The sequence below is a fragment of the Carboxylicivirga sediminis genome, from assembly GCF_018156225.1.
GTDB lineage: Bacteria > Bacteroidota > Bacteroidia > Bacteroidales > Marinilabiliaceae > Carboxylicivirga > Carboxylicivirga sediminis.
Genome location: NZ_JAGTAR010000042.1, coordinates 1 through 46,816, shown reverse-complemented (window position 1 = coordinate 46,816; position 46,816 = coordinate 1). Strand labels below are relative to the sequence as shown.

The following is a 46,816-nucleotide window of genomic DNA, read 5'->3' as shown; positions in this document are numbered from 1 at the left end:
GGTACTAAGCTGATTGATGAAATATTCACCACACAAGAAGAAAAGCTCCAGGGGAAAATGGAACTTTTTAAGATGGCAGTTGCCGATAGGAGTTCGGCCAGGGAGATGTATCAGAAAGACAGTTGGCTTCAAAAAGCCTTTGCAATATTCTTCTTACTTGCTTGGTGTGCTTTGACTTTTGTAATGCTGAACTACTTCATTTTCGATACCATTCAGCTTGATGATTGGCAAATAGCTTTTGTTAGCAGTATTAATGGTGGAATATCCACTAAACTAAGCACCATTATTGACTTTCTTTTCGGTGGTGCAATATCAGGAGTAAATGATGTCAAACTTAAAAACAGACGTAAAAAATGAAAACATTCGATGAGTTGTTTGATGGTGTAATCAAACATGAAGGCTATTATGCCAATGTAGAGGGCGACCGAGGTGGAGAAACCTATATGGGTGTTGCCCGGAATTTGCACCCCGATTGGGAAGGTTGGCAATACATTGATGCCTACAAGGAAACCTATGGAAAAATACCTTGGAACTTTAAGATTGATGTTCCTCAATTGACAGAGCTTGTAAAGGGTTTTTATGAGCAGACCTTTTACAAAAGGTTTAAAATTGATGAAATATCCAATGGCTCAATACAGGAAATCATTTTTGATTGGTGCGTTAATAGTGGAGTATGGGGAGCCAGAGGTGTTCAACGTGTGCTAAACCAATTCTTTGAAGCTGATTTAAAGATGGACGGTATTATTGGTAAAATGACCCTTGCAGCAATTGCCAATTGCCAGCCAAAGGAACTATTTTGGGAAATCAAAAAAGCAAGAATTCGCTATTACCACAAGATTGCCAAGAAAGGCAAAAATCATTTATTTTTGGAGGGTTGGTTGAAACGGATTGGCAAAATTGAGTTTGAAGATTAGTACTAATACAAATTAAAAATTAAGTATCCGTATCCCTCCTGAAATATCTAATCTAATACCATACGATACTTAAAACCTTATTCTTGTATGGAATCACCTGTTCATAAACTTTGAAGTTGATATTATCATCACTAATCCCATCAAACCAGTCAACACCCCATAATTCCTCTGTTCTTTTTTCACCCGTACCTGTATTAAAATATTTACCTGCTAAACTGTCTTTTGGCACAACTTCTTTACCATCGGCTAATTTCCAGAATCGAAAATCATTACTTTGCCATTTCCAAGCAATACGATTATCTTCCATATATACAACCATAATCGGGTGTGTTCCAATGTCAGCAAAACGAATAGCACATGCCGTAATACTTACTAAATATTGCTTTGCTAAATTTTCAATAACTTGATAATCGAATTTTCGATACTTTTCACAGTCTTTTCTAAATCTCTTTTCAGGCATCAAAATACAAGAAGCAAAATAATCAGCTTCAAGTTCAATTACTTGATGTTTGTTTTTATTATATCTTGATGGATGCGGTTTAATCAAACCAGCTCTTAAAGCAATCCTATGGCTGTCAATGAAGTAGTGCCCAAGCTCATGGGCTAATGTAAAACGCCCTCTTTCTTTATCAGAAGTGTTTCCGAGTGCAGTATTTATGTGTATGTAATAGCTTTTATCATAAACTAGAGTTCCATCAAAAGCATTTCCATAATCATCATAAAATATAGGTAGCTCTTCTAAATCAGCAATTTTATTTAATGGAGTAACAGTTTCATCATGCTCAAGAGCTAGAAATTCTGCTAAATCTTTTATCTGGTTTCTTTTACGATTGTTTATCTCCATCTTTATGCTTGCTCTTCATTTTATCAAGAATTGATTGAGGTATTTCTTCACTACCTTTTCTTGCAGCCAACCTTATTTCACTAATATCCTGTTGTTCTTCTTCATCTTGAAGTTTTATTACCTTACCTTTCATTTCAAAAGAACCACTAATGATTTCTTCAGGATTTATTCTTACATCTTTTAACTCAAAGTCGTAATCTTCATACATTGATTCAAAAATCTCTAACTCCTTATCTGTTCTTGGGTAAGTGTAGCCTGCAATAGCTAACAGTTCATCAAATCTATCAGCGTTAATGTCCATGTTTTTCTTTTTATTTGCCATTGTACTGATTTAAAAAGTTATCGACTTGTTTGTTGGCTTGTTCCTTATACTTCCTTATAGAACCAGGAACTAACCCTAACTCATCTTGAAGTTTCTTACTTACAGGTCTAGGAATATTATTCCCCTCATGGGTGTATAATTTATACGTTAAATAAATGATTCTGTGCTTCTCACCTAAACCATTAAGAACTTCTTCTAAAACACTTAGTTGCTCTTTTAGTTCTTTTCTTTTTAAACTATCAACTGTTGAATTTTCAACAAAATCATCAAGAGAATAGATAAGAGATAAGTCAGTTTCCTTGTCAGGTTCGTGACATGTACCTTTATCGGTGTAATTTGCAAGTTGGGTAAAAGATATTTTGTTTAGCCACCTTTTAATTCCATTGTCAATGTTTTTTGTTTTTGATTTCTCATGATTGTATGAAGGATATTTCCAAACTCGTGCAAAAGTGCATTTAACTATGTCTAAAGCAACTGTCGAGGATAAATTCCATTTTCTACAGTTAATCTCTGCATTTTTTAATATCGCTTGGTCATAGCGAAGGCAGAAAACGCTAAAAGCAGCCTTTGCTTCTTCTGGGTATTCATCTTTCCAGCCGATATACTCTAGTAAATCAAGGCTACAAGCCGTTTTTATTTCTTCTTTAACTTCCAAAATAGTCTTATTAATTAACTACCAAAAGCGTGAGTCACGCTTTTAGTATACAGGTAAAGAACAGTTAAAAATAGCAATAATAAGTAAATATATGGCAAAAGATTCAAGTGGAAGCAAGTTCAATCGCATTCCCGGTTACACAAAAGTTGTCAACGGAAAGAAAATAGAGGTTAAACCTCATGTTAGGAGTAACAGAAAAGACTCAAAAGGTAAATAAATATTAACATTTAATTTTTTTTAAGATGAACGACAAAACCGTTTTTTTTATTGAGAAGAAGAAGTTTGAAACTTCTGAAACACAGTTAACAGTAAAGCAAATACTTGTTGACTATGGTGGTTACAATCCACAAGAAAATGTTCTTGTGTTAAAGCATGGACATGATTTAGGCGAGTTAAATGACCTCGAACAGGTTATTGAAATGAAAAATGGGATGCACTTTTCCATTTTTAGTAAAAAACCTAATCCAGTCTCATGAGTGAATATGGAAAAGAGAGATTATACAATGATTTAATCTCAGATGATTATTCCGTTGAGTATTTGATAGATCGCAAAGGGATGGATTATGTTGCTATTACTGAATATGAAATTCAGTTTGGAATCTTTAAAGGACAAGGAATTGCGTTAGCTATTCCTGTCCCAAAAGATTACCCAAGAACTGCTGGAGCTAGTATTCACGTAAAATCGAATCCTCACCTTCTTGATTGTAAAGATACGATAGCAGGAAAACGAAATATTATTAATAGTAATCTTGGAAATGAGTGGAGATATTGGAGTTTTCGATTTAATCTTTCTGCTGAAAATCCAACAAAAGATTTAATGTCACAAATAAATGGAATATTTAAAAATATTTAAGCAAAAGAGTTTTAGCTGTGCTTTAAGTGAACCTATTGATGAAACCTTAAAGCTGCACCTATTAAGAGAGGATGGTCAAGAGGATTTAACTTTTGCCTTATGGATTCCTTCCGAAGGCAAAAATAGGTTTACAGCAATCATCAAAGAGGTAATATTTCCAGAGAAGGGAGATAGAAATGTTCATGGGAACGTAAGTTATAATTACGAATACCTGTTACGAGTTTGTAGAACTGCATTGAAGAAAGGCTATGGTGTTGCATTACTGCATAGTCATCCTATATCATTTGGTTGGCAAGGTATGAGTGATGATGATAAATCAACCGAAATGAAGACATTTGTAAATGCTTTTTCTACAACCGAGCTACCTTTCGTTGGAATGACTTTGGGAAATGATGGATATTGGAGTTCTAGGATTTGGTATTATGGTGAAGACGAAGATATAATTTATAAATGGTCAGAATCCGTTAAAGTTGTAGGGAAAAAACTTCAGCCTTTTTTTAATGATAAAATTCTACCTGCAACTAAACCGAACGGACAAACAATCAGAACTGTAAATGTGTGGGGCGAAGAACAAAATGATGATATTACTCGCCTAAGAGTTGGAGTTATAGGACTTGGTAGTGTTGGCTCAGTTGTCTGTGAGATGCTTGCAAGAATGGGAATTTCCAAATTTGTTTTAATCGATTATGATACCGTTAAAAAACATAATCTTGACAGATTGTGCGGTGTATTTAAAGATGATATAGGGGAGCGAAAAATTGATGTCATAAAAAGAAATATTGAAAAATCATCGACCTCAAACAACTTGGAAATAGAAATAGCTGACAAACATATAGCAAACGAAGTTGCCTATCGTTTATCGCTAGATTGTGATGTTCTGTTTAGCTGTGTTGATAAGCCTTGGGGTAGATATATTCTAAACCATATCGCTTATGCACATCTCATTCCGGTAATTGATGGAGGTATTAGTATTGAATTTGATGATAATAAAAAACTAAACTTTGCGGATTGGACGGTTCATACAGTATCACCGGGAAGACCCTGTTTACATTGTTTAAATGCTTATCATTCTTCGGATGTTGAATTGGAAAAGCAAGGGCTTCTTGAAGATACCTCATATATTCAAGGTTTACCTGATAATCATCACTTGAAGAATCGTGAAAATATTTCTCCATTCAGTTTTAATCTGGCATCAATGGAAGTATTACATTTCATGGCTTTAGTAGCTAACCTTGTTGAACCTGAATATTATGGTGAGCAAAAATATAGATTTAAACATGGCTTCCTTAGTCGTAACTATGATGTTGAATGTGAAAAGAACTGTGATTTCACAAACCATGTTGGAGTTGGAGATTCGATATTTGAATTATTTTTTTCTGAAAATGAAGAGCCTAAATCGTAAGTGAATTTAGGCTTTTACCTTTTAAAATGCCGTTAAATGCTTTGCCACTTCTTTTTTCATATCATCCTCAAAGCTATCTAGGTACAGTTCGGTTGTGCGAACATTATTATGACCTAAACTTTCTCCAATAAATTCAGTAGATACACCAGATCGCTTTAATACTGTCGAAAAACTATGCCGAGCTGTATATGTTGTAATTGGCTTTTTAATTTCTAAATCCTCTCCAATAATTTTCATTTTATTGTTGATTTTTTGAATATACATACATTCACGGCTGCGAATCCTTCGAGCAGACATTCCTTCTTCCAAAATTTTGAATACATAGTTGTCAGGTGTGCGATCTGCTCTTCCCCATTTATCAATTATCCTACTGATTTCGGCTGTTATGGGTACACTAATTGGTTTTAGTCGTTTACTTGTTTTTTCGGTTTTTTTACGAATAAAAGTGATAAAGTCATCACCAATGCTCCTGTACTTCAATCGTGCTATATCTGTTATGTTTGCACCATTCATAAAGTAACTTAATAGCCAAAAATCCTTTGCTTCATCCATAGTTGAGAATTCCACAGTCTCATACTTATAAATTTTCTCAATCTCATTTATTTTAAGTGCTTTCTTTACATTTCTACCAACAGGTACTTGGTAACCATCTGGTCCGAATGGGTATAAATCTAAAGGAATAGCTCCATCCTTTTGAGCTATCCTGAATATTGCACGTATTGCAACTGTATAACATCTAATTGTTGCCAATGCAAGTCCATCATCAAGCAATGAACGCTCAAATTTTTCCAACATTGAAACAGTTATATCTTTAAAATCAATTCGCTTGCTATTACCAAAATACTTTTTAAGCATTCTAGCCGATGCTTTATAGTGTCCGTAGCTGCTTAGCTGCTCGTTATCGTTTAATTCTTTTAATCGTCTTTCAAAAAAGAAAAGGATATTTGTTAAGTCACCACCTGTAATACCGAATCTTGTTTTAAACGTTCTGAAAGAGAACTCGCTCATTGAAGTAATTACTCGATGAGCTTTGCTCTCTATTTCAGAAAGTTCAAGTTGAACTTCCTTATTAATACCTCTTGGCTTTGGTGCTAAAACCTTCTTAAATTCATCTGGAGTAAACTCATAAACACGGTCTTTTGTATCAATTCCATAATACATTTGCTTCCTATTGTAGGTAACTCTCAATTTCACAGGGTGCTTACCATTCTTCTTTGTTTGACTTGTATATAAAACTATCGCTGTTGTAACTTTTTTACCCATACTTTTGTGTTTTTTTAATTTTTGCGATAATTTCCCTACCGATAAAAATTAGTGGTTTCGATAGTAAAATTTTCACATACATTTTATCATACATTTGCTTTTCAAATGTAGAAAAAACACAAACTATATCAAACAAAGAATAGTTGCAATAGGTTGTTTTGGAAGTATTTAGAACTAAATAGAATTATCTGGAATTATTAATTTATCGAACTCAGGTTATTAGACAAAGCTAGAACATCCTGTGCGTTTATTTAATGATAAAAATAATGTAATGCCTTTGTTGTGGTAATTATTTGCTTGAGGTCTTTCACGCCAATAAAATCATTAGAATTTTTTGAAACCCTTCCAACGTTTCGGCTAAATCTCTCGTCATGCTAGTAAAGAAAGGAAAACAATTTACTAACAAATAATCTGAAAAATGAAAGTACTTAGAAACCTATTTGTATTAACCCTTGGATTGGTCATATTAAGCAGTTGTAACGATGATGAAGGAAATGCCAACAGTAGCAAGGTGAAGGTGGCATTGAAGGCTTCTCAAACGGTGTTGAAGGCAGGTGGTGAAACAACTGCAGAACCTTTATCATTGGAAACTTTCCAAATATGTCTGGGAGAGATTGAGTTTGATGTCAACGACGATATGGAAGATATGATTCCGGGAGGCGACTCTATTTACAGCGATATTGAACTGGAAGGCCCTTTCCTGATTGATTTGCTATCGGCCGATGTCATTACCGGTATTGATCTGGCTACCGCCCATGTGCCAAATGCTGTATACGAAGAAATAGAGTTCGACTTTGAGCCTTACGACAAAAATGAGCCGGCCGGCATGACGGGCAATACTATCCTTGTAAAGGGCAGCTATGAAGGAACGGCTTTTACTATTGTTAGCGATGAGGAACTAGAGCTGGAGCTGGAATATACCAATGGCTATACGCTGGATGGGGCCGACTCGCGCCTGTTTATCGACCTCAACCTGGGACAGCTGAAAACTTTTGTGGCAGCCATTGATTTTGCCAGTGCTGTGGCCGGGGAAGATGGTTCAATCCTGATTAGCAAAGACAAGAACAAGGCGATTTTAGACCAGTTTGAAGCGGCTGTTGAAAACGCCTTTGATATTGATGAGGATGACGACGAAGAGGAAGATTAATCACTTATATATCTGAATTCAATTAGCTTTAAAAAGCGCTTCTGGATTGCTCGGGGCGCTTTTTTCGTTTCCCCAAGGGCTTGCCTGCAGCAGGTATATGGGCTTTCTGGCTGCCCAAATCGATGCCGACTGCGCTACAGGTGCATTGCCGGTGCCGGGTATCAATGCCGGCTGCTCTACTACTCGATGCTGGCAACCGGCATCGATGCAGACTGTAGTACAATAGCATTGTCGCCACCCACCAAGCATGCTGACGGTAGTCATGGGGCATGCCGGCTGCCCAAACCCAATTGACAGACACAAACATAGGTCTGCCGGCAACCCGGGTGATGCTGTAACTGCAGAAAAAAGGCATTGCGGCAGCCACAAAGCGCTTGTAAGGGGTAACTATATCGATGGTGGCTACCCTGGATGTGGTTGTACTCTGGCAGGAAGCGATTTTGAAAATCCGCACTGAGCCTGGAGTGCTGTACGGCGTGCTTCCGGTTTTCCATCATTACTTTTTATGCTATCATAAAAGGGTTTTACATCGGATGTGTTTTGTTTGTATATAATAGTTGAAGGCTGTTGGGTTTATGTGGTGTAATGGATAGGTAGATAATTATATATAAAGTAAAAAAGTCACATTGGGATTTGATTATGTTATCATAAATATTAGTTTTATACTGTTTTTAATTAATCTTAATCCCATTATTATGGCAGAAATTCTGTTCCCCACCAGCGACAATGCAAGGTCGCAGTTTCTTAAAAAATGCATTAGCGCCGATGCCTCAGTTAAATCAGAAGAAGGCACACCGGTATTAATTCCACAAAACTTACTGGACAAGGGCAATGAACTATTACCCCTTTTTGATGAGAAATTGAGTTCAGTCAATAGCCTGTTGAGCCAGCGCTCCAAAGAAGTGAGCGAGAAACAGGCTGCCCTGACTGTGTTGAGCACCTGGCTGCGCGACTTGTGGGAAGTGTTACGCAGGCGCACCGCTCGCCTCAACCATCCTGCACAGGTGCTGACCTATTACCAGCTGCCGCTTGATGGCATCACACCAAGGCTATCGAAAGAAAAAGATATGCTCGAAATTGCCCGTCGTGTCATTGATGGCGATGCAGCAGCCGTTGCCAAAGGTTTTCCGGCTATGATGAATCCGTCAGTGGCCGAGCTGCAGGAGGTGCTGGATAAGGCCTGGAAAGAAGTGAATGACGTGCCGGCTGCCGACGAGAGTTATGATAAGGCACAGGAAGCCATTGCTGAAATACGTGACGAGGTGGATGAGCTGATACGTGATATTTACGACACACTGAATTTTATGCTGCGCAAGAAAGAGGCGGCAGGACGCCGGCGCATACTACAAAACTACGGATTCAGGTTTCGCTACCTCAAAGGCGAGCCAATTGACGAGCTAGAAGGAGCTGATATATCAGACTCCAACTAATCGGGAGATGAAGTGCCCCGGTTCCGTTGTTGGAACCGGGTTTTTTAAGGATTAGTTGCTTGGTTAGTGCCTAATTAAGTCATAGCTGTTATTTTTTAGACTACAAGCAAGTTATATGTGTATTTAGATGGTGTTTAATTTAAAGCAAGTAGGTGATAGCTGAAAGCTATATTGAGAATATATTTTATAAATTGACCTTTATTAATCATTATGAAACAAAAACTACTTTCTGCGATACTTTACGTTATAATAACTCCAATGCTATTTGCTCAGGTGCCACAATCAGAAAGAGATGCATTAGTTACATTGTTTAATTCAACAGATGGACATAATTGGAGGGATAATTCAAATTGGAATAGCTCAAAATCTGTAAATGAATGGTTAGGAATTACAGTAAAAGATGGGCATGTGACAGAGATTGAGCTTGCGAACAATATGCTAAAAGGACCACTCCCTAAACAGATTGGGGAATTTCCAATGCTGGAGTCGCTAAATCTATGGAAAAATAATCTAAATGGTACTATTCCTGAGGAATTGGGCAATTGCACACGATTGGTAGAGTTATTTTTAGATGAGAATGAATTAACAGGTGCGGTACCTTCTTCCTTGAGAAATTTAACTGCGATGACTAATTTTTGGTTGGATGGCAACCAACTTTCGGGAGATATTACAGGATTTTTTTCAGAATGGACTCAGCTTGTGTATTTTGGAATTGGAGGAGGAAATGATTTTACAGGTTATCTGGACTTGAGTCAGAATCCATCTTTAATTGCATGTTGGATAAATGATTCAAATATCTCGGGCTTAAATATAAAAAACGGGAATAATATTAATATTCCCAACGACCATTTTCAAGCTCATAACTCTCCCAATTTGACTTGCGTGATTGTTGATGATACCCAATATTCTGTTGCTAATTGGTTAAATATTGATGATAAAAGCTTATTTGTTAATTCAGAAGCAGAATGCAATACTACATCTATAGAGAATGAAAAACTTGAAACTCCATCTGTCTATCCAAACCCTACGACCGGTGTTGTTTATATTAATTCCTCTGAGCCAATAGATTTAGTTCGCGTTTATGATATTCTTGGTCAGAAAATAATTGAAAGAGTGCAACAAGGTACCATTGACTTATCAAGTTATGGAAATGGTATATATTTTATTGTAGTTGAAAGATCTGATAGGGCCAAATATACATTTAAGGTGCTAAAGAAATAAAACAACTATTAATTGGATTAATGAGCTCAAATATTGGTGATAATATCCTTTTCCGTAGTGCGGTAGGAGTATATGAAATTATATCTGGATTAGAGTAGAAGGTTCTTATCTCAGATTTATCTATAATGATGAACAGTAACCCAATCCTTATGAAACTGCCTGAATTTTACATACTGGCAGTAGTTCTTTTGGCCGGTTATACACCGCCATTTCACTTTAATATCATAGCTATCGTATTGGCTGCATTGATTATTATGCAAATCGTTTTAAAGAAACACATCATAGGTGTGTTGCTAAGTAGCTTGTTTATACTGGTCAACTTGTTTATGCTGGGTGCTTTAATTTCAGAGCTTTCCGAGTTTAGTCAGTTTAATAGTGATGCCCTGCAAATGCTTTGGGGCGGACTGGCCATTTGGTGCCTAAACATGTTTGCTGCAGGCCTGATCCTATATAAGTACCTGAACATGCAATCAATCAGTGATACGCGAGGTGGGGTGTAGATATTTTCAACTATAACTATTATACAAGTGTTTATGCAGATCTAAACTTTACAATAGATGAAAATTCGTTTTGCTATTCTGTTTATATATGTTGTTGGACTATATGCCTGTCAAACTAACAAGGATAAAATACAGGGCAAGTGGATTGAAGCTGATAATTTTGTCGATCCTTACCGATTAACCTTTTCCGATTTTTCGGTTAAGATGGAGTCGAATGTATTTAGCGGTGAAAAGCTGTACCACATCCGGAAGGACACTTTATATATCAATCAGTTTGATAGTATTTATAAGTCATTAATAGTGTTTGATAATGAGCATCTGAAGTTGAAAGATATTGAAGGTGATACCATCATCGAAATATATGAGCGGGATACCTTTACAGATTTAGTAGATTATTTCAATCACAAAAGGAAGCACTCCATTAATTTGCCACAACTACGTTCTGAGTTTAAAGCTACTGGCCATATTTATCACAACACCTTATTTGCTGATTGGCAGAACAACAAAATACTCATCTTCTTTAATGGGAAAGCTCATACGCTGTCGGATACATCTTACATACTGCTTGATAAGAAAGAATGGGCTACAAGAACGCTACTATATATTGATAAAGAGGTAAGAGTTGGCGTGTTAAACCGCATCAAAAGTGAGTTGCAAAGAGCTCAGTTAAATGCAGTCGGTTTTGCTGCAATTGACGATAGTGGGAACAGAACCACAATTGGTACATTAATGCCACCTCTTGATTCAATAGGAGGTCGTTTGTTACCTCCACCACTGGACCTGATAAATAGAAAGGCAAATAATATCATGGTTTGCGTTAAGCCCGACTCACTGACCATTAACGGCAATAATAGTGACTGGGGTAATTGTAAAGATGCTGTCAAACGTTTGATAAAAAGTAATCACAAGTCCATTATCAGGGTTGAGTTCGAGGAGACCCTCAGTTATGAAACCTACCTCAATTGCATAGCTGAGCTGCAAAACGCCTATATCGAATTGCGCAATGACTATGCTATGGTCACCTATGAGGTAGATAACTATCTGGAACTTGAAAGCGAGCAAATAAAAGAAGTTAGAAGTCAATACCCCATGAGGATTCAAGAGTTGATTAAGGAGGAATGAAGCTTGCAAAGTTTGCCTTACTCAATAGTAGTGAAGGATTTTATCTAGATTTGTTATCTATACAATCACCAACATTAATGTGCTCTTATGAAATATACACTTGTACTGATTGCCTTTGTCACCTTTAGCTTTAGCCTTGTAGCGCAAAAAAACTATGTTTTAAAAGAGAATATCCACTACTATAGCGAATCACTGAATCAATCGGATGATTATATCAATGAGCGCTGTGTACTGGATGTATATTATCCACAGGACAGTGCCGCTTATGCCACTGTTGTATGGTTGCATGGTGGCGGTATTCAGGCCGGTCAAAAAGAAATACCTGAGGCACTCAAACAAAAGGGTATTGCCGTTGTGGGTGTTAACTATCGGCTGCATCCGAAGGTGTCGGCGCCGGCTTATATTGAAGATGCAGCTGCTGCTGTTGCCTGGGTTTTTAAAAACATTGAGCAATATGGTGGCGATCCATCATTGATATTTGTGTCGGGGCACTCGGCAGGTGGCTACCTGGCCAGCATGGTGGGCATGGATAAGCGTTGGCTGACGCCTCACCAGGTAGAGGCAGATAGCATTGCCGGACTGATTCCCTTTAGCGGGCATACCATCACCCATTTTACCATTCGTAAGGAGCGTGGCATTGAAGGCACCCAGGCCGTTGTTGATGAGTATGCTCCCCTCTACCATGTAAGGGCAGATGCTCCACCATTGTTGATGATTACCGGTGATCGTGAGCTGGAGCTTTTGGGGCGTTACGAAGAGAATGCCTACATGATGCGCATGATGAAGGTTGTTGGTCATTCATCAACCAGGTTGCTGGAGCTGCAAGGCTATGACCATGGCATGACTGAGCCGGCCTTTCCGTTGTTACTTATGGAAATGGACCGCATCACAAAGCTGAAGCGTCATAGGACAGAGCAATAATAGTTCCGGCACTTTTAATACATACCATCGTCGGAAGATTATTCGCAACTTTCGATTGTGGAAGAGTTGGCAGCTAGATAGTTAATGCTAAAGCCTGAGCCAGGCATCAGTCACTATTTTGTGCGCCTGGCATTCCAATAATTAATGTATTTATCCATGGTGATAATGCCAACCGGCCCTTCGTAGATTCCGCCAGTCTGGGTGCGGTCTTGTACACGCACAGCAATGGTCAGTTGTGTAGTAGCCTTGTGTAATTTTGGAGGTATTGTATAGCCCCGTAGTGCTTTCCATGCATTGTTGTAGGTGAAGAAGTAGTTGTCGTTGATCTCGCCGGTTTGGCCAATAAGCACTCCGTTGATATAAACTTCATCTACATCGTCAATTTTCCCCAAAAGGATAACAAGGCGTTGATCTTTCAGATTGTCGGGCAGGGTTATGGTTTTACGATACCAGGCCATGCCATCGTAGTCGCTGTAGCCCTGATCTTCCCATGCACGTGGTACCATTAACTCATCCCAGTTACTATCGTTGTAGGCAACTGCTTTGTAATAGCTCTCGTCACCTGTTTTAAACTTCCAGTGGCCCTCCAATGGCAGGTCAGGCACAAGCGGGTTAATCTCTGCCCGTATGCGAATATTGCCCGAGATGATGCCTCCCTCATTGTAGGCATCGTACACCCTAACAGCAATCACATTGGTCTGGTTGTACCGTATATGCTGGCTGGGTAATTTATACTGTCGATGGGCATTGTAAGCTGTTTTAAAGGCAGGTGGGAACTGTCCCGAACGGTTGATGAGCTCGCCATTCAGGTATACTTCGTCAGCATCATCAATATAGCCCAGGTCGAGCCATAGGCTCAGTTCTTTTGCTTCGGGGCCAATGTGCACCTCACGGCGGTACCAGGCAAAGCCATCATAGCCATTAAAACCTTGCTGTTCCCAGGGCGATGGCACGCGTATCTGTTCCCATTCGAAATGGTTATAGTGGTAGCGGGCCCAGTCAGTATTATCGCCAATGGAGAAATACCACTTGCCATTCAGCGATATATAGTCGCGCAGGTTCTGTGCGTCTGCCTTTCCAATCAATAGTAGAAAGGTAAACAGTAACAGGATGCTATATTGAGACTTTCTGATCATATCCGTTAGTTGTTAAGCCATTCCCAAAATGTATCTATCCAGTCTGGCTCTTTGCGCACCATCTTTTTAAATGTATCAAATTGCTGACGGGTCATTATGCCAATTGGTCCGTCGTATATACCACCGTCAATGCCCGTATCAACCACCCTGATGGCAATGGTGTTGTCACCAACCGTGTTAATAATGCTTTGAGGTATCTCATAGGCACGCAGGGTTGTGTGCGACTGGTAGGAACCAAATAATCCTCTGGCCAGCGATGAACGCAGGCTTCCTGGTGATACGCCACCAATGCGGGTGCCATTCAGCCATGTTTTATCTTCGTCATCAATACGACCCAGCAGCAATATCAGCTCCTCATTAGCCAGGTGGGCCGGTAGTTTAAAGGATTTTCGGTACCAGGCTATACCATCGTAACCCGGCCAGCCTGCACTTTCCCAGAATCCTGGCACCTGTATGTCACTCCAGTCAGAGTCGTCGTAGTTGGCTTTTTCAGCATTGTGCTGGTTGTGTATTGCAAATTTCCAGCTGCCTGCCAGATTAAGGGACACCAGTTGTTCGGCCACATTGGTGTTGAGCGTAACGGGTCCTCTGATAATGCCGCCCTGGTCATAATAATCATAGACACGTATGGCAATCACATTGGCGCCTTTTTGCCAGTAGCTGGATGGAATGGTGTAAAACCGTTCCTCGCTGTATGCTGTTTTGGTGTTTGGAGGCATCTTACCTGAGTTGCCCACAAAACGCCCATTGATATATACTTCGTCAATATCATCGATGCTGCCAATGCGCAGTACCAGGTCATGTTTGGGAATGATATCAAGGCGAATCGTTTTGCGATACCAGGCATAGCCATTGTAATCGTTGTAGCCTTGCGACTCCCATGAGGCCGGTACACGTATGCTGCTCCATTGCGAATCATCAAAATCCGGCTGCTTCCATTGTTCATCATCGCCTATCGAGAACTTCCAGTAACCTTCAAGGTATTGTTCTTCCTGAAGGATTTGGGAGTTCGAACCGAGTGTGCTAATTATTAGCAGGCTAAGGGTAAGTGCGAAATATTTTAGTGTTTTGGCTACCATACGTATCATCAACGATTAAAAGTACATATTATCGGGTTATATCCAAAAAAGGTAAAAATCCAGGCGACGGTTTTTAGTGCTCAACATGCTGAAAGTTGATAGGAAATCTGAGCATCTTGCCTTGCAATGATGAATTAACGGCATAAATATCCGCCTCTTGAAGGGTTTCAGCCACGTACTTCATCAACTGTTCATCTTCACCGGATACATTGTGGAAAATCAGTTTGTTGTTTTTGTCCACTTTGAACTTTACGACCACATTCTCGCAGCAGTCTGGTTTTAAATACTCAAAACTTGGTCCTCTCAAAGATCTTTTAAGCTCTTTGTTTAGTTGTTTCGAACATTTCTTAAAAGCTACCGCTTCAGGGGTGCGTGCAAATGTTGTTGTACTTAGTCCAACCATAAGTACCAATGCTGTGAAAAGATGTCTTGCTTTCATAACTCTTTGTTTTTGGGTTAATAATTGAATTACAAAAGCAAATGTAGAGGGGGCTTAACACCGCATCGTCAAAATGAAGTCATCTGTTGTCATTAATTGTCATCAAAATGTCATGGATGCTATAAAGTGGTTGATTTGTTAAGCTGTTTTTTGTTGAATTGAGTTGTTTGTTAGTGGTTTAGGGACGATGGTTTAAGGTGGGGATGATACTTGTGAGTCTTATGTCATAAAGCTCGCATCTTTATTAGCATTTGAATTCTAGATGCGATCCTTAAAAAGATGTCATGCGTTAGTCTTATATCTTGAGCCTTTTGTCTTGATTCTTAATAATCTAACTGTGAACCAGTCGATAGCCCATGCCATGCACGGTAATGATAATTTGGGGTTCATTGGGATTGTCTTCTATTTTATGTCGCAGCTTCAATATGAAGTTGTCAATGGTGCGTGCGGTTGGTTGAAAATCGTAACCCCATACGTTATCGAGCAGACTGTCGCGGCTGATGGTGGCATTTTTGTGTTTCAGCAGATACTGAAGTATTTCAAACTCTTTGCTGGTCATTTTTACCTGTTCACCATCCACCCAGGCAGTATAAGTACTGAAGTCTACTTTTAAGCGACCAACCTGCATTTCATGGTTTGTGGCAGATGGATTCTGCATTTCGGTGCGGCGCAGAACAGCCTTAACCCGGGCCAGCAGTTCACGCAGGCTAAAGGGTTTGGTCAGGTAGTCGTCACCACCCGATTCAAGTCCTATCACTTTATCTATTTCTTCTCCTTTAGCGGTTAAAAAGATGATTGGCGTGTTGTTGTTCTCGAGCCTTACTTTTTTACAAACATCAAAGCCGCTGATATGGGGTAACATAACATCGAGCAAAACCAAATCGAAGCTGTCAGTTAATATCTTTTGCAAGCCTTCTTTCCCGTCTGATGCCGTATCAACATCGTAGCCTTCAAACTCCAGATTATCTTTTATGCCGGATTGCATATCCGGTTCATCTTCAACAACTAAAATGCGTTTCATCATGCTTTTGTAGTTTGGTTATTAATGGGGAAGAGTATACGGAAGCTGCTACCTGCATGCTCCTCACTCTCCAGCTCAATCTGTCCGTTATGCCCCTTTACCAGGTGCATCACAATGCTTAGGCCTAAGCCTGAACCTTTGGCATGGTGAGCCAAGGCACCCTTGGTTACCCGGTAGAACTTATCGAAAATATATTTCTGCTCTTTGGGTGAAATACCTATGCCCTTGTCCTTGACTTCAATAAACTGGTACTTACCTTTTCTTCCGGTTGATATGGTCAGCTCTTTAATATCACCACTGTATTTAATCCCGTTATCCACCAGGTTAATCAGACATTCAGTAATGGCTTGTTTGTCAGCCTTAATTGGCTCTAGTTCAGGCGACAAATTTTGCGTCACTTTACAGCCTTTTTCGTTAAAATGATAGTGGTAATTGGTCAACACTTCGTCCACCACTTCATTTAATGCCACCTGTCCAAAGCTTAGTTTCTGGCGGCCACTTTCTATGCGCGAGAAATTGAGGATGTTATTGACGATGCCTGATAGCCTTTGCGTTTCGCGATAGATGATGTCATAATATTTCAGGCGCTTGCTTTCATCTTTCAGGCGCCCCAGTTGAAGTGTTTCGGCATACATACTGATGAGTGCCAGTGGTGTGCGTATTTCGTGCGATACATTCGAAACAAAGTCAGACTTTACCTTAGCCAGGTGCAGCTCGCGTTTGACATTGCGGTAAAACAACCAGGCACCGGCAATGAGCAGCAAGTCAACCAATATGAGCAGGCCAATGTTCTGCCTGGCTCTGTCGCGTGCCAGTTGTTCAATGCTAATGCCAACCGGCAATATACCCAGTTTGTAGTCGGGCAATAGCCAGATAGCCTGTTCCTTAATAACTTCATCAGGAGCTTCGTTTAGCAGGCTGCTGGCAATCAGCTCATTGGTTTTGCTGTGGCGTACTACAATAATCAGGTCGTCGCCAGCTACCATTTGTAATCGCGGCGATAAGGCTTCGCTTATGAAGCGTTGAGCATTAACCAGCAGTATGTTTAGGTAATAATGGTTTTCCTGTTCACTCACAAACACCAGCATGCTGAGGTGCTGCCTGTATTCAAGATCGATGCCTATTATTTTTCGGTAGCCACTCTTCATATACCGTTTGAGCTGCGCTATTTCATTACTGTTAGTCTGTAGTTGTGAAATAATTTCCTGCCTAAGTGTATCGTTGCTTATCCGGAAATCATCCAGGTTTAATGAAACCGAATCTAAAGGATGGAGAATAAATGACTCCAACTGGGGAAAGTTGTTGAGTGGCTGCTCAAGTGTGCTCTCATAGTCTGCCGGATGAATGTCTTTGTACAGAATATTTATCCAGTTGTTGGCAATGTCATCGGAGTATTGATTGATGGAGTATAATACAGACTCCAGCTGTTTGGTATAGATCGATTCAATAACTTCCTCCTGGTCATTCAGTTTCAATAACTCAATGGCTGTAAATAACGAGGTGGGAATGACCAGCAGCATCCCAACAATTAACCAGGGTTTGATAATGAATCGTTTTTTTATCATTTAGAGTATTAGTCAGGTATTTTAATGTGTTCAGGTTCTTCTTGCTGAAAATGCTTCATCTCATCAATCACCAGCTGCATATCGTCTAAAAACGCCTGACTGCAACCTTTAGTTTTGGCAATTTCCAGGTAGGCTTCCATCGTTTCAATGGCACATATATCGGTACCTGCAATGACGAACGCGGGCCAGTCATTTCGCAGGCATTTATGCAGTATGGCTTTTTGGTCTTTCATGTTTGTTGTGTATTTAGCCTAAAGGTAGGAAAAATAGGACGTATAGTTTTATTGCTCTGCGCGATCGATTTGTAACTCCATCTTCAGGTGTGGAATACCATCTTCCAGGTATTCGTCGGAAATAATTTGATAGCCCAGGCTACCATAAAAAGCTTTAAGGTACTTTTGGGCACTTATTTGGATGCATTTTACCTCCCATTGTTCAAATACCCAATCGGCAGCAGTGGTCATTAATTGCCGAGCCAGGCCTTTGAAGCGGAAGTCTTTATGAACTACCAGACGTCCAATAGAGGCTTCTTTAAAGCGGCTGCCGGGAGGTAGTATGCGGGCATAGCCTACCATGTCATTGTTATTAAAAGCCATCAGGTGATACGCCTGCTCATCGTTACTGTCTAAATCGTTGTATACGCAGTTTTGCTCAACAACAAATATTTCGGCACGTAGTTGTAGAATTTTGTATAGCTCTATTAAGCTTAATTCCTTAAACGGTTTGAATTTATACTGCATTTGAAATGGTCATGATAAATAGTGAAGGTTGAATATAAAACCTTTTTAGGCTTGTTACAAACCAAGCTGGCAATTAGCGTTTCAAACGGGTAATATTCACCAGGTAAATGCCTCCAATCACAATGATGCCACCAAAAATTTGCCAGGAGGTAAGCGCTTCATTCAGAATAAAGAAGGCAGCAATGGCTGTAATCACGGGTTGACCTAAAAGCGTTGGGGAAACAGTAGTGGCTTTTAAATGCCCCTGCGAATAGTTGATTAATGCCCAGCCGCCCACATGCACGCCAATGCCATAAACCAGCCAGATTAGCCAGGTAGTGCTGCTGTAACCGGTAAACGAATAGGGACTAATAATGACTGCAATACCTGTTGTGACAGCTGCTGTCATGCTGCTGATGGATAGGTACAGGAGTGTGCTCATACGTGAGCGTCCTTGCTGAGTAAACAGGTGGTAAATGCCATAAAAGATACCGGCAATTATACTGATAGTGATGCCGGCAATTAATCCATCCTTTACATACCAGCTGCGGGCTGCCATCATAAACATACCGGCTATGGTAACGGCTAATCCTAACCAAAAGCCTTTCGACTGTCTTTCTTTGAAGATGAAAACGGCTCCAAGACCTACCCATACTGGTGCCAGATTGGCCATAAGTGTGGGAATGGTGGCGTTGCTTATTTCGATGGCCCACGACCATAAGCCTGTGTCTACCCCAAAGGCAATTCCTCCCAATACAGGCAGTAGCAGTGCTTTGAGTGAAAGCTGATGTACCTGTCTCCATCTGCTGATTAAGGGCAAAAGCAGCACAACTGATGCCAATCCTACCCGGTAAAAGGCAGTCACAATGCCAGGTGCTTCAGCCGACTTGATAAGAATCGCTGAAAAACCGATGATAATGAGCCCTGCAAATAAGGCAGCATAAGCTTTAAAGGTAGATGGTTGAACGGGCATCCTCTTAAAATTTCTTCAAATGTAAGTGGTGCGGCATTAGCAGCATATGATTTTCATCTTTGTTTTTGACATGAGCTCATCGTTGTTGCTTCTTTTTATAGCTCACAATTATTGAATAACTGTATATAGCAAGGGCCATCCAGATGGCTGCAAAGGCTACTTGTTTCTCCTGAGGAAATCCTTCGTGGTAAATAAACAGGCCCAACAGGAGCATAATGGTAGGGGCTATGTATTGCATAAAACCTACCGATGTGAGAGATATACGTTTGGCGCCCAGTCCAAACCAATATAACGGCAAGGTTGTTACAACGCCGGCCATAATTAGTAATGCATCGGTTTGTAAGCTCTCGGTAAACAGGTGGCCATTACCACTAACCATGCCCCAAATGATATAGCTCAGGGCGAATGGTGTGAGCACCATTGTTTCGATAGCCAATGCAGGCATAGCATCTACTCCGCTCATCTTTTTTAACAGGCCGTATAATCCAAATGATGCAGCCAGGTAAATGGATATCCATGGGAAACGGCCATAGTCAACCGTCAGGTATATAACGGATGACGCAGCAAGCAGCAAGGCAATTAGTTGCAATTTATTTAGACGTTCTTTCAGAAATAAGATGCCCAATGCCACATTAATGAGCGGTGTAATATAATAACCCAGGCTGGCTTCTACAATGTGGTTGACGTTGACGGCATAGATATATACGCCCCAGTTGCTGCCAACTAACAAGCCCGCAATAGTAAGGGTAGTTAGTGCTTTTTTATTAGCGAATATACTACGTAGCTTTAGCTGCTTTTTCCACACCAGAAAGAGTAACACAAAAATCAACGACCAGAAAATACGATGAGCCAGTATTTCAAGTGCCGGTATGTGGTTAAGCAACTTCCAGTAGATAGGCAGTAAACCCCAGGTTAAAAATGCCTGGAAGGTGAAAAGATAGCCTGAGGCCTGATTATGTTGTGTTGACATGCGTAGCTGGTTATGCGACACAAATATAGATAATTTAGTGAGTACTGCTTTTCATGTCAGATAAGTACCATAGATATTTAATCACAAACAACAGGCAGTTCAGGGTGCATAGCCAGATGATACAGCTCCTTAATTTGTGATTCAAGGATGCGATCTTTTGATAGTGGTGGCAAGCTATCAATGGCAAACCAATCAGCTTCTTCAATGTCAAAGTTACCGCGCAATGTTCCGCCAGTTATTTCACACAGGAACATGATTTTATACACATACCAGGGCTGTGGCGGATGCGGGTGACAGCGCTTGTCGTAAATGGCTAACACCCGTATAACTTTAGACTGTAGACCCGTTTCTTCTTCCACTTCTTTAACCACTACTTCAGAAGGACTGTGGCCTATGTCGGCCCAACCACCGGGTATCGACCAACGACCGTCCATCTTTTCCTTAGCCATCAATACTTCATTTTTATCATTCAGAATCAGGGCCCGCACATCCACTTTGGGAGTTGGGTACTCTTTAGGCGGCAGGTAATACGTGTCAAAGGCTTCAACAGGGTGGTCGGCAATGGCAGCCATCAATTCTTTGCTTAAATCAACCAGCTCCTGATTGCGTTCAACTTCATAACCGTTTTGTGCATATACCAGTCCCGTTTCGGCCAATGCTTTTATTTTCTTGAATGTATTCAGGTAGTCCATTTGTATTGAGCGTTAGTTGTTGTAGGGATTAACCTTTATTTGTCACTAATTATCTGGCAACTAAAATTAGTAAAATACAATTAGTAAGCAGATAATGTTTAACACTCTTTATGGTCAAATAATATGTAACACCTAATTATTTAGCTACCTTTGCACATATTTTAAAAGATTGAATTTTGATATTACACTGATTTTTAGTCCTTTCTTCTCTTCCTAAGAAGTCAACTACAATTCAAACCTTCAATTCTCCTCTCTTTTTTAATAGTTTTTATTGGCACTTGTGGGTGCTGTAGTTTAATTTTTTAAGTGTTATAGCATGAATATTTTTATTGCGGGTTTGACAGATAACGTCTGGGATGAAGATTTGAAAGACCTATTTGAAGAGTACGGTGAGGTAACTTCCGCTAAAGTTATCAAGGATCGCGAAACGCGAAAGTCAAGAGGATTTGGATTTGTTGAGATGCCTGATGATGCAGCTGCCAAGAAAGCCATTCATGAGCTTGACAGGGCTGAATATGATGGCAAGATCATTAATATTAAAGAAGCCCGACCAAAAGAAGGTGGCCGCCAAGGGGGTGGAAACCGAGGAGGTAACAAGCGACGTTATTAATGTATTTTATACATACAACAAAGCCTGGGTTTATTACTCAGGCTTTGTTGTATATGTTCGTTTCTGGCTGTTACTATTTTTTGGTATGAAAAAAGCTGACTATCTGTTTGAGGTTTTCGGCTTGTGAGGTGAGTTGTTCGGAGCTGGCCGCCAACTCTTCACTTGACGATGCATTCTGCTGAGTAATCTGGTTAAGCTGCTGCATGGCCGAGTTAACCTGTTCGGCTCCTTTTAGCTGTTCGTCGCTTGATGATGATATCTCATCTACCAGTTCACTGGTTTTTTGCACCTCGGGTGCTATATGTTCCATTTGCTCACCTACCTTGCCACTCAGGTTAAGACTCGAATTGGATAAATCAATTATCTGCTTGGCCGAAGCCCGACTTATCTCAGCCAGTTTGCGTACTTCTGTAGCAACTACGGCAAAACCTTTCCCTTGTTCGCCCGCCCTGGCTGCTTCTACTGCTGCATTAAGCGAAAGAATATTGGTTTGCTGAGCAATTTCGTTGATAACATTAATTTTTTGCGCAATGGCTTCATTGGCCTCAACCGACTCAATGGTTGAGCGGTTGATGTCTTTGATATTCGTATAAACCATTTGCGAAACTTTTCGCGTGTTATTAGCATTAAGCGCATTGTGCTCAATGTTACTAACCATTTCTTCCATGGTCGACGATACTTCTTCAACTGAAGCAGCTTGTTCGGTGGCTGATTTTGACAACTGTAAGGATGTGTCGCTCACATGGTGACTGGCACCGGCTATATCATCAGCACCTTTAATAATATCAGATACTACAGCCTCAATTTTCGAAATCATATTTTGCAAGGCTTTTGCCAACGTACCAATTTCGTCATTTTGACTTATTGAAATACTTGCGGACAGATTTCCTTCTGATAGTTGTTCCGAAAAAATTACACATTCCGACAATGGCTTGGTAATGGAACGACTTACCAGCCGAATAATGAGAATTAGTAAGGTGATGGCTATGATAAAGATAACACCCAAAATCATCACGTTTTCTTTAATGATATCCGTTATCTCAGATTTGTAATAGGTAATTACAATGTATGCATCAATGTCGTTTACAAATCTAAAATACAACACTTTATCCTCGCCTTCCCATAGGTATTCAATTTTACCTCTCTCGCTATTGCTGTTAATGATTTGCTGAAAGAAATCCGCATCTACTGTATTGTGACCTTCTTTAGTAGGGTGAATTAGAAACTCGCCATCACTTGTTACCATTAACGGATAGCCTGATTTCAGGTATTTTTTACTTCGAAAGACATTTTTAATACCATCCATATCTTTCTCTTTTACTCCAACGTAAATGATACCCTCCACTTTACCATTGATAAATAAGGGCTCATAGGCAGTGAGATACCAGTCATCTACAACGAAAGCACGACCATAAAAGCTATCTCCGGTAATTATTTTTTGCGCAACCGGAGAGTCGTTACTTATATAAGTATCAATCCCGCGCTCCCCGTTCTGTTTCTTAACGTTGGTGGATATGCGCAGAAAACCTTGCGGTATTTTTTGGAACACTGTGGCAGTGCCGTTCATTATCTCGCCAACTTCATCAACAAGCTCGTAATTGTGAAAGATACTTTGTTCACCATGCATCAGCGTAGGAATCGAAATAGTTGTCTGTTCCTTATTTAGCTGATTAATAGCATTCACTACCACCTTGTTATCATCATCCAGGCTGAACTCCTTTAGTGAAGCGATTCGCTTCATCATCTTAACCCCGGATTTAACAAAAGCCTGTCGGTCCGCAATTTGTACTTCCACAAGACGCTTCAAATCCTCCGTTTGCATAAATGAGGTTGAGTCCATTTCTGTGGTAATTTGTTGGTACTGTTTGAACGATGAATATGTTCCGACCGATACAACGATAATGACAACAATTGAACCCAATATATAATTCAATCGCATGCCAATCTTCAGATTGTTTAAAAAATCTATCCCCATAACAACACACTTTTGTACACAATTCAACACCTCTGCATCTCACCATTGCAGATTATCATCAAAAAGAAGCTGTTCTCACACTTTAACGGAAGGTATAAGCTGCTATACGCATAACGTTAGCAGAAGTTACGGCGGAATAATGGGATATAAAAGTCCAGCCTACTAATAAAGATTAGGGAAATAAAAAAGCCCGAAACAAAAAATGCTTCGGGCTTTCAAAGTGTGTATTATTGAGTCTATGCTTTTGATTTCAATATAAACTTGTCATAGATAAAAAGAGCAATAACAGCACTTACGGCAATTCCTGCATAAAGCATCCATATTTTAGAAGGATTATAGTTAATCCAAATAAAGTTTGTTAGCTCAGAATCACTCATGCCCATCAGTTCTGCTGCTTTATTCCAATAATCATTCTTGGTAAAAGAGTCTGAGACTTCAGGTATACTCAATCCGCGTTTTGCAACTTCTTGTTTTAGAAGGTATAATTTACCTGCAGCTTTATCATAAATATCACCAGAAACAACACCAGCAAAAAGGTATCCCATTGCTATTGGTAAGAACGATGTTCCCATGTAAAGGGCTTTTTTGTCAGGCGGGGCTATGCTTCCGACGTATTCAGTGAATTTAGGACTACTGGCCATTTCACCAATACTAAACGTAAGGATACCCAATATTACGAAAAAGCTATTCTGGAAAGCAAACATCATTCCCACTCCAATAGCTAATACGAAAATACCACTCATCATGGCGTTTAAAGGCTTATAGCGCATCACTAATCCTGAAATCCATATTTGGAAAATGATAATAAAGAAAGCATCAAGACTTCCAATGGTAACGGCTGTAATAGTTCCTTCAGGGGTACCGATGCTTTCAGCTAACCATGGCCAAACGGCATGTAAAGCATTGTAAAGGTTCGAAGTATCAACCCAATCGTCAACAAATACAGGGAATGAGAAGTATAGCTGGTTAAAGGCAGTCCAGAAAGCGATCATTATTATGAGGAACAGCACATATTTAAAATTTCTAAGTGCTACACCAATATTCTTAAGTGCTTGAATAAAAACCTGACCTAAAGGTTCTTTCTTGTTGGATTCATCTCTTCCTGGTTCCTTAAAAAAGAAGAAAACAAAGATATAATTGATTGATATGGTAATCATGGAGATGTAGAAAACCCAATCCCAACTTTTCTTATAAATGGCACCTGCGATAAATGGTCCTATAAAACCACCGATGTTAATCATCATATAAAAAATGCCAAAACCGATAGACGAAGTTTCAGAAGTAGTTGTTTTGGATATCATCGCTGATATAATGGGCTTAAAAAGGGCACCAGCTACTGCCAAATAGATATATGAAGCTAATACTAGAGAGAAAGAATTGAATGTTGATAACATCCAATAACCACTTATGTACATTGCATAGGAAAGGATTAGTACTTTCTTGTATCCAACTCGATCGGCAATTGCCCCAGTGAAAAGTGGTAATAAGTATAGTAACCATGTACCTGTTGACATTATTATACTCTTTTCATTTGGTGTAAAACCTAATGCACCAGTATCTTTTGAGCCAACAAGGTATAAAGCAAAGGCCATGTAAAACCCATACCATGCCCATCTTTCAAATAACTCCATGGTGTTGGACACCCAAAACACCTTTGGAAAACTTTTAATCGTCTTAACTATTCCCGACATATCGTTTTTATTGGTTTATATTTTTCAGAAACGGCTAAAATAATTGCTTTAGTGTATAAACCAAATGTATTTAGTCATCTTGTGTGTTAAAAGCGGTTTTTTGGGTAGCTAAAAAGGCGGTTGTAAAAATTAGTCTGACCCGTTGCTCCATTTCCCGATAGTTAATCTTGTCGGGCGTATCACTTGGTTTATGGTAGTCAGGATGCAGGCCACTGAAAAAGCCCAGTACAGGGATGTTAATGCGGTGAAATGCATAATGATCCGATAGCCTTAAAAAGTTACCAAAGCCTTGTGTTTTGTTGTAGTCGTATTGTATAGTGATTGGTGTGAGCAGGTTGTTGGCCACATGTAAAAGTGAATCAAACTCAGGGTAATGATTATTGCCAATAGTGTAGATATAGTTGGACTTATGGGTGGAGTCAATGCGTCCAATCATATCCACATTAATATTGGCCTTGATATTAAAGACATGTTCTTGCGGATGATCGGCAAAATAAAACGCCCCCAATAATCCTTTCTCTTCACCTGAGGTGGCTAAAAACACAATGTTTTTGTCTAGTTTACCCTTCAGTGGAGCAAACGCTTTTGCCAGCTCTATGACAGCTGCCGTGCCGCTGGCATTGTCATCGGCACCAACACATATACCATCATATCGTTCACCCACATGATCGTAATGGGCCGAAATTACAAGCGTTTCTTGTGATTTAGTTTTGCCGGGCAGATAGCCGGCTACATTATTGGCATTGGCTTTTTCAATGATAATAGGGCAAGTGATGGTGAGTTCGGGTTGTGGCAATTGTTTAATAGCTTTGGCTGTTTGATAGCCGGATAATGTTTCAAGCGAGTTGTTAAAAAGCGACTCTAAACAATCATGACTGATAGCAAACGCTTTTGTAAGATTATTGCTAAAAGATGGCCGTGAGCGATAGATGGACTGCTTATTGTGTTTTGCTTTCATTTGTGCGCTCAGCTTTGAAAAAGCATCCGAATCCGATTGATGTACCATAACTAATGCTATTGCACCATCTCTTTTGGTCTTGCTGGCCAATGAATACCAGCTATTAAGGTTATCTGCCAGAGCTACTGCAATTTTATTTTTCATGTTGAGGTGGTCGGTAATAGAATCGTTACCATTTCCAATAAAAATACATTGGCTACTGATTGACGGCTCGATTGGTGCAGTGCTCAGATAAACAATATCTTCATAATGAATTAATTGTTTGTCTTTAAGCTTAAACTGGAAACTATCCCAGCGCCAGCTCCATAGCCCGATATTTTGAAGGTATGTGGTGTCGTTGAAAGGTTTAAGTCCGGCAGACTTAAAATAATTAACAATGTAGCGCGCTGCTTTATGTTCGCCCTCCGAGCCAGTATCACGTCCTTGCAGGCTGTCTGATGCCAATACATAAACATGTTGCTTGAGGCTTGTTGAGTCAATGCTATTCAGGTATTTAGATTTAAACTTGGGCGATTGGGCATTAGCAGATAAGGTGAGTATCGCCAGGGAAATGATTAAGGTTATTTTCATGGTTTATAAGGATTACATTGTTTTTGCGTTTTGAATAAGTTTAAATATAGCCCATTTTTTCATGTAAGAGATAAAAAAAGCCGGCGTTATTGCCGGCTAAATGCTGTTTCTAATGTTAATCTGAATCAGCAATAAACGTTAAATTCAGATTATCAGAAGCGCTTACCAATGGTAATACCAAAGGAATAGGCGCTGTATTCTTCTTTAAAGTCGTAGGTAAACATAGGGGTTAGCTCCCAGCCGTTTTCTATTTCAACTTCATACTCAATTCCTGTTTTAAGCACAAAGAAGGTCTCGGTATCGTGATTTTTAAATTCCCACTCAACACCAGGGCCGGCAAGAATACCTATGCGGTGCGTTGGTTTGTATTTGCCAACGGCTGATACCACTACTACATTATTACGCTCCAGTTCATCATGGTTACTGGTGGTAATGTAATATTGGTCAAGCTCAACATCACCAATGAGGCCAAGGGCCCATTTGTTGTTTAAGGAGTAATAGTAGTCAACTCCAATGGTTGGCACCCATTTTCCTGTGCTCTCTTCATGTGTTTCATGCTCATAAAAAGCCGAAGGAATGTGAGTAAAACCGGTGTAAAGCGACAGTTTGTGTTTGCCATGACTGCTTGTTTCATGGCTTGAGTGTGTTTCGTGCCCGGCATGATGGTCATGCTGAGCCATGGCATTAACAGATAATAATGCCAGTGCAACAATAAGTAATTGTTTCATTCTGCAATTTAATTAATTAGTTATGTTCAAGCAGGGCAAAGGGAGCGGGGTATTGCTTAGTATTTATTGCCTAGTATAACACCATTTAGGAAACCATTGATAAGGGCACTGCCAATATCGTTGGAACCATGTGGGTTAAAACTATCACGTATGCGATTGGTACCAGTATAGCTAAAAAAATCGGCCGGGTAATGTGCCTTATAGGGCATGAGCATGACAGTTGAGTTTTGGGTTACCTGAAATTGCTCGTACATACCCCATTGCTTATAAAGATATATCGGGCGGTTGTGCTTATTAATCTCGCCCGAATTAATATCCAGTTGAATAGGTGTGTAGCTTAATTTCAAATCCAGGCTAACCTGTGTATCCTGTTTGATACTATCGGCCTCGTAGGTATATTGGCCATAGCAGAACAGGCTGCTGCATATCAACAAAAAAAACAGTTTAACTTTTTTCATTTCGATGTTTTGCTAGGATTGTGCGGCAAAGTTACACTTTATTCTTTTGAATTAATATCAGGTGCTCTTTTTAAACACCGAATTGTAATCAATGTAGTAGAGTAATTTAAACGAGAGTGTATTAATCTGTGGGCTGTTTCTGACTATGTCTAGATTCTTCTTGTAACCTTTTGTAACTGTTTCTTCAAGGTGAAAAATGGAGTTCTTCCAACCCAATGTCATTTCCGAACCTGGGGCAAATACCCATCGCACTACCATATCAACATTGAAAGCATTAAAATTATGATCGTGATTGTCATTATAAGCGTGATCAGGTAGCAGGCTACCATCATCCTGCAATAAATAAAAGGACAGGTTTTCAACACTTGACCAATAATGCCTGCTTCGAAGTCTCAGGCTTAACTTATTGTTGAACGTATAAGCCATTTCAAGGATGTTTTCGACGGTGCCCAGGTTACGCTGCGAAAAATGAATAGAGTCCTGAGCTTCATTCTTATCGACATAGCCATAATCATTATTCTCAAAATCATATCCCAACTCATAGTCCAGTATTAGCTTTTGCCCGATGCGCCATTGTATGCCACAGCCCATCCAGTTGCCATCCTGGTTACGTTCAGGTCTGGCATAGCCTCCAAAGTAGCCATAGGCACTTAGTTTTTTGGTCCAATCGGTATGCATAAAAAGATTAATGCGGTAGCCTGGTGGTTTATAAAAATAGCGACCTTTAACACGCGTCTCATCATAGTTGTGCTCTTCCGACATCCAAACCCCATGTACTTCGAAGCCATAATTATTCATAAACTGACCTTCGGTATATACGCTCACTTCCTGATTTTTGATGGCAAATGGCTCCATGTTCATATCATGTTTGTACCTGATTTGACTCATCCACTGCCTGAAAATACTGAACGGTTCAACCTGCTGAAATCGAATAAATGCATCCGTATCGAAAAGGTTATTGCGCCTGAGGTAACCCATGTCATTGGGGTTATAATCTTTTGAGTAGGCTTCTTGCGACATGCCGTATTGCCATTTACCACCATTTTTAGCTAGCTCCAATTCGGTAAACCAGCCTGTTTCCTTATCTTCTGCACCTCTGTGGCTGATGCCTCCTTTACCGCTCAAGGCAAAGTTCAGGCTTTTATCACGAAACTGAAATTCAGTGCCGGTGACATTGGCCATAAACGCGTGATCGTACATGAGCATGTTGGTGTTGATTAGGCTAATGTAAGAGTTGTTTTTTAATGACTGATCCACCACCGTTACATTGTAGTTGGTAAATGGTTGTATCAGAATCTCACGTTGTTGGTTGGTGATTGTATCTCCCAGTGTGGCATGCGAGTTGAGCGACATGGCATTAAGTACGCCAATGGCCATACCACTTTTATTGCGTCCTGATATTTTAGTTGCATTTACCAATTGTGTCTCAGAAGGACGATCGGCGATGATTTCGTTTTCTTGCAGGGCATCGTCGGCATCACCTGCAAATTTGGGCCGGCTGCCAATGCGCCGTGAATAGAAGATATCGGCGCGATCAAACAGTTCCATCCCTTCAGTGAAAAACTGACGGCGCTCATCGTAATATATTTCGTAAGGCGACAGGTTTAGTTGTTTATCATCCGACTGTATCTGTCCAAAATCAGGAATAAGCATCATGTCCAGTGTGAAACTTTCATTGATGCCATATTTAAGGTCCAAGCCGCCTTTGTAAATGAAGTCTGTTTCGCCGCTGTTTTCGTTGTGCTCCAGGTAGGTGGCCATATAAGGAGTAAACGATAGGCGGGTGGGTGGTTTGATGTTACTAATACCAGTAAGTTCTCCTTGTTGGTGGATAAATCCAGAGATGTTCCGATCAATAAAACTCCATGAATTATTCGAATTATAGCGACGGATATTGCGAAACATATTCAATCCCCAGGTATGAATATCTTTTTCAGGAAATCGGAGTGCAGAATAAGGAATACGCATTTCAATTGTCCAGCCTTCATCGGTTATGCAGGTCTTGCTTTCCCATACAGCATCCCAGTTCGCATCTTCACGGTCACGATCACTTTTTATGGCTTTGATATCGGTTTGTATGCCGGCGGGTGTAATAAAAAAGCCATAAGAGAGCTGCCCTTCATTATATGGGTCAAAGTAAACACCAAAATAGTCGGAGGCGCCAATGTTATCTCTTTCAGACAAGTAATTGTAAATACTGTCGGGTGCAGAGTCATGCAATATAGCTCCAAGGTATACCGCTGTTTGGTCATAAAAAAAGTACACCTCGGTTTTTTGCATCGCCGGCTGGCCATTATACGGTTCAAGCTGCACAAAGTCGGTGGCTGCAATGGCACTTTGATAAGCTGTTTCATCGAGAACTCCATCAATTTTTAAGGGTTGATTGAGGTAAATTGCTTCAACCTGTTTCTTTTGTGCTGTGAGTTGCAGACAGCTAATGAAAGTCAGCAGCAGGAAGATAAGTTTCATGGTTAGTGATAGTAGAGTTTAGTGTGTGTTAAAAGATGACTAAAATTACTAAAAAGTTGATGATTCAGAGGTTAATAGCATGTTAAAACCCTCAAGAAGTTCTCTTTGTGCATGGTATATTATCAAATTGTAGTTTTTACCTGCAAAATGGCATACAATTGACATCGGGTTTTTATTATCTTTGTGCTTTTGTTATTAACACATGTATAATAGTGTCTTGCTTAAGACAATAAAATAATGCACTTACCATGAATTTTGTAGAAGAATTAAGATGGCGTGGTATGATCCACGATGTAATGCCAGGTACAGAGGAGCAACTTCAGAAAGAAATGACGTCGGCTTATGTGGGTATCGACCCAACAGCAGATTCTTTACACATTGGTCACCTGGTAAGTGTAATGATGCTTAAACACTTTCAGGTATGTGGACATAAACCAATTGTTTTGGTTGGTGGAGCAACAGGTATGATTGGCGATCCTTCAGGTAAATCTGATGAACGCAACCTGCTGGACGAAGAGCAGTTGCGTAAAAATCAGAATGGCATTAAAAAGCAGCTGTCAAATTTTCTGGATTTTGATTCAGATGCAGAAAATGCAGCCGAAATGGTAAATAACTACGACTGGATGAAGGAGTATTCGTTTCTTGAATTCATTCGCGATATTGGTAAGCACATTACGGTTAATTATATGATGGCCAAAGATTCGGTTAAAAAACGATTGGACGGAAGCTATAAAACCGGTCTCTCTTTCACCGAGTTTACATATCAATTGGTGCAGGGAACGGATTTTTTACACCTGTATAATGAAAAAAATTGTAAGCTTCAGATGGGGGGCTCTGATCAGTGGGGTAATATCACAACGGGTACCGAGTTAATCCGCAGAACAGGAAGTGGAGAAGCATTTGCACTGACTTGTCCGTTAATCAAAAAAGCCGATGGTAAGAAATTTGGAAAGACTGAGTCTGGTAATATATGGTTGGATCCTGTTCGTACATCACCTTATGCATTTTACCAATTTTGGTTAAATACATCAGATGAGGATGCGGAGAAATATATTAAAATCTTTACGTTGCTCTCAAAAGACGAGATTGAGACGCTGATTGAAGAACACAAAGAGCAACCACATAGACGGGCACTGCAGCAACGCTTGGCAAAAGAAGTAACTGTTATGGTGCATTCTGAAGAGGCGTATGAGGCGGCAGTAGAAGCATCTCAAATACTATTTGGTAAAGCTACAACAGAAGCGTTGCGCAAGATTGATGAACAAACACTTTTAGCAGTGTTTGAAGGAGTACCTCAGTTTTTTGTTGATAAAGCTGTTCTGGTTGAAGGCATTAATATTGTTGATTTATTAGCCGAAAAAACAGCCGTCTTTCCATCCAAAGGCGAATTGAGACGTACCATCAAAGGTGGAGGAGTAAGCATGAATAAGGAAAAAGTGACAGATGCAGAGATGACTGTTAAAACAGATGCCTTGCTAAATGACAAATATTTATTGGTGCAAAAAGGTAAGAAAAACTACTTTTTAGTGATAGCACAATAATAAGCGAATAAACAGCATAGTTAAAGCAGGCCGGTTGGTCTGCTTTTTTTATTTGAATTCGAGGCCAATGAGTGAGATGTCGTCAAAGGCTGCACCATCGCTTTCAATACGATCGATGATTGCCCTCAGACCCTGAAAATTCTGTTCAAGTGGATGGTTGTTGTTCATAATTGCTTCGACTTCCTCTGCGCCTGACTCCACCTGGTAGCCATCGTCCAACTCTACCAGGCCATCAGTGAAAGCCAATAGTTTAGAGCCCTTGGGAATGTGTACCTTACCTACTTCAATGGATGGGATGAAGTCGAGCATACCCAATCCAATGCACCCACTTTCCAGATGTACCAGATGCTGTTTCCGGGTGTCGTATAGTAAGGGTGGAAGGTGACCTGCATTTACATAGCTCAAGCGACGGGTTAAAAGGTTGTAGCGGCCAATAAACAAGGTGATAAATTTCTCATTATTCGCACTTTCGTTGACACGAGCATTCAGCTGATGGACCAGTTTCTTTAGGTTGCAGCGGTACGAAAAAAGTGAGCGAATAACCGCCTGGAAGTTGGACATCAGCATGGCGGCTGACATACCTTTACCTGATACGTCGGCAATACAAAAACCAATGGTATTCCTCGACAGGCGAAAAACATCGTAATAATCACCGCCAACGCCCATGTGAGGCTGATAATAGGTGTGAATATCCAGCTTAGAGGTTTTGGGCAATTGGTGCTTGCTTGGTACCAGCTGATTCTGTATTCTGGAAGCCAGCTCCATCTCTCTTTTAATCGCTTCCTGCTCAAGTAGCTCCTGCTGCATGCGCTTGTTTTCAACAAACACAATGATCAGGTTCGAAATAATCTGAATCAGCTTTAGGTGCTTAATCGTTGGGCTAATACCCTGTTGTTCCTCCTCAATATCTCCAATGAGTACATAGCCAATGGCCCTGTATCTGTGAAACAGTGGGATAACCGCATCAAAGCCTTTCAGATTGGGAGGGTGCGATAGCGTAATGCTCTCAATGGTATCATACTGCAATAAATCCTTTTCTACATCAATTGCGGCTGCTTCTTCCTCTGTAACACCAGAAGTTAAAAGGTTCTTCCACTCTTCGTTTGAAAAGGTGTAAACAAGTACTTTGCCCACTTCAAGTTCTTCACGGAGAAGTATTTCAAATTCGGAAAGCAAATCATCGATGGAGTGATCCTCATTGATGGTTTGCGCAATATCAAGGATGATGTTTAATCGGTCCTTGTAAAGTCTTAGTCTTTTCTTTCTTAATTGCGTAACCATATCCGGATAACTCTTTCCAACTAAGGTATTAAAAAAAACCTATAAAAGTCAGGAATTATTGTTACATCGTTGTTTTGGGCTATAAAATACCCTGTTATAAGCTTTTTATAAATAGTTAATTTAAAGTCTATAACAGGGGTTAATGTTGTGCAAAATTATTTTACACGCTCAACATATGAGTTGTCGGAGGTGTTAATTTTGATTTTGTCGCCAGTGTTAATAAATAAAGGTACCATGATGGTTGCTCCTGTAGTTACTGTGGCTGGTTTTAATGAGTTGGTTGATGAAGTATCGCCACGAACACCAGGTTCGGTATAAGTTACCTCAAATACCACGTTAGTAGGCAGGTTTACCATCAATGCTGTTTCTGTATCAGCATGGTATACTACTTCTACTTCCATACCTTCGTTAAGTAAAGATGTATTATCAATCAGCGACTCATCGATAGGAATCTGCTCAAATGTTTCGGCGTTCATGAAATGATAGCCCATGTCATCTTTATATAAGAACTGATGAGGACGACGCTCAACACGTGCTTCATTTACTTTAACGCCTGCGTTAAATGTATTCTCAATAACCTTTCCGGTTGATACATTCTTAAGTTTTGTTCTTACAAACGCAGCTCCTTTACCCGGTTTAACGTGTTGAAACTGTATAATGAAGAATAACTGTCCATTGTACTCAATGCACATTCCATTTCTAAAATCAGCTGTAGTTGCCATACTATTGAAATTGTGATTATTATTATCTTAAAAAACGGTGCAAAAATAAAGTAATTCGCGGAAAAAACGAATTGTGAGAATGAAAAGCTACCAGCTGAGATTGATGTTCTTAATGCCTTACGCTACTAAACGGGTGCTTGAGGCCTTTAAATGATTCGAGGTTGCAGGTGAAAGAGCCCACTGCCAGATCGAACCTGACACGAACCGGAATGCGGTTGCTGTCGCGGCTAATCCATACCTGCATGTCATCTTCTGTTTTAAAAGCACGCCCCACTTCCGTTACCGGTGAAAATTTGTAACACTCAATTTTGCCAAAGTTGGTTTTAATGACCTCCGTGCCGCGGTAGCGTATGCGCAGAGGGAAGTTTTCGTCTGAGAAGTAGGTCATGAACTCAATGACTTCACCCACCTCCAGTTCTTCATTGAACTTATGGTTACGGGCAAAGTAAAAGGCTGAGAGAATATCAAGTATGCCCTCCTGAACCTTGTGTACGCCTGATTTTTTAGAAATAACCTGGGATGAGTCACGGTTATATTCTACTTCATTGTAATAGCGGTAACGGCCTTCGCGAATACTGCGAATGGCTTTTATTGGTTCGTTGGTTTTTATATCAATGAAGCTTTCGTAGCGGTCTCTGATTTTGTAAAGTACATCGGCTACGCCAACTGTTACACCCTTGCCAACTATATGGTGCGTAGCGATATTGTTAATAACCGAATCATTAACCGAGAGGGTGGCCTTACCTCCCGTTACAAACCCATAATTAAGTGAAAAAACTAACTGCTCGCCTCCCTGATAAGCCGCATGAGTAGTTAAAGGGTAGGGAGGGATAAATACGGTATCTTTCTTTTCTTCTTGTGATGCCAGTATATTAACACTAAAAAGTACACAAAACAGAAATATGGTGGCTCGTTTCATAAGCATTCATTTTGAGAATAAGTTAAGGTTACTTACTCTATATGACAAACAAACGCCTGGAATTACTTATATGTTCTGACTATAATATCTTTTTCTTTGGTGTAGTGGCCACAAAATCTTTAAGGTAGAAGGGCTCAAAATAGGCCACATCTTCAAACTTTTCCTGTGCAAAATACTGTTCGGCCAAAGGGGCCAGATTTTTTGCCAAAGGATGACAGTCGTCCAGGAAAACTGCATTTTCATGTTGGATAACTTCTTTGCACTTCTCTGCGCCATTGCCAAAGAAAACAACCTGGTACTGATTAAGCCATTCTTCAAAAGTGGTTTCATCTACAATTTTGGCCGAGATAGCTTCCAGGATGTTAAGTTGTCGATCAAAAACAGCCGTGTACACTTCCATGCGTCGTGCATCCATAAGTGGACAAAAGACTGGTGATAATGAGCCGCTAGCCTGGTGTTGTGCTATAATAGGCTGACTCATAATGTGCATGGAATCAATGGCGATTAATGGTTTGTTTAAGGCATAGCATATACCTTTAGCTGTAGAAACACCAATACGCAGACCAGTGTACGAACCAGGACCACTACTGACAGCTACGGCATCAATGTCTTTAATATCGGGCGTTTCACCTAACTCAAATAATTCTTCAATAAGAAGTGTTAAGTTGGTGGCATGTGAATTAACCTGGTAAAGCTCTTTTGATTCAACAACTTTCCCGTTTTCACTATATGCCACTGAACATACGCCTGTTGACGTCTCTATACTTAAAATTTTTGCCATGCTATATGTTTGTTTTGAGTTATATAACAGTAACTTAAATGCTGTAAATTTTTCACTCCAGCTACTAGTCAATATAATCGCCACATGAATAAATCATTGTTGCGCAAAATTAAGAAATAGTTTGATAGATGGAAATGGTTATAAATCAAAGCGGGCCTTTAAACAATCGTTTAAAGGCCCGGTGTATGTTGTTATCGAATTCAATTATTCTTTCTTGTCTTCAAATAATTTATCAACGACCTGGACAGGTGTTTCATTGTTTAGTTTTCTTGAGATGGCTGAGTATGGACCACTGATGACCTCATCTTCTTCTACCAGCCCTTCTAATATTTCAATGTGTTTGGTGTTCTGAATACCCGGCACTACCTTTTTCTGAATAGCTTTACCGTTTTCTACCACAAATACCACTTCCAGTCGCTTGTCTTTGTCCGCTTCTACTTTTGTAGAATCACTCTGGATAGTATCAGGACGGGTGGTTACCGATTGGATAGGAATGGTTAGTGTGTTGTACCTGGTGTTGGTTTGTATATCAACCGTAGCTGACATGCCCGGGCGGAAAGGATACCTGTTTTTAATGTCTTTAGTTGCTAAATGCTCATAGGATTCAGGCAGTATCAGTACCCTAACCTCAAAATTGGTAATTTGATCGGCACTGGCACCTTGTGTTTTGGCTGAGTTGGCTATTTGCGTTACAATACCTTTAAACTTTTGCTTCAGGTAGGCATCCACCTCAATGAGGCAGGTATCGTACTGACTAACTCGAATGATGTCATTCTCATTCACATTTACCAGTACCTCCATCTGATGCAGGTTGGCCAGAGTCATCATTTCCGTGCCTTCAAACTGAGCCGTTCCTACAACACGCTCGCCTTTTTCTACATTGAGGCGTGATATGGTGCCGTCCATAGGTGCATAAATGGTTGTTTTATTAAGGTTATCGCTGGCTTCGTTCAATGATGCTTTAGAGTTACGCAATGCAGCTTCAGCAGAAGATTTGTTGGCTTTTGCAATTTCATATTCAGATTCAACCTGTTCAAAATCAGATTCAGAGATGGTTTTGTCTGCCCATAATTGTTTATTGCGTTCGTAATTGAGTTCCTTTTGTTGCAGCTGAGCTTCGGCTTGTAAAAGGTTGGCTTCGGCAGATTTTAGCGATGCCTGCATTTTCTCAAAGTTACGCTGGTATATATCGGGCTGAATACGCGCCAGCATTTGCCCTCTTTTTACTTCCTGGCCTTCTTCAATCAGTAACTCCAGAATCTCACCTGAAACATCAGAGCTGATTTTAACTTCCACCATTGGCTTAATCTTGCCGTTGGCTGTAATGGACTCGGTAATTGTGCGGAGTTGTGCTTTCTCGGTGAGTACTTTTTCCTGGTATTCCTGGCCAATCCAGCCTTGTTTTTTTCCTATAACTAAAACAATAATAATAATGAAGATGGCAGCAATGGCTATAACTACGGGTTTTTTCATAGGTTCAGTAATTTATCGGCTAATTTAATCATTCAAAATAAAAAAGCGGCCATTAACAAAAGGAATTCTTATACTAAAACACCGGATAATGCTGGCAACTATCCGGTGTTTTAAAATAAAGGGTAAAAAGGGTATTATGAATCTATAGTTCGATAGGAATTCCTTTATAGAAATCAAGGATCTTTGTACGCAAAATGTATTCGTATTTTGATTGTAATAAATCCGACTGGGCCCTGGTATAATCTGTTTTCGCCACATTATAGTCCACCGAATTCACTAATCCAACATTAAATTTCTTTTCGGTGTATCTGAATGATTCAGCAAAGGAGTTGACAGCTTCCTGACTAGATAAGAACTTATTGTAGGCTGCCATTGCATCGGCATAGGCCTGCTGAATGTTCTTACGCAGGTTAAGTTTTTCTTGCTTAAGTTGAAACTGGGCATCTGCTACTCCAAGTTTGGCGTTAGCCACATTATTACGGGTTTGTAAGCGGTTGAAGATAGGAATGTTTAAACGGGCACCAATGTATGTGTTGCGATTGGTCTTAAACTGTTCGTTTAGCGAACGATTAGAGTCATAAGGATCGCCCACCAACCAGTTGGCATTGGTTGACATGCCAGCACCTAATCCCAGAGTTGGATAGTAATTGCCTTTGGCAATTTTTAAGTCATATTCCTTACTTTCGGTATTGTAGGTGGCACTTTTTATTTCAGGCATAATGCCAAGTGCTGTCATGTAAATATCCGTTGGTGGTTCAGGTGTAAAAACAGTTAGTTCCGGTAGTACAGGTATTTGAATATCAAACTCAACAGGTCTTTCCAGATCAAGCAGTTGTGCCAGATTCAGTAATGAAAGGGCCAGGTTATTTTCTTGCTGGGTAACATTCAATGCTTCCTTGGCCGCCTGCGATTTAATTTCCAGGTAGCTGCCCATTGCCTGACTGCCTGCATCAACCAGTTTTTTTGTTCTTTCAGCTTGTAGCTTACTGGTTTCATATTGCTCTTTCGCTACGTTAAGAAGCTCTTTGTTAAAAAGTATCTGCAGATAATGACCAGTTATTTGGAGGCCAATGTCATTCTTTGTTTTTTGCATATCTTCAATGGCGGCCAATAAGTCAACCTGATTTCGTTTGATGGTATTGTTATTGGTAAAACCACTAAAAACATTCATGCTACTACTGGCGCTAATGCCAAACGAACGTAGATCCTGATCAACATTCGTAGCTTCCTGTTGCACCCAGGTATAACCAAAGCTAACAGACCCATCACTATTGGCATTTAAATCAGGTAAGCGGTTGAGTTTACTTTGCTTTAACTGATTCTCCTGGTATTCGGTATTGATGGCCTGACGCTGTATAGTGATATTATTTTCATGCGCGTAGTTGATGCATTCCAGCAACGACCATTGCTTTTTATTCTCGCCCCAAACCTGCTTCAGGCTATCTTGTGCTTTTATATTGGGCAAAGCAAACAGTATGCAGGCAAGTGCAATAATAGATTTCCGTATCATAGATAATTCTTTTATAGGGTGTGAGCCTAATTGTTTCTCTTCAGGTAAAAATTAGAACTAAATTGTTAATAAAAATATCAATTATTATTCAATTAGCTTTTAGGAATCTTAATTTTATCCTCTTTTGACAGTCCTTCGGTGATTTCGATTTTGATACCATCCGATAGGCCGGTTGTCACCAGGCGCTTTTCAAACAGTTGTTCCCCAGTTTCTATCTCTACAAATGCTGAGTCGTTGCTAAACGTGATTAGTTTTTCTTTGATGGCTAAAACGCTATCTCTGCGGTCAAGCACAATATCAGCAGTGGCACTGTAGCCGGCTCTGATGAACTGGCCTTCCTTTAATTTAACGGCCGCCTTAATCTCAAACTGAATAGCGCCGTTTTCTTCCACACCTTTCGGAGCAATAGATTCCAGAAAAGCATCGTAATTCTCATCTTCGATGGCCCCAATAGACAGCAATAGCGCCATGCCTTGCTTAATCTTGCCAACCTCAGTTTCGTCTACCTTACCTTCAAATACCATTTTGCCCATATCGGCTACAACAGCAATGGTTGTTCCATCGTTGAAGGTGTTACTTTTAATCACCGAATTACCTTCTTTAATAGGTACATCCAGCACCATACCAGTGATGGTAGAACGAATTAAGGTATTGGTTTGGTTCTTCGAGTTGCTCGTTACACCCTCCTTAATCAGTTGTAAATTGTTTTCGGCAGCCAGTTTATCCGCTTCAGCTGTCTCAAATCGTAATTGTTCTTCCAGGAATTCAGATTCAGGAATAACGCCAGTATCGAATAACTCCTTTTTGCGATTGAATTCAACTTTAGCATTCTTGAAGCTGATTTCGGCTCTTTTTAATTGCGCTTCTGCATTGTTCACCTGAATCATTTCGGGAATAATTTGCACCTTAGCAATCAGGTCGCCTTTCTTTACTTCATCACCTGCTTCAACAAATATTTCGGTGATGATGCCCGACTCCTGAGGTTTGATCTCAATCTCTTTCCTGGGTACGACGGAACCAGTAGCAACTGTTTTCTTGATAATGTTGGTAACTTCTGCCGTCTCAGTTTCGTAAACTACAGGATCTTTTTTCGACTGATTGTATAAGTAAAATACCACCCAGGCAAATAATGCGATAAAAACAACGCTACCTAATATTTTTAATACCTTCTTCATGAGTTTAGATTTTTTATAGTTTCTAGTATGTTCAAATTTTTTATTCGTGTCTTAAGGCTTCAATTGGTTTAATCTTAATGGCTTTCATAGCTGGTATGAGTCCGGCTATTAAACCTACCAAGATGAGCATCATGAGTGCTGCAATGGCCAGTGGTAATCCAACTTCGGGGTTTAGGAAGAATGTTTCATCTTCCACATTGCCAGCTGCCCTAGAGGCGTCAACCGCCATATCTACCAAGTACAATACAACTGTGCCAAATGCGAGGCCGATAAAGCCGGCGATGGTGGTCAGGAATACAGACTCGGTTAATAACTGGCCCACAATCATTGCAGGGCGGGCCCCAATAGCGCGTTGAATGCCAATTTCTTTGGTTCGCTCTTTAACGATGACCAGCATAATATTACTGATACCAACTGCTCCGGCAATTAAAGTCCCAATTCCAACTACCCATATAAGGATGTCAATGCCCAGGAAAATGAAGTTCATGGTTTTGATCTGGTTCTCCAGATCAAACTTGCCAATAGCTTCCTTGTCGTCGGGCGAAAGTTTGTGGTTGCTCTGCAGGATTGGTGAAATTTTGTCGATCACTGTTTGTACCTTAACGCCTTTCTTGGCAATTAATCCAAAGTAATGCACCTGGTCGCCATAATTAAAGGTTTGTTGCATGGCAGTAAAGGGCAGGTAGACAGTTTCCTTTTTGTTGCTTCCAATGTTTATCTTTGGATTATTTGATTTAAAAACGCCAACCACCATGAAATACACACCATTAACGCGCAGGTATTCCCCAACCGGATCTTCGCCTTCATCGAACATTACTTCATAAACTTTTTCGCCAATGATGCAGACTTTGCGTTTCAGTTTAATGTCCTCATCGTTAATGTAACGGCCATAAGGCATGCTGCAGGGGTCTATCTCCCGATAGCTGGGGTAGTCACCCATCACATTAAATGCGCCAGAGCGTTTGCCTCTCACAATGTTTTCACCACTACGCAGGTTCCAGCCATTCAATCGGGGTGAAATTACTTCTACCTCTGGTACCTGATCTCTGATGGCTTCAATATCATCATTATTGATTTGCCAGTGACGCCCGCGTTTAAAACCTTCGTAGGCAATAGTAGTGTTCTCGGCCCACATAAAACCGCTGTTTGTAGCAAAGTCTTTAACACCCTCATATACACCGTTCTTGAGGCCATTGCCTGAGCCGGTCATAACAATGAGCATGAAGATGGCCCAAAACACACCAAAGGCTGTCAGAACACTTCTTAGTTTATTTTTTTTGATAGCATTAAATATTTCCTGCCACCTATCTTTATCAAACATAGCTTTAGACTTTGGGTTAGATTTATTCGTCGTGTAATGCTTCAATTGGTCGTATAGCAGATGCTTTACGGGCCGGGATGTAACCGGCTATCAATCCGGCTGTCACTAATATGGCTAAAGCCCATAGTGCCACGCCTAAATCGGCTGAAGGGTTGAAAAAGGCTCTTTGTACATCCTGATTCTGTGTGGCTATCTGTTGCAGGATGGCTGAAACACCAGCCAATAATCCCATGCCGGCCACCAATCCAAAGAATCCTGCCAGGGCAGTTATCAAAACAGATTCAGATAATACCAGCCTGATGATTGAAAAAGGAGAAGCGCCAATAGCTTTGCGAATACCAATTTCTTTTGTTCGTTCTTTTACCAGGATGATCATAATGTTGCTGACTCCAACAATACCTGCTATAATGGTCATAATTCCAATAACCCAAACAAACATGCGGATGCCGGCAAAAACGCCTTGTGCCTGTTTAAAACTTTCCAGGGTATTCCAAATACCAATGGCCTGCTGGTCATCTGGTGCCACCCGATGACGTTCCATCAGCGTATTTCTTACTTCATCTTCTATTCGTTTGTTTTCAGCAACCGATGTGGCATTGGTTGATATGGCCATCTCTGTCAGGCGGTTGTTGCCATTAAACACTCGCTGGGTTGTTGTAAGCGGCATATACAACTGTTTTCGGTCTTTGTCTTCCGGATCAACAAATGTTCCTACCACCATAAAAGGCACTCCACTTATCCGGATGTATTTGCCCATGGGATCTTCATCCTTAAAAAGATGTTTTTGTACCGGTTCCGAAATAATAACTGATTTTCTGAATTGCTTGACATCTATTTCGTTAATGTATCGGCCTTGCTGGATGTCAACTAATTGAATCTTCTTAAACTCCGGCATAACGCCTTCAATGCGGAAGTCGCCATATTCATTTTTGTAAGTTACTCCAAAGTCACCCCAAAGATGAAAGCGGCCTGAGAAGTTATCCATGTCATCTTCAAACTTGCGCTTTAGCATTTCGCCATCGGCTACCGTGAAGTTAATGCGGCGCCCTGCTTTAAGTCCATCATGAGCGACTTGTGTCCGGCGACTCCAAATCCATAAAGCATTTTTAGATGTGCCTCTGAAATTAAATTCCATGCCATTTTCAAGTCCTTTACCCGAGCCCAACAGTATGATGAGCATGAATATACCCCAGGCTACACTAAAGCCTGTCATGATGGCTCGAAGCTTGTTCTGCTTAAGTGTGGAAAATATTTCCTGTAAATAATCAATCATGATAATACAGACTTGTGCGAGGTGAAAATTTGACTGTTGTCGGCTGATGTGCCTTGATGATTAGTGCTATTGGATTCAATAATACCATCTTTCAGACGAATGACACGTTGGGTCATATCTGCAATGTCGTTTTCGTGCGTTACTATAATAACGGTGATTCCCGAAGCATTCACTTCTTTCAGGATGTCCATCACTTCATAGGATGTTTGTGTGTCTAAGGCACCGGTTGGCTCATCGGCAAGGATGACTTTGGGGGAAGATATTAATGATCGAGCAATGGCAATGCGCTGTTTCTGTCCACCGGACAGTTCGCTGGGTAAATGGTTCCACCACTCTTTCAAGCCCAGCCGATCGAGTAACTCAAGAGCTTTGGCATTGCGCTTTTTCCGACTAACGCCTTGGTAGTATAAGGGGAGTGCAACATTCTCCATTGCATTTTTAAACGAAATAAGGTTGAATGATTGAAAGATAAAGCCAATATACTTGTTGCGAAACGCTGCAGCCTTTCGTTCATTCATTTGCTGAATAAGAATATCATTGAGGTAATACTCACCAGCATCATAATTATCGAGTATGCCCAGAATGTTGAGTAGAGTTGATTTACCTGAACCGGAAGATCCCATGATAGAAACCATCTCGCCTTCCTGAATGTCAATGTCAAGCCCCTTAAGTACGTGAAGAGAGTTGCTGCCTGTGATATAAGATTTGTGAAGTTGATTCACTCTAATAATGCTTTGGCTCATAATGTTTTTTCTTAGATATATAGATTCTAACGGGTTCAATACATAATAGCAATGGATGTGCCACACGTTTAAAAGTTCACTTATTCAGTGTGTTATGGCTGTTGTTTTTTGGTTTACACCTATTTTAACCTTAGATTTACTTTAATTTTGTTCGGTTTCGAACACATGATTTTTGTTAGGCTTTACAAATAGGACGATTGAGGGTCCTAATCGGTTACAGTGTTCGAGGTGTGCGTTTTCGAACAAATCGATTGTTTTTAATGGTGATGCACGTTTTTATTCGACCGCAATGCCGTCTTTGCGTATCATATGTAAACATTGAATATGTTTGATGACTGAAGAACAATTAATAAATAGTAGTAAGCAGGGAAATAAGTTGGCCTTTGCACAGCTGATAGATAAGTATACCAGTTATTTGTATCAATTAGTTTTCCGTATCATTAACAATGAGGAGGAATCAAAAGATATTTTGCAGGATACATTTATTGTAGTGTGGCAGAAGTTGAGCCAATACGATGCCGGGAAGTCAAAATTTACAACCTGGCTGTATACTATTGCAACTCGTCAGGCGATTAGTTCCTTGCGAAAGAGGAAACATCACATACCAGTGGACGATGGAGTTGTGTCGAAATATTGTGAGGATGCGTATTATCAATTAGCAAATAAAGAAGTTGGTGAGTTAATTCTAAAGGCTACTAAAAACTTATCACCTTTACAAAAAGTGGTATTCGTGCTCCGTGATGTGGAAGAGTTGGAAGTAGATGAGGTAAGGCAGATTACTGGTTTATCGGCTAAGCAGATTAAAGACAATTTGTATGTAGCGCGTAAGCTTATCAGGGACCGCCTTATGAAACATGTAACAGGATAGATAATGGAAAAGGATGTTTATAAGCGATTTGTTGAGGATGTGAAAAGGACAGACTTGAGGATGTCGGATGAGGACATCTTTAAACAAAGATTATTGCAGAAGATTGACCAACCTCGCAACAACAGCAACAGACTGATACAAGTACTTAGGGTAGCAGCTTCTATAGTCCTATTGCTAAGTTTGGGTACATATATTTGGATGGAAGTAGATACCAGAGAGCAAAGGTGGCTGGTTGAGCAGCAAATAAACGGCAATCAGTTGGTGCAACCTTCATCTGGGTCGTGTAAGCAGGCGGTTAATGAAATAATGACATTATTAGCCAGCTCAGAATCACTGCCATTTAGTAATAAGGGTGTAGCTCTTAGTAAGGTTCACCTGAAGCAGATCAAAAACGAAAATGCCGAGTTGTTTGTAATGCTGGAAAGGGTGCTTGTATACATGGAACAATTTTATCCATCAGACTATGCCGCTTTTCAGTCTGGCGAAACAGTGCAGTTAACAGCCTGGCAATTAAGAAAAGAATATGATGTGTGTAACTGGATAACCAATAACTAGTGCGCTATGAAAACAAAAATATTATTGATTGCGCTGGTGCTTATTGTATCGGCTTGCAAAGATTTAAGGTATCATTATTATACACGAATAAATGATGATGGGACCATTTTTAAACGAATTGTAGCAGAAGGTGATTCTTCAAAAATATATTCCAATCCCTTTTCCTTTGATATTAATGATGGATGGAGTGTGAGTTATGATAAGAAAATAGATAAAAATAGCGAGGATACCTTGTTCGTCGTAATTGTAGAGAAGACTTTTCTGAATGTTACAGCGGTGAATAAAGACCTTGTGCCTGAAAATGATTCCGTATACAAGGATAATATCTCGCTCAGTATAAATAGTAAATTCAGAGGCTTTTTCACCTTTCACAAGTATAGCGAGACATTTAAACAACGGTTTCCGTTTAAACATTTGTCTGTTGATGATTATCTGAGTAGTGATGAATATGCATACTTCTTCGAAGATGATACATCTATTGTTCAAAACATGAGTGAAGCTGATGTTGAAGCTTTCGAAGAGCAAGGTGAAGAGAAATTTTGGGATTATCTGACAAGCACTTTAGGGATTGAGTTTGTTCAACTTACTGATGAATTGGCTCATCAATCGCAAAAAGAAGGTTTAACGGAATCTGATTCGCTGTTCGTTCTACAACTGTTTAAATCGTCTGTTGATGATGGTCCCGAGCTGGTTGAAATTTGCCAGTTAACTGATCAGCAAATGAATGCAACCTGGTTAAGTGAAGCCTATGCTGATGGCTATTTTGAGCACTTTGAAAAGCAGATTGATGATGAAGTTATAATGCTGGATGATAACGATTATAGCGCTGAGATTGAAATTCCGGGCTTATTATTCGCAACCAATGCCAATAGTATAGACAATAATAGCGCTAAATGGAGTTTTTGTCGTGGCAGCTTTCTATATAAAGATTATACCCTTACTCTTGAATACCGTACCATTAATTATTGGGCTTTTATTATAATTGCAGTGCTGTTTATTATCTTGGTAGTATCGTTTATAGTTAAAAGAAGAGCATGAAATATTTTTTATCAATAAGTCTGTTGCTGTTATTGTTGGGTTGTAAGGAAAATCCTAGGGTGGTTGTAGAGACAGAGTTGGGTGATATTCTAATTGAAATATATCAAGATAAAGCGCCGGTCACAACAAATAATTTTTTGAAGTATGTAAATGATGGAAGATATGATAGTGCGGGTTTTTATAGAGTTGTAAATAAGGATAATCAGGAAGGTGTTGAGGTTAAGATAGATGTTATTCAAGGCGGACTGTTTGAAGAAGAACATCCTTTGGTGTTAAAAAGTATATTACATGAATCGACGAACCAAACAGGCGTGTTGCACGAAGATGGTACTATAAGTATGGCTCGACTGGAGCCGGGAAGTGCATCTTCTGAATTTTTTATTTGCATTGGCAATCAGCCGGAGTTGGATTATGGTGGTAAGAGGAATTCTGATGGGGAAGGGTTTGCGGCATTTGGTAAAGTAATAAAAGGAATGGATGTTGTAAGAAAAATCTGGGCATTGAGCAATACAGATCAATTGTTAGATGAGCAGGTAGTCATATACAATATGCATCAGTTATAACTACTCATCAAAGAATCCATATTTGCGGTATGTTGTTTTTCTCAAAAAAAATCTCCCTCTCCAACTCTCACCCATTCAGCCTCTAAGCTATCAATGCCTCACGTGCGCCATCATTTTTCTCGATTTTCCATTTGGATAATAAAAAAATACTCTCTTATTTTGCACCCGCTTTTGAGAACAACGGTTGTCATGAAAAGCAGGATTGATAGGGGCTGCAGGCTTTTATTGATACGTATTGAGAGGTAAAAAAGGGCGTAGTCTTGACAAGGAGGATAAGAGGTAATATCTTAGTTTTCCTGACTCAAAAAAAAGCTAAAAGTTTTTCAAAAATAGTTTTGGATATTAAAAATAAAAACCTTTATCTTTGCAGCCGCAAAAACAACAAGGGTTGTTAGTCACGGCGGGG

Annotated in this window: 48 protein-coding genes; 18 read left to right on the top strand and 30 right to left on the bottom strand. The window is 40.0% G+C overall.

Features of this window, described 5'->3' with window-relative positions; translation table 11 throughout:
- Together KDU71_RS20170 and KDU71_RS20165 are read left to right on the top strand one after the other, a co-directional pair.
- Positions 1-357 (top strand): hypothetical protein (locus KDU71_RS20170; protein WP_212192925.1); only part of this gene is annotated, 357 nt, incomplete at its 5' end.
- Positions 354-914 (top strand): glycoside hydrolase family 108 protein, encoded by a 561-nt coding sequence (locus KDU71_RS20165; protein ID WP_212192924.1) that lies wholly within the window; start codon positions 354-356, stop codon positions 912-914. The genes KDU71_RS20170 and KDU71_RS20165, both read left to right, overlap by 4 nt.
- Positions 915-966: 52 nt before the next feature.
- On the opposite strand, the gene KDU71_RS20160 is transcribed toward KDU71_RS20165, so the two are convergent.
- Genes KDU71_RS20160 through KDU71_RS20150 form a run of 3 tightly spaced genes read right to left on the bottom strand, consistent with a single transcriptional unit; the run spans position 967 to position 2,735 of the window.
- Complete coding sequence (locus KDU71_RS20160; RefSeq protein ID WP_212192923.1) at positions 967-1,758, bottom strand: ImmA/IrrE family metallo-endopeptidase; 792 nt, start codon at positions 1,756-1,758, stop codon at positions 967-969.
- On the bottom strand, positions 1,739-2,080 hold the full coding sequence (locus tag KDU71_RS20155; protein WP_212192922.1) for a hypothetical protein: 342 nt from the start codon (positions 2,078-2,080) through the stop codon (positions 1,739-1,741). The genes KDU71_RS20160 and KDU71_RS20155 overlap by 20 nt, the downstream gene beginning before the upstream one ends.
- A complete protein-coding gene (locus tag KDU71_RS20150; protein WP_212192921.1) occupies positions 2,070-2,735 on the bottom strand; it encodes a hypothetical protein in 666 nt (221 codons plus the stop codon). The genes KDU71_RS20155 and KDU71_RS20150 overlap by 11 nt, the downstream gene beginning before the upstream one ends.
- A gap of 242 nt (positions 2,736-2,977) precedes the next feature.
- On the opposite strand from KDU71_RS20150, the gene KDU71_RS20145 reads away from it, so the two are divergent.
- The 3 genes from KDU71_RS20145 to KDU71_RS20135 are packed head-to-tail and all read left to right on the top strand — an operon-like array spanning position 2,978 to position 4,990.
- Complete coding sequence (locus KDU71_RS20145; RefSeq protein WP_212192920.1) at positions 2,978-3,211, top strand: hypothetical protein; 234 nt, start codon at positions 2,978-2,980, stop codon at positions 3,209-3,211.
- On the top strand, positions 3,208-3,588 hold the full coding sequence (locus KDU71_RS20140; RefSeq protein WP_212192919.1) for a hypothetical protein: 381 nt from the start codon (positions 3,208-3,210) through the stop codon (positions 3,586-3,588). Before KDU71_RS20145 ends, KDU71_RS20140 begins: the two co-directional genes overlap by 4 nt.
- A complete protein-coding gene (locus KDU71_RS20135; RefSeq protein ID WP_212192918.1) occupies positions 3,566-4,990 on the top strand; it encodes a ThiF family adenylyltransferase in 1,425 nt (474 codons plus the stop codon). Before KDU71_RS20140 ends, KDU71_RS20135 begins: the two co-directional genes overlap by 23 nt.
- A 21-nt stretch (positions 4,991-5,011) precedes the next feature.
- On the opposite strand, the gene KDU71_RS20130 is transcribed toward KDU71_RS20135, so the two are convergent.
- Positions 5,012-6,253 carry a tyrosine-type recombinase/integrase gene (locus KDU71_RS20130; protein ID WP_212192917.1) on the bottom strand — a complete coding sequence of 414 codons (1,242 nt, stop codon included), beginning with the start codon at positions 6,251-6,253 and terminating at the stop codon, positions 5,012-5,014.
- A 418-nt stretch (positions 6,254-6,671) separates the two neighbouring features.
- On the opposite strand from KDU71_RS20130, the gene KDU71_RS20125 reads away from it, so the two are divergent.
- The 7 genes from KDU71_RS20125 (at position 6,672) to KDU71_RS20095 (ending at position 12,594) form a co-directional block, all read left to right on the top strand.
- Positions 6,672-7,400, top strand: coding sequence for a hypothetical protein (locus KDU71_RS20125; protein ID WP_212192916.1), 729 nt, complete (start codon positions 6,672-6,674; stop codon positions 7,398-7,400).
- A 247-nt stretch (positions 7,401-7,647) separates the two neighbouring features.
- Positions 7,648-7,857, top strand: a complete 210-nt coding sequence (locus KDU71_RS20120) for a hypothetical protein (protein WP_212192915.1) — start codon at positions 7,648-7,650, stop codon at positions 7,855-7,857.
- 238 nt (positions 7,858-8,095) lie between these two features.
- On the top strand, positions 8,096-8,830 hold the full coding sequence (locus KDU71_RS20115; RefSeq protein ID WP_212192914.1) for a hypothetical protein: 735 nt from the start codon (positions 8,096-8,098) through the stop codon (positions 8,828-8,830).
- A gap of 210 nt (positions 8,831-9,040) precedes the next feature.
- The gene (locus KDU71_RS20110) at positions 9,041-10,051 is read left to right on the top strand and encodes a T9SS type A sorting domain-containing protein (protein ID WP_212192913.1); all 1,011 of its coding nucleotides are present in this window, start codon (positions 9,041-9,043) and stop codon (positions 10,049-10,051) included.
- A 149-nt stretch (positions 10,052-10,200) separates the two neighbouring features.
- Entirely contained in the window at positions 10,201-10,551 is a 351-nt protein-coding gene (locus KDU71_RS20105; RefSeq protein WP_212192912.1) for a hypothetical protein, read from the top strand.
- 57 nt (positions 10,552-10,608) lie between these two features.
- Positions 10,609-11,673, top strand: coding sequence for a hypothetical protein (locus tag KDU71_RS20100; RefSeq protein ID WP_212192911.1), 1,065 nt, complete (start codon positions 10,609-10,611; stop codon positions 11,671-11,673).
- An 87-nt stretch (positions 11,674-11,760) separates the two neighbouring features.
- On the top strand, positions 11,761-12,594 hold the full coding sequence (locus tag KDU71_RS20095; RefSeq protein ID WP_212192910.1) for an alpha/beta hydrolase: 834 nt from the start codon (positions 11,761-11,763) through the stop codon (positions 12,592-12,594).
- Between the two features lie 113 nt (positions 12,595-12,707).
- Here KDU71_RS20095 and KDU71_RS20090 read toward each other — a convergent pair whose 3' ends face one another.
- The 10 genes from KDU71_RS20090 to KDU71_RS20045 all read right to left on the bottom strand — a co-directional run bounded on the left by KDU71_RS20090 (position 12,708) and on the right by KDU71_RS20045 (position 21,188).
- Complete coding sequence (locus KDU71_RS20090) at positions 12,708-13,730, bottom strand: glycoside hydrolase family 2 protein (RefSeq protein WP_212192909.1); 1,023 nt, start codon at positions 13,728-13,730, stop codon at positions 12,708-12,710.
- 5 nt (positions 13,731-13,735) lie between these two features.
- Entirely contained in the window at positions 13,736-14,818 is a 1,083-nt protein-coding gene (locus KDU71_RS20085) for a beta galactosidase jelly roll domain-containing protein (RefSeq protein WP_212192908.1), read from the bottom strand.
- A gap of 64 nt (positions 14,819-14,882) precedes the next feature.
- Positions 14,883-15,248, bottom strand: a complete 366-nt coding sequence (locus KDU71_RS20080) for a hypothetical protein (RefSeq protein ID WP_212192907.1) — start codon at positions 15,246-15,248, stop codon at positions 14,883-14,885.
- A gap of 331 nt (positions 15,249-15,579) precedes the next feature.
- Complete coding sequence (locus tag KDU71_RS20075) at positions 15,580-16,272, bottom strand: response regulator transcription factor (protein WP_212192906.1); 693 nt, start codon at positions 16,270-16,272, stop codon at positions 15,580-15,582.
- Positions 16,269-17,834, bottom strand: coding sequence for a sensor histidine kinase (locus tag KDU71_RS20070; RefSeq protein ID WP_212192905.1), 1,566 nt, complete (start codon positions 17,832-17,834; stop codon positions 16,269-16,271). Before KDU71_RS20070 ends, KDU71_RS20075 begins: the two co-directional genes overlap by 4 nt.
- Positions 17,835-17,842: 8 nt before the next feature.
- The gene (locus tag KDU71_RS20065) at positions 17,843-18,067 is read right to left on the bottom strand and encodes a hypothetical protein (RefSeq protein ID WP_212192904.1); all 225 of its coding nucleotides are present in this window, start codon (positions 18,065-18,067) and stop codon (positions 17,843-17,845) included.
- Positions 18,068-18,115: 48 nt separating this feature from the next.
- Positions 18,116-18,574 carry a GNAT family N-acetyltransferase gene (locus tag KDU71_RS20060; RefSeq protein WP_212192903.1) on the bottom strand — a complete coding sequence of 153 codons (459 nt, stop codon included), beginning with the start codon at positions 18,572-18,574 and terminating at the stop codon, positions 18,116-18,118.
- A gap of 73 nt (positions 18,575-18,647) precedes the next feature.
- Positions 18,648-19,526 (bottom strand): DMT family transporter, encoded by an 879-nt coding sequence (locus tag KDU71_RS20055; RefSeq protein WP_212192902.1) that lies wholly within the window; start codon positions 19,524-19,526, stop codon positions 18,648-18,650.
- Between the two features lie 76 nt (positions 19,527-19,602).
- Positions 19,603-20,496: an EamA family transporter RarD gene (gene rarD / locus KDU71_RS20050; RefSeq protein ID WP_212192901.1), complete on the bottom strand. Its 894-nt coding sequence runs from the start codon at positions 20,494-20,496 to the stop codon at positions 19,603-19,605.
- 77 nt (positions 20,497-20,573) lie between these two features.
- Complete coding sequence (locus KDU71_RS20045; RefSeq protein ID WP_212192900.1) at positions 20,574-21,188, bottom strand: NUDIX hydrolase N-terminal domain-containing protein; 615 nt, start codon at positions 21,186-21,188, stop codon at positions 20,574-20,576.
- Positions 21,189-21,504: 316 nt separating this feature from the next.
- On the opposite strand from KDU71_RS20045, the gene KDU71_RS20040 reads away from it, so the two are divergent.
- Positions 21,505-21,798, top strand: coding sequence for an RNA recognition motif domain-containing protein (locus tag KDU71_RS20040; protein WP_212192899.1), 294 nt, complete (start codon positions 21,505-21,507; stop codon positions 21,796-21,798).
- Between the two features lie 73 nt (positions 21,799-21,871).
- Here KDU71_RS20040 and KDU71_RS20035 read toward each other — a convergent pair whose 3' ends face one another.
- The 6 genes from KDU71_RS20035 to KDU71_RS20010 all read right to left on the bottom strand — a co-directional run bounded on the left by KDU71_RS20035 (position 21,872) and on the right by KDU71_RS20010 (position 30,647).
- Positions 21,872-23,773, bottom strand: a complete 1,902-nt coding sequence (locus KDU71_RS20035) for a methyl-accepting chemotaxis protein (RefSeq protein ID WP_212192898.1) — start codon at positions 23,771-23,773, stop codon at positions 21,872-21,874.
- 236 nt (positions 23,774-24,009) lie between these two features.
- The gene (locus tag KDU71_RS20030; RefSeq protein ID WP_212192897.1) at positions 24,010-25,464 is read right to left on the bottom strand and encodes an MFS transporter; all 1,455 of its coding nucleotides are present in this window, start codon (positions 25,462-25,464) and stop codon (positions 24,010-24,012) included.
- 70 nt (positions 25,465-25,534) lie between these two features.
- Positions 25,535-26,992: a M28 family metallopeptidase gene (locus KDU71_RS20025; RefSeq protein ID WP_212192896.1), complete on the bottom strand. Its 1,458-nt coding sequence runs from the start codon at positions 26,990-26,992 to the stop codon at positions 25,535-25,537.
- 152 nt (positions 26,993-27,144) lie between these two features.
- Positions 27,145-27,720: an outer membrane beta-barrel protein gene (locus KDU71_RS20020; protein WP_212192895.1), complete on the bottom strand. Its 576-nt coding sequence runs from the start codon at positions 27,718-27,720 to the stop codon at positions 27,145-27,147.
- 56 nt (positions 27,721-27,776) lie between these two features.
- The gene (locus KDU71_RS20015; protein WP_212192894.1) at positions 27,777-28,178 is read right to left on the bottom strand and encodes a hypothetical protein; all 402 of its coding nucleotides are present in this window, start codon (positions 28,176-28,178) and stop codon (positions 27,777-27,779) included.
- A gap of 57 nt (positions 28,179-28,235) precedes the next feature.
- A complete protein-coding gene (locus KDU71_RS20010; RefSeq protein ID WP_212192893.1) occupies positions 28,236-30,647 on the bottom strand; it encodes a DUF5916 domain-containing protein in 2,412 nt (803 codons plus the stop codon).
- A 248-nt stretch (positions 30,648-30,895) separates the two neighbouring features.
- Between KDU71_RS20010 and tyrS the strand changes: the two genes are divergently transcribed.
- Positions 30,896-32,188 (top strand): tyrosine--tRNA ligase, encoded by a 1,293-nt coding sequence (gene tyrS / locus KDU71_RS20005; protein WP_212192892.1) that lies wholly within the window; start codon positions 30,896-30,898, stop codon positions 32,186-32,188.
- Between the two features lie 48 nt (positions 32,189-32,236).
- Here tyrS and KDU71_RS20000 read toward each other — a convergent pair whose 3' ends face one another.
- The 10 genes from KDU71_RS20000 to KDU71_RS19955 all read right to left on the bottom strand — a co-directional run bounded on the left by KDU71_RS20000 (position 32,237) and on the right by KDU71_RS19955 (position 43,386).
- Entirely contained in the window at positions 32,237-33,469 is a 1,233-nt protein-coding gene (locus KDU71_RS20000) for a PP2C family protein-serine/threonine phosphatase (protein WP_212192891.1), read from the bottom strand.
- Between the two features lie 155 nt (positions 33,470-33,624).
- Positions 33,625-34,191 (bottom strand): elongation factor P, encoded by a 567-nt coding sequence (efp, locus tag KDU71_RS19995; protein ID WP_212192890.1) that lies wholly within the window; start codon positions 34,189-34,191, stop codon positions 33,625-33,627.
- Between the two features lie 109 nt (positions 34,192-34,300).
- The gene (locus KDU71_RS19990) at positions 34,301-35,110 is read right to left on the bottom strand and encodes a DUF3108 domain-containing protein (RefSeq protein WP_212192889.1); all 810 of its coding nucleotides are present in this window, start codon (positions 35,108-35,110) and stop codon (positions 34,301-34,303) included.
- 79 nt (positions 35,111-35,189) lie between these two features.
- Positions 35,190-35,891, bottom strand: a complete 702-nt coding sequence (tsaB, locus tag KDU71_RS19985) for a tRNA (adenosine(37)-N6)-threonylcarbamoyltransferase complex dimerization subunit type 1 TsaB (RefSeq protein WP_212192888.1) — start codon at positions 35,889-35,891, stop codon at positions 35,190-35,192.
- Between the two features lie 204 nt (positions 35,892-36,095).
- Positions 36,096-37,364, bottom strand: coding sequence for an efflux RND transporter periplasmic adaptor subunit (locus KDU71_RS19980; RefSeq protein ID WP_212192887.1), 1,269 nt, complete (start codon positions 37,362-37,364; stop codon positions 36,096-36,098).
- A 142-nt stretch (positions 37,365-37,506) separates the two neighbouring features.
- Positions 37,507-38,874, bottom strand: a complete 1,368-nt coding sequence (locus tag KDU71_RS19975; RefSeq protein WP_212192886.1) for a TolC family protein — start codon at positions 38,872-38,874, stop codon at positions 37,507-37,509.
- Between the two features lie 92 nt (positions 38,875-38,966).
- Entirely contained in the window at positions 38,967-40,049 is a 1,083-nt protein-coding gene (locus KDU71_RS19970) for an efflux RND transporter periplasmic adaptor subunit (RefSeq protein WP_212192885.1), read from the bottom strand.
- A 40-nt stretch (positions 40,050-40,089) separates the two neighbouring features.
- A complete protein-coding gene (locus KDU71_RS19965; RefSeq protein ID WP_212192884.1) occupies positions 40,090-41,370 on the bottom strand; it encodes an ABC transporter permease in 1,281 nt (426 codons plus the stop codon).
- Positions 41,371-41,392: 22 nt separating this feature from the next.
- Positions 41,393-42,643: an ABC transporter permease gene (locus KDU71_RS19960; protein ID WP_212192883.1), complete on the bottom strand. Its 1,251-nt coding sequence runs from the start codon at positions 42,641-42,643 to the stop codon at positions 41,393-41,395.
- Complete coding sequence (locus tag KDU71_RS19955) at positions 42,640-43,386, bottom strand: ABC transporter ATP-binding protein (RefSeq protein ID WP_212192882.1); 747 nt, start codon at positions 43,384-43,386, stop codon at positions 42,640-42,642. The genes KDU71_RS19960 and KDU71_RS19955 overlap by 4 nt, the downstream gene beginning before the upstream one ends.
- A 331-nt stretch (positions 43,387-43,717) precedes the next feature.
- On the opposite strand from KDU71_RS19955, the gene KDU71_RS19950 reads away from it, so the two are divergent.
- The 4 genes from KDU71_RS19950 to KDU71_RS19935 are packed head-to-tail and all read left to right on the top strand — an operon-like array spanning position 43,718 to position 46,410.
- Positions 43,718-44,254, top strand: a complete 537-nt coding sequence (locus KDU71_RS19950; RefSeq protein ID WP_212192881.1) for an RNA polymerase sigma factor — start codon at positions 43,718-43,720, stop codon at positions 44,252-44,254.
- Positions 44,255-44,257: 3 nt separating this feature from the next.
- The gene (locus KDU71_RS19945) at positions 44,258-44,809 is read left to right on the top strand and encodes a hypothetical protein (RefSeq protein WP_212192880.1); all 552 of its coding nucleotides are present in this window, start codon (positions 44,258-44,260) and stop codon (positions 44,807-44,809) included.
- A gap of 6 nt (positions 44,810-44,815) precedes the next feature.
- On the top strand, positions 44,816-45,847 hold the full coding sequence (locus tag KDU71_RS19940; RefSeq protein WP_212192879.1) for a hypothetical protein: 1,032 nt from the start codon (positions 44,816-44,818) through the stop codon (positions 45,845-45,847).
- Positions 45,844-46,410, top strand: coding sequence for a peptidylprolyl isomerase (locus tag KDU71_RS19935; RefSeq protein WP_212192878.1), 567 nt, complete (start codon positions 45,844-45,846; stop codon positions 46,408-46,410). The genes KDU71_RS19940 and KDU71_RS19935 overlap by 4 nt, the downstream gene beginning before the upstream one ends.
- Positions 46,411-46,816: the final 406 nt, after the last annotated feature.

What these genes read in the sequence shown, in the direction of transcription:
- KDU71_RS19965 (WP_212192884.1), bottom strand. Translation starts at nt 41,370, where the DNA reads ATGTTTGATAAAGATAGGTGGCAGGAAATATTTAATGCTATCAAAAAA.
- KDU71_RS20095 (WP_212192910.1), top strand. Translation starts at nt 11,761, where the DNA reads ATGAAATATACACTTGTACTGATTGCCTTTGTCACCTTTAGCTTTAGC.
- KDU71_RS19970 (WP_212192885.1), bottom strand. Translation starts at nt 40,049, where the DNA reads ATGAAGAAGGTATTAAAAATATTAGGTAGCGTTGTTTTTATCGCATTA.
- KDU71_RS20080 (WP_212192907.1), bottom strand. Translation starts at nt 15,248, where the DNA reads ATGAAAGCAAGACATCTTTTCACAGCATTGGTACTTATGGTTGGACTA.
- KDU71_RS19935 (WP_212192878.1), top strand. Translation starts at nt 45,844, where the DNA reads ATGAAATATTTTTTATCAATAAGTCTGTTGCTGTTATTGTTGGGTTGT.
- KDU71_RS20010 (WP_212192893.1), bottom strand. Translation starts at nt 30,647, where the DNA reads ATGAAACTTATCTTCCTGCTGCTGACTTTCATTAGCTGTCTGCAACTC.
- KDU71_RS20075 (WP_212192906.1), bottom strand. Translation starts at nt 16,272, where the DNA reads ATGATGAAACGCATTTTAGTTGTTGAAGATGAACCGGATATGCAATCC.
- KDU71_RS20125 (WP_212192916.1), top strand. Translation starts at nt 6,672, where the DNA reads ATGAAAGTACTTAGAAACCTATTTGTATTAACCCTTGGATTGGTCATA.
- KDU71_RS20035 (WP_212192898.1), bottom strand. Translation starts at nt 23,773, where the DNA reads ATGGGGATAGATTTTTTAAACAATCTGAAGATTGGCATGCGATTGAAT.
- KDU71_RS19955 (WP_212192882.1), bottom strand. Translation starts at nt 43,386, where the DNA reads ATGAGCCAAAGCATTATTAGAGTGAATCAACTTCACAAATCTTATATC.
- rarD (WP_212192901.1), bottom strand. Translation starts at nt 20,496, where the DNA reads ATGTCAACACAACATAATCAGGCCTCAGGCTATCTTTTCACCTTCCAG.
- KDU71_RS20040 (WP_212192899.1), top strand. Translation starts at nt 21,505, where the DNA reads ATGAATATTTTTATTGCGGGTTTGACAGATAACGTCTGGGATGAAGAT.
- KDU71_RS20060 (WP_212192903.1), bottom strand. Translation starts at nt 18,574, where the DNA reads ATGCAGTATAAATTCAAACCGTTTAAGGAATTAAGCTTAATAGAGCTA.
- KDU71_RS20140 (WP_212192919.1), top strand. Translation starts at nt 3,208, where the DNA reads ATGAGTGAATATGGAAAAGAGAGATTATACAATGATTTAATCTCAGAT.
- KDU71_RS20015 (WP_212192894.1), bottom strand. Translation starts at nt 28,178, where the DNA reads ATGAAAAAAGTTAAACTGTTTTTTTTGTTGATATGCAGCAGCCTGTTC.
- KDU71_RS19980 (WP_212192887.1), bottom strand. Translation starts at nt 37,364, where the DNA reads ATGAAAAAACCCGTAGTTATAGCCATTGCTGCCATCTTCATTATTATT.
- KDU71_RS20085 (WP_212192908.1), bottom strand. Translation starts at nt 14,818, where the DNA reads ATGATACGTATGGTAGCCAAAACACTAAAATATTTCGCACTTACCCTT.
- KDU71_RS19975 (WP_212192886.1), bottom strand. Translation starts at nt 38,874, where the DNA reads ATGATACGGAAATCTATTATTGCACTTGCCTGCATACTGTTTGCTTTG.
- KDU71_RS19950 (WP_212192881.1), top strand. Translation starts at nt 43,718, where the DNA reads ATGACTGAAGAACAATTAATAAATAGTAGTAAGCAGGGAAATAAGTTG.
- KDU71_RS19945 (WP_212192880.1), top strand. Translation starts at nt 44,258, where the DNA reads ATGGAAAAGGATGTTTATAAGCGATTTGTTGAGGATGTGAAAAGGACA.
- KDU71_RS19960 (WP_212192883.1), bottom strand. Translation starts at nt 42,643, where the DNA reads ATGATTGATTATTTACAGGAAATATTTTCCACACTTAAGCAGAACAAG.
- KDU71_RS20135 (WP_212192918.1), top strand. Translation starts at nt 3,566, where the DNA reads ATGGAATATTTAAAAATATTTAAGCAAAAGAGTTTTAGCTGTGCTTTA.
- KDU71_RS20145 (WP_212192920.1), top strand. Translation starts at nt 2,978, where the DNA reads ATGAACGACAAAACCGTTTTTTTTATTGAGAAGAAGAAGTTTGAAACT.
- KDU71_RS20155 (WP_212192922.1), bottom strand. Translation starts at nt 2,080, where the DNA reads ATGGCAAATAAAAAGAAAAACATGGACATTAACGCTGATAGATTTGAT.
- KDU71_RS20100 (WP_212192911.1), top strand. Translation starts at nt 10,609, where the DNA reads ATGAAAATTCGTTTTGCTATTCTGTTTATATATGTTGTTGGACTATAT.
- efp (WP_212192890.1), bottom strand. Translation starts at nt 34,191, where the DNA reads ATGGCAACTACAGCTGATTTTAGAAATGGAATGTGCATTGAGTACAAT.
- KDU71_RS20030 (WP_212192897.1), bottom strand. Translation starts at nt 25,464, where the DNA reads ATGTCGGGAATAGTTAAGACGATTAAAAGTTTTCCAAAGGTGTTTTGG.
- tyrS (WP_212192892.1), top strand. Translation starts at nt 30,896, where the DNA reads ATGAATTTTGTAGAAGAATTAAGATGGCGTGGTATGATCCACGATGTA.
- KDU71_RS20025 (WP_212192896.1), bottom strand. Translation starts at nt 26,992, where the DNA reads ATGAAAATAACCTTAATCATTTCCCTGGCGATACTCACCTTATCTGCT.
- KDU71_RS20055 (WP_212192902.1), bottom strand. Translation starts at nt 19,526, where the DNA reads ATGCCCGTTCAACCATCTACCTTTAAAGCTTATGCTGCCTTATTTGCA.
- KDU71_RS20000 (WP_212192891.1), bottom strand. Translation starts at nt 33,469, where the DNA reads ATGGTTACGCAATTAAGAAAGAAAAGACTAAGACTTTACAAGGACCGA.
- KDU71_RS20165 (WP_212192924.1), top strand. Translation starts at nt 354, where the DNA reads ATGAAAACATTCGATGAGTTGTTTGATGGTGTAATCAAACATGAAGGC.
- KDU71_RS19990 (WP_212192889.1), bottom strand. Translation starts at nt 35,110, where the DNA reads ATGAAACGAGCCACCATATTTCTGTTTTGTGTACTTTTTAGTGTTAAT.
- KDU71_RS20090 (WP_212192909.1), bottom strand. Translation starts at nt 13,730, where the DNA reads ATGATCAGAAAGTCTCAATATAGCATCCTGTTACTGTTTACCTTTCTA.
- KDU71_RS20110 (WP_212192913.1), top strand. Translation starts at nt 9,041, where the DNA reads ATGAAACAAAAACTACTTTCTGCGATACTTTACGTTATAATAACTCCA.
- KDU71_RS20115 (WP_212192914.1), top strand. Translation starts at nt 8,096, where the DNA reads ATGGCAGAAATTCTGTTCCCCACCAGCGACAATGCAAGGTCGCAGTTT.
- KDU71_RS20065 (WP_212192904.1), bottom strand. Translation starts at nt 18,067, where the DNA reads ATGAAAGACCAAAAAGCCATACTGCATAAATGCCTGCGAAATGACTGG.
- KDU71_RS20045 (WP_212192900.1), bottom strand. Translation starts at nt 21,188, where the DNA reads ATGGACTACCTGAATACATTCAAGAAAATAAAAGCATTGGCCGAAACG.
- KDU71_RS20130 (WP_212192917.1), bottom strand. Translation starts at nt 6,253, where the DNA reads ATGGGTAAAAAAGTTACAACAGCGATAGTTTTATATACAAGTCAAACA.
- KDU71_RS20105 (WP_212192912.1), top strand. Translation starts at nt 10,201, where the DNA reads ATGAAACTGCCTGAATTTTACATACTGGCAGTAGTTCTTTTGGCCGGT.
- tsaB (WP_212192888.1), bottom strand. Translation starts at nt 35,891, where the DNA reads ATGGCAAAAATTTTAAGTATAGAGACGTCAACAGGCGTATGTTCAGTG.
- KDU71_RS20020 (WP_212192895.1), bottom strand. Translation starts at nt 27,720, where the DNA reads ATGAAACAATTACTTATTGTTGCACTGGCATTATTATCTGTTAATGCC.
- KDU71_RS20120 (WP_212192915.1), top strand. Translation starts at nt 7,648, where the DNA reads ATGCTGACGGTAGTCATGGGGCATGCCGGCTGCCCAAACCCAATTGAC.
- KDU71_RS20070 (WP_212192905.1), bottom strand. Translation starts at nt 17,834, where the DNA reads ATGATAAAAAAACGATTCATTATCAAACCCTGGTTAATTGTTGGGATG.
- KDU71_RS20160 (WP_212192923.1), bottom strand. Translation starts at nt 1,758, where the DNA reads ATGGAGATAAACAATCGTAAAAGAAACCAGATAAAAGATTTAGCAGAA.
- KDU71_RS19940 (WP_212192879.1), top strand. Translation starts at nt 44,816, where the DNA reads ATGAAAACAAAAATATTATTGATTGCGCTGGTGCTTATTGTATCGGCT.